This is a genomic window from Micromonospora sp. GCM10011542 (assembly GCF_042650685.1).
Classification (GTDB): domain Bacteria; phylum Actinomycetota; class Actinomycetes; order Mycobacteriales; family Micromonosporaceae; genus Micromonospora.
Genome location: NZ_JBHSBO010000025.1, coordinates 168,149 through 223,713 on the forward strand (window position 1 = coordinate 168,149; position 55,565 = coordinate 223,713).

The following is a 55,565-nucleotide window of genomic DNA, read 5'->3' on the forward strand; positions in this document are numbered from 1 at the left end:
ATCGGAGCATGACATGGCGGGATTCGGTGAGCCGGGGGTCGGCACGGTGGACGCCGCGGGGCTGACCGTCGGCGTGGTGGCCGCCCGGTGGCACGGTGAGCTGACCGACCACATGTTGGAGCGGGCGGTCGCCGCCGCCGAGGCGTGCGGGGCGCGCTCCGTGGTCGCCCGGGTGGCCGGTTCGGTCGAGCTGCCGGTGGTGGCCCAGGCCCTCGCGCGTCGCTGCGACGTGGTGGTCGCGCTCGGCGTGGTGGTGCGCGGCGCGACCGCCCACTTCGACTACGTCTGCCAGTCGGTCACCGAGGGGCTGACCCGGGTGGCGCTGGACGAGGGCAAGCCGGTGGCGCACGGGGTGCTCACGGTGGACACCATCGAGCAGGCGCGGGACCGGGCCGGGCTGCCGGGCTCGGCGGAGGACAAGGGCTGGGCGGCCACCGTGGCCGCGCTGGACGCCGCTCTGGCCATCCGGGCTCTCGCCAGCAACGGCCTGCGGGTCGGCTTCGCCGGCTGACCGGTTGGCTGGAAGAATCGCGGCGTGAAGACGTTCGAGGAGTTGTTCGCCGAGCTGCAGGCCAAGGCCGCCGCCGGCACCCCGGGCTCGGGCACCGTCGCCGCCCTGGACAAGGGTGTGCACTTCATCGGCAAGAAGGTCGTCGAGGAGGCGGCCGAGTCGTGGATGGCCGCCGAGCACGAGGGGCCGGAGCGCACCGCCGAGGAGATCTCCCAGCTGCTCTACCAGGTCCAGGTGCTGATGCTGGCCAGCGGCCTCGAGCTCAAGGACGTCTACCGACATCTGTGAGTGCCCCCAACCGTTGATCACACTCGATCGAAGGAGCACTCCGTCATGCTGCGTGTCGCCGTACCCAACAAGGGCGCTCTGGCCGAGAAGGCCGCCGGGATGCTGCGCGAGGCGGGCTACCGCCAGCGCACCGACCCGAAGGACCTGATCTGCCGGGACGAGCCCAACGACATCGAGTTCTTCTACCTGCGGCCCAAGGACATCGCCACCTACGTGGGCTCCGGTGACCTGGACGTCGGCATCACCGGCCGGGACCTGCTGATCGACTCGGGCGCCCCGGCGGAGGAGGTGGTGGACCTGGCCTTCGCCCGGGCCACCTTCCGCTTCGCCGCCCGCCCCGAGGACGTCGACTCGGTGCAGCAGCTCGGCGGGCACCGGATCGCCACGGCGTACCCGGGGCTGGTCGAGCGGTACCTCGGCGAGCTGGGCGTGAAGGCCGACGTGATCCGCCTGGACGGCGCGGTGGAGAACGCCATCCGCCTCGGCGTGGCCGACGTGGTCGCCGACGTGGTGGAGACCGGGGCCACCCTGCGCCAGGCCGGCCTGGTGGTCTTCGGTGACCCGCTGCTGCGCTCCTCGGCGGTGCTGGTCCGCCGGTCCGGTGCTCCGGCGCATCCGCAGGCCGAGCAGCTGCTGCGTCGCCTGCACGGGGTGCTGGTGGCCCGCCGCTACGTGATGCTCGCCTACGACGTGCCGGCCGGCCTGCTGGACCGGGCCAGCTCACTCAGCCCGGGCATCGAGTCGCCCACCGTGTCCCCGCTGCACCGCGAGGGCTGGGTGGCGGTGCAGGCGATGGTGCTCCGCGACGACGTGCACCGGATCATGGACGAGCTCTACGAGCTGGGTGCACGGGCCATCCTGGTCACGAACATCCACGCCTGCCGGCTGTGAGGCCGCTGCCGCCGGCGGCAGCTCTCGCCCTGGTCACGGTGGGCGGGGTGGCCGCCGCGGCGCAGGGCGCGGCGAACGCGGAGCTGGGCGAGCGGGTCGGTGACCCGGTGCTCGGGGCGGTGGTCAACAACGCCGGCGGCAGTCTGCTGATCCTGGCCGGTCTGCTCGCCATGCCGTCGATGCGCTCCGGGCTGGTGGCGCTGCGCCGCTCCCGGCTGCCCTGGTGGTCGTACCTCGGCGGGCTCGGCGGCGCGGCCATCGTGCTGATCGGCGCGTACGTCGTGCCGGTACTCGGGGTGGCCGTCTTCACCATCGCCCAGGTCGCCGGCGGCAGCGTCGGCGGACTTGGCGTGGACCGGGCCGGTCTGGCCCCGGTCGGCCGGCTGCGGCTCACCGTCCCACGGGTGGCCGGCGCGCTGCTCGGTGTGGTGGCGGTCGGGTTGGCCCAGCTCGGTCAGCCCGTCGGGCAGCTCGCCCTCGGGCTGGTCCTGCTCGCCGTGCTGGGCGGGTTCGCGGTCGCGGCGCAGGCCGCACTCAACGGCCGGGTGGCCGCGGCGGGCACCCCGGCCGCGGGCGTGGCCGTCAACTTCGCCACCAGCACCCCGGCCATCCTCGCCGTCGCCGCGCTGGCCGGCACGTTCGCGGTCCGGCCGGCCTGGCCGGACGCCTGGTATCTCTACACCGGCGGCCTGCTCGGCGTGGGCATCGTGTCGTGCCTGCTGGTCGGGGTCCGCTCGGTCGGGGTGCTGCGGACCGGTCTCGCGCTGGTCGCCGGCCAGCTGGCCGGTGCCCTGCTGCTGGACGTGCTGACCGCCGGCGGCCCCGGGCTGCGCTGGCCGGTGCTGGCCGGCGCGCTGCTCACCCTGCTGGCGGTGGCCGTGGCGGGGCGCGGGTCGCGTCCACCGCGGGTGTCCGCGACGCGGCGTGTGGCACCCGGTGGGAACCGCGAGCCGGATGGCAGACTGGTGGGGTGAGTGAAACCGAGCTGATCCGCCTGAAGCCCCGCCGCATCCGGGTGGTCTGCTGGGCCGCCGCGATCGCGCTGCTGGTGGTGTTTGGCCTGGTGGCCACCTCGCTGAGCGGGCCGACCGGCGACGGGTACGGCAGCTTCCAGCGCGGTGACCAGATCGCCATGATCGGCCTGGGTGTCTTCGGGGCGCTCGGCTTCCTGCTGTTCACCCGCCCGCGGGTGGAGGCGGACGCGCGCGGTGTCCGGGTGCGCAACGTGATCGGCTCGTACGAGCTGCCCTGGGAGGTCGTCCGGGGTGTCCGGTTCGACCGGGGCGCGCCCTGGGCCAGCCTGGAGCTGCACGACGACGACCTGCTGCCGATGGTCGCGTTGCAGGCCGCCGACAAGGAGCTGGCCGTCGAGGGGGTCCGGGCGCTGCGCCGGCTGCACCAGGCGCACCAGGCCCAGCTCGCCGAGCGCGCCGCCGACCACTGACCTGACGGCCGAGAGTCCCCGGGCGTCAGAGGGCCGGGGTGCCCGGTTTGGGGGCGACCGGGACGCCGGTGTAGTGTTGTCGAGTCGACCAGGCTGTCGCCGCGTGCGAGCAATCCCACCGAGCGGGCAGCCATGAAAGTGGAGCGCCTGCTCCCACCCGAGTCGCCGCTTCGGTGGCCGGGTCCGGTCCCCGGTTCCGGGTACGTCCCGGCTCCGGATGCGCGATCCTGTGATCGTGCCGACCGGTCGAGCGGGCCCTGGCATACGCCGGGGCCTTCTGCTTTCCGGGTCGGTTCCCACCCGGGAGCCGCGGGGTCGGCAGCACAGCAGAATTCGACTCGAGGAGGCCCCATCAGCGTCGAACCACGCGTGAACGAGCAGATCCGGGCACGTGAGGTCCGACTGGTCGGCCCCGAGGGTGAGCAGGTGGGCATCGTCCCGCTGGAGCGCGCCCTTCAGCTGGCCGCGGACGTCGATCTGGACCTGGTCGAGGTTGCGCCGATGGCGCGCCCGCCGGTGTGCAAGCTCATGGACTTCGGCAAGTTCAAGTACGAGAGCGCACTGAAGGCGCGCGAAGCGCGGCGTAACCAGCAGCAGACCGTCATCAAGGAGATGAAGCTCCGGCCGAAGATCGACCCGCACGACTACGAGACCAAGAAGGGTCACGTGGTGCGGTTCCTCAAGGCCGGGGACAAGGTCAAGGTGACGATCATGTTCCGCGGTCGCGAGCAGAGCCGCCCGGAGCTGGGCTACCGGCTCCTGCGTCGGCTCGAATCCGAGATCACGGAACTGGGATACGTCGAGGCCGCTCCGAAGCAGGACGGCCGAAACATGATCATGGTTCTCGCTCCGCATCGGGCCGTCAAGGCCTCCGCGGTCGCCGCTACGGCGTCCCGCGGTGCACCTCGGGACCGGGCCGCGGACGAGTCCGCCGGACCGGAGTCCGATGAGACCGCGGCGGCCGGCGAGACCGCAGCAGCCGGTGACACCGGCACCCTCGCCGACACCAGCGGCGAGTAACAGGGGAGAAGACGTTCCACATGCCGAAGATGAAGAGCCACACGGGTATGGGTAAGCGGGTCAAGGTGACCGGCAAGGGCAAGATCGTTGCCCAGCAGGCCGGCCTGCGCCACAACCTGGAGAAGAAGTCCTCCACCCACACCCGCCGGCTGACCGGCACGGTCGTGCTGGCCAAGGCCGACGTCAAGCGCATCAAGAAGCTGCTCGGCCGCTGACGCGCGCCACCTTTACCTAAGAAGGAGTTGAGATGGCACGCGTCAAGCGGGCTGTAAACGCCCAGAAGAAGCGTCGTACCCTGCTGGAGACCGCGAGTGGTTACCGCGGTCAGCGCTCCCGGCTGTACCGCAAGGCCAAGGAGCAGGTGCTGCACTCGATGCAGTACGCCTACCGGGACCGTCGCGACCGCAAGGGCGACTTCCGGCAGCTCTGGATCCAGCGGATCAACGCGGGCGCCCGGGCCAACGGGATGACCTACAACCGCCTGATCCAGGGCCTGCGCCTGGCCGGCATCGAGGTCGACCGCAAGATCCTGGCCGACCTGGCCGTCAACGACGCCGCCGCCTTCGCGGCGATCGTCGAGCTGGCCCGGGCCGCGGTCGCGGCCGAGGGCACCGGCGGCGCGGCGGCTCAGGCCGCCTGATCCCCGCACCACGCAGCGAGGCGTCTTCCGTGCCGGCACCACCGCACGGAAGGCGCCTCGGTCGTGCCGGAGGACCGGACACCATGCCCTTCACCCCGCGTACACCCCGGGTGGTCGCCGCCCGCCGACTCCAGCGCCGCCGCGACCGCGAGGCCGCCGGCCGCTTCCTGGCCGAGGGACCGCAGGCGGTCCGCGAGGCCCTCGCGCGGCCCGACCTGGTCACCGAACTCTTCGGTACGCCCACCGCGCTGGACCGCCACGCCGAGCTCGCCGCCACCGCGGCGCGGGCCGACGTGCCGGTCTCCGAGGTGACCGACGAGGCCCTCGCCGCGTTGACCGAGACCGTCGCCCCGCAGGGCGTGGTCGCCGTCTGCCGGCACCTCGACGTGTCGCTGGAGCGGGCGCTCGCCGGCCGGCCCCGCCTGGTGGCGGTGCTCGCCGAGATCCGCGACCCGGGCAACGCCGGCACGGTGCTGCGCACCGCCGACGCCGCCGGGGCGGGTGCGGTGGTGTTCGCCGGTGACGCCGTGGACCCGTACAACGGCAAGTGCGTACGGGCCTCCGCCGGCAGCCTCTTCCACGTCGACGTGGTGCGCGCCGCCGACCCCGCCGAGGTGGTCACGGCGCTGCGCGCCGCCGGGCTGACGGTGCTGGCCACGACCGGGTACGGCGACAGCGACCTGGACGACCTGGCCGACTCCGGCCGGCTCGCCGCCCCGACCGCCTGGCTGTTCGGCTCCGAGGCGCACGGGCTGCCCGACGAGTTGACCGCCGCGGCCGACGCCCGGGTCCGGGTGCCGCTGCACGGGCGTGCGGAGAGCCTCAACCTGGCTGCGGCCGCCGCCGTCTGCCTGTACGCTTCAGCGAGAGCACAGCGCTGATGGTGTCCACACCCGGCGCGACAGACAGCAGGGGAGAGCGTCCGTCCATGAACGCGCCACGGCGTTCGTTTAGCCAGCCCGCCGGTGTCGGCGGGCGGCGGGCCTGACCTGCTCCCCGCACTACTCCCACCGGCGGGCTGCGGCACAGCCGCGCGTCCGTAGACTCGCATCGCCGCCCCGCTGAGGGCTGGCGCCGCCGTGAGGGAGTGCCCGTACGCCATGAGCTACCGCAACGATCCGTACGACCCGAAGCAGGTCGCCCTGCTCGACCCGGCCGCCTTGGCCGAGGCAGTCGCCGATGCCGCGAAGGCGTTCGCCGAAGCCACCGACCCGGACGCGTTGACCGCGCTGCGCCCCGCGCACCTCGGTGACCGGTCCCCGGTCTCGCTGGCCCGCCGGGAGATCGGCGCGCTGCCGCCGGCCGCGAAGTCCGACGCCGGCAAGCGGGTCAACGAGGCCCGCCGCGCGATCGAGACCGCCTACGCGGACCGTTCCGAGGTGCTGGAGCGCGAGCAGGCCGAGCGGGTGCTCGTCGAGGAGCGGGTGGACGTCACCCTGCCCTACGACCGGCGTCCGCGCGGCGCCCGGCACCCGCTGAGCACCCTGATGGACGCGATCAGCGACCTCTTCGTCGGGATGGGCTACGAGGTGGCCGAGGGCCCCGAGGTCGAGCTGGAGTGGGTCAACTTCGACGCGCTGAACATCCCCGCCGACCACCCGGCGCGCGGGCTGATGGACACCTTCCACATCGCACCGGAGGGCTCCGGCCTGGTGCTGCGCACGCACACCTCCACCGTGCAGACCCGCACCATGCTCAGCCGCACGCCGCCGATCTACGTGATCGTGCCCGGCCGGGTCTACCGCACCGACGAGGTGGACGCCACCCACAGCCCGGTCTTCCACCAGGCCGAGGGCCTGGTCGTGGACAAGGGCATCACGATGGCGCACCTGCGCGGCACCCTCGACCACTTCGCCCGGGCCATCTTCGGCCCCGGGGCGAAGACCCGCTGGCGTCCGCACTACTTCCCCTTCACCGAGCCGTCGGCGGAGTTCGACGTCTGGTTCCCCGAGCACCGTGACGGTCCGCAGTGGGTCGAGTGGGGCGGCTGCGGAATGGTCAACCCGCGGGTGCTGCGCGCCTGCGGCGTCGACCCGGAGGTCTACTCCGGATTCGCCTTCGGCATGGGCATCGACCGGACCCTGATGGTCCGGCACGGGGTCAGCGACATCCGTCATCTCTTCGAGGGCGACGTGCGGTTCAGCCGCGGGCTCTCCACCGGGGCGTAGGCGATGCGGGTACGAGACACGGGAACGGTGGTCTGAAGTCATGCGAGTTTCTGTCAGCTGGCTGCGGGAGTACGTCGACATCCCCGCCGAGGTGTCCACCGGTGACCTGGAGCAGGCCCTGGTCGACCTCGGCATCGAGGTCGAGTCCGTGGTGGACCTGCGCGAGACCGTCACCGGTCAGCTCGTCGTCGGTGAGGTACGCGAGATCGAGGAGCTCACCGGCTTCAAGAAGCCGATCCGGTTCTGCCGGGTCGACGTCGGCGACGCCAACGGCACCGGCGAGCCGCAGGAGATCGTCTGCGGGGCGCGCAACTTCGCCGTGGGCGACCGGGTGGTGGTGATCCTGCCCGGCGGCGTGCTGCCCGGCGGCTTCGCCATCGGCGCCCGCAAGACCTACGGGCGCAACTCCAACGGCATGATCACCTCTGCCAAAGAGCTGGGCATCGGCGAGGACCACTCGGGCATCATCGTGCTGCCCGCCGACGTACCGGCCAAGCCCGGCGACGACGCGCGGGGCGTGGTCGGCCTCGACGACGTGGTGCTGGAGCTGGAGATCACCCCGGACCGGGGGTACGCGCTGAGCCTGCGCGGCCTGGCCCGGGAGCTGTCGCACGCGCTCGGCGTGCCGTTCCGCGACCCGGCCCTGGTGCCCGCTCCGGGCGGCACCGACGCGCCGGCGTACCCGGTGGAGGTGCGCGACACGGTCGGCTGCGACCGGTTCACCGCCCGCCTGGTCCGTGGCGTCGACCCGACCGCGCCGACACCGGCCTGGATGCGGCAGCGGCTCACCACGGCGGGCGTACGCAGCATCTCGCTGCCGGTCGACATCACCAACTACGTGATGCTCGAACTGGGCCAGCCGATGCACGCGTTCGACGCCGAGCGGATCGCCGGGCTGCTGGTGGTCCGGCGCGCCCTGCCGGGGGAGAAGCTCACCACCCTCGACGGGGTCGACCGGGTGCTCGTCGCCGACGACATGGTCATCTGTGACGACACCGGGCCGATCTCGCTGGCCGCGGTGATGGGCGGTGAGACCAGCGAGGTCATCGCCGACACCACCGACGTGCTCTTCGAGGCGGCGCACTGGGACCCGGCGATGGTCGGGCGTACCGCCCGCCGGCACAAGCTGTTCAGCGAGGCCGCGAAGCGGTGGGAGCGCGGGGTCGACCCGGCCCTGCCGCTGGTCGCGCTGGACCGCGCGGTACGGCTGCTCACCGAGCACGGTGGCGGCACCCCGGGCACGGAGATCCTGGACCTCGACCACGTCCGGCCGCGTACCCCGATCACGCTGCCGGCGGACCTGCCGACCCGGCGGGTCGGGGTCGACTACCCGCCGGCGCGGGTGGTCGCCCTGCTGGAGCAGGTCGGCTGCACGGTCGCGCAGGGCGCGGACCGGTTGGCCGAGGACCCGGGTGCGGTCGGCGTGGCCAGCGGCGCCGGGGTGGCGCTCAGCGTCACCCCGCCGAGCTGGCGACCCGACCTGACCGACCCGGCCGACCTGGTCGAGGAGGTCGTCCGCCTCGACGGGTACGACCGGGTGCCGTCGGTGCTGCCGGCCGCGCCGCCCGGGCGCGGGCTGACCCCGAGTCAGCGCCGGCGCCGGGCGGTCGCCCGGTCGCTGGCCGAGCGGGGGTACGTGGAGGTGCTCGCGCACCCGTTCGTGTCGGCCGAGCTGGCCGACCTGCTGGGCCTGCCGGCGGACGACCCGCGCCGGCCCGCGGTGCGGCTGGCGAACCCGCTGTCGGAGGAGGAGCCGCTGCTGCGTACCGCCCTGCTCGGCCCGCTGCTGGGCATCCTCAAGCGCAACCTCGGCCGTGGTCAGCGCGACCTGGCGCTCTACGAGATCGGGACGGTCTTCCACCCGCGCGTCGACGCCGGCAGCCCGCCGGCGATGGGCGTGGACCGGCGTCCCACCGACGACGAGTTCGCTGCCGCCGACGCGGTGGTGCCCGCGCAGCCGGTGCACGTCGCCGCGGTGCTGACCGGGGACCTCGACCCGGCCGGCTGGTGGGGGCCGGGCCGCGCCGCCGGCTGGGCGGACGCGATCGAGGCGGCCCGGACGGTGCTCGCCGCCGCGGACATCCCGGAGCAGCGCATCGAGGTGCGGGCCGCCGAGCAGGCCCCGTGGCACCCCGGCCGCTGCGCCGAGCTGCGGGTCGACGGCCTGCCGGTCGGGTACGCCGGCGAGCTGCACCCGGCGGTGGTGGCCGCGCTGGAACTGCCCCGCCGCACCAGCGCCATGGAGCTGGACCTGGACGTGTTGCCGGCGGCGCCGGTGCTGCCGGCTCCGGCGGTCTCCGGCTTCCCGCCGGCGCTGATCGACGTGGCCCTGGTGGTGGACGCCTCCGTGCCGGCCGAGCAGGTGCGCCGGGCCCTGGAGGCGGGGGCCGGCGAGCTGCTGGAGAGCGTGCGGCTCTTCGACGTATACGCCTCGGAGCAGCTCGGCGCGGGCCGCCGGTCGCTGGCGTACAAGCTCACCTTCCGCGCGCCGGACCGGACGCTGACGGTGGAGGAGGCGGTGGCCGCCCGCGACGCGGCGGTGGCCGTGGCCGCGGAGCGTTTCGGCGCCATCCTGCGCGGCGCCTGACGTCGCACGCCCGGCGGCCCCCGTACCCGAGTGGTACGGGGGCCGCCGTCGTTTCCGGGTCCGATGCACGACGCCGAGAGTGGTCATGCATAACTCCGTATTAACTTGCGGGCGCCGGTGATCGTTGCTAACCTTCGGTGCATAAACATGCGGAGGTGAGTATGGGAATCCGAGTCGCGGTCGCCGGGGCGAGCGGCTACGCCGGAGGCGAACTGCTGCGTCTGGTCGCCGGGCACCCGGAGTTCGACCTGGTGGCGGCCACCGCGCACCGCCAGGCCGGGCACCGCCTCGACGTGGTGCACCCGCAGCTCACCGGGCTCGACCTGGTGCTCGGCGAGACCGACCCGGCGTCCCTGGCCGACGCGGACCTGGCCTTCCTGGCCCTGCCGCACGGCGAGTCGGCGGCACTCGCCGCCCAGATGCCGTCCGGGGTGCGGATCGTCGACCTGGGCGCCGACCACCGTCTGGCCGACCCGTACGCCTGGGCCCAGTACTACGGCGGCACGCACGCCGGCCCGTGGACGTACGGGCTGCCCGAGCTGCCCGGCCAGCGCGAGCGCATCGCCGCCGCCACCCGGGTGGCGAACACCGGCTGCTACGCCGCCGCGACCATCCTGGCGCTCGCCCCGCTGATCGCCGCCGGCGTCGCCGACCCGGCCGACGTGGTGGTGGTCGCCGCCTCCGGCACCTCCGGCGCCGGCAAGGCCGCCAAGGCGCACCTGCTCGCCAGCGAGGTGATGGGGAACCTGTCGCCCTACCGGGTCGGCACCCACCAGCACGTTCCGGAGATCAAGCAGGCCACCGGGGCGACCGGCCTGTCGTTCACCCCGGTGCTCGCCCCGATGCCGCGCGGCATCCTGGCCACGGTCACCGCGCTGCCGGCCCGGGGCGCCGACCCGCAGGCGGTGCTCGCCGAGGCGTACGCGGACGCGCCGTTCGTGCACGTGCTGCCCGAGGGCAGGTGGCCGCACACCGCCGCGACCCTCGGCTCCAACTCCTGCCACCTGCAGGCCACCGTCGACGTCGACTCGCGCCGGTTGATCGTGCTCAGCGCCCTGGACAACCTGGGCAAGGGCGCCGCCGGTCAGGCCGTGCAGAACGCCAACCTGATGTTCGGCCTGCCGGAGACGACGGGCCTCTCCGTCTGGGGGATCGCACCATGAGCATCACCGCCCCCCGGGGGTTCCGGGCAGCAGGGGTGGCCGCCGGCCTGAAGGCCAACGGCGGCGCCGACGTCGCGCTCGTGGTCAACGACGGGCCGGACGCCGGCGTGGCCGGCGTGTTCACCGCCAACCGGGTCAAGGCCGCACCCGTGCTCTGGACCCAGCAGGTCGTGAGCGGCGGCGTGGTCCGGGCCGTGGTGCTCAACTCCGGCGGTGCGAACGCCTGCACCGGCCCGGGCGGCTTCCAGGACACCCACGCCACCGCCGAGCACACCGCCGCCGCGCTGACCTCGGTGAGCCCGCGGCTGATGCTCGGCGCCGGCGACGTGGCGGTCTGCTCGACCGGCCTGATCGGTGAGCGGCTGCCGATGCCGAAGCTGCTGCCCGGCGTCCGGTCGGCGATCCGGGGGCTGTCCCGCGACGGCGGCCCGGCGGCCGCCGAGGCGATCATGACGACGGACACCCGACCGAAGACCACGGTGGCCCGGGGCAGCGGCTGGGTCGTCGGCGGGATGGCCAAGGGCGCCGGCATGCTGGCGCCGGCGCTGGCCACCATGCTCTGCGTGCTGACCACCGACGCGGTGGCCGGGCCGGAGACGCTCGACGCGGCGCTGCGCGCGGCGACCCGGCTCACCTTCGACCGGATCGACTCCGACGGCTGCATGTCCACCAACGACACGGTGCTGCTGCTGGCCAGCGGAGCCAGCGGCATCGAGCCGACCCCGCAGGAGTTGACCGCCGCGGTCACCGCCGCCTGCCACGACCTGGCCCAGCAGCTCATCGCGGACGCCGAGGGCGCCACCAAGCAGATCGCCATCGACGTAGTCGACGCCGCCACCGAGGACGACGCGGTCGAGGTGGGCCGGTCGGTGGCGCGCAACAACCTGGTCAAGACGGCGCTGTTCGGCAACGACCCGAACTGGGGCCGGATCCTCGCCGCCGTCGGCACCACCGCCGCCGCCTTCGAGCCGGACCGCATCGACGTGGCGGTCAACGGGGTCTGGGTGTGCCGGGCCGGCGCCGCCGCCGAGGACCGGTCGAAGGTCGACCTGAGCGGGCGGGACGTGACCATCCGGATCGACCTGCACGCCGGCGCCTCGGCCGCGACGATCTGGACCAACGACCTGTCGCACGCGTACGTGCACGAGAACTCGGCGTACTCCACATGAGCCTCGGCACCGACCTCACCCGGGCCCAGGCCAAGGCGGCCACGCTGATCGAGGCGCTGCCCTGGCTGGCCCGCTTCTCCGGCTCCACCGTGGTGGTGAAGTACGGCGGCAACGCGATGATCGATCCCGAGTTGCAGCGGGCCTTCGCCGCCGACATGGTCTTCCTGCGCTACGCCGGCCTCAAGCCGGTCGTGGTGCACGGTGGTGGCCCGCAGATCTCCGCGATGCTGGGCCGGCTCGGCATCGCCAGCGAGTTCCGGGGCGGCCTGCGGGTCACCACCCCCGAGGCGATGGACGTGGTCCGGATGGTGCTGGTCGGCCAGGTCGGCCGGGAGCTGGTGGGGCTGATCAACTCGCACGGGCCGTACGCGGTCGGGCTCTCCGGTGAGGACGCCCGGCTGTTCACCGCGGTGCGCCGCCCCGCGTACGTGGACGGGGAGCCGGTCGACGTCGGCCAGGTCGGCGACGTCGAGTCGGTGGACGTCTCGGCGGTGACCGACCTGATCGCGGCCGGCCGGATCCCGGTGATCTCCACGGTCGCGCCGGACGTCGACGGGGTGCTGCACAACCTCAACGCCGACACCGCCGCCGCCGCGCTGGCCGTCGCCCTGCACGCCCGCAAGCTGGTCGTGCTCACCGACGTGCCCGGTCTCTACGCCGACTGGCCGGACACCACCAGCCTGATCTCCGAGATCGACGGCGACGACCTGGCGAAGCTGCTGCCGAGCCTGGAGTCGGGGATGGTGCCGAAGATGGAGGCGTGCCTGCGGGCGGTGCGCGGGGGAGTGCCCGCCGCCCACGTCGTCGACGGCCGGGTCGCCCACTCCACGCTGCTCGAGGTGTTCACGTCGGAAGGGTTCGGAACGATGGTGGTGAGCGCGAGAGGTGAGCTTGCGAGCCCCCCAGTCGCGAACAAGGAAGGCACGGTGCCGTCATGAGCACGTTGGTGCAGCGCTGGGGCCAGTCCATGATGGACAACTACGGCACGCCGCCGCTGGCGCTGGTCGCCGGCTCCGGCGCCGTCGTGGTCGACGACGCCGGCCGGGAGTACGTCGACCTGCTCGGCGGCATCGCCGTCAACGCCCTCGGCCACGCCCACCCGGCCGTGGTGGCAGCCGTGTCGAAGCAGGTGGCCACCCTCGGCCACGTCTCCAACCTCTACGTCGCCGAGCCGCCGGTGGCCCTGGCCGAGCTGCTGCTGGCGCTGGCCGGCCGGCCCGGCCGGGTGTTCTTTGCCAACTCCGGCGCGGAGGCGAACGAGGCCGCGTTCAAGCTCTCCCGGCGTACCGGGCGGAGCCACGTGGTCGCCGCCGTGGGCGGCTTCCACGGCCGCACCATGGGCGCGCTGGCACTGACCGGGCAGCCGGCCAAGACCGACCCGTTCCGCCCGCTGCCCGGCGAGGTCACCCACGTCGACTACGGCGACGTGGCCGCGCTGGAGGCGGCCGTCACCGACGCCACGGCGATGGTGATCCTGGAGCCGATCCAGGGCGAGAACGGCGTCGTCGTCCCGCCGGCCGGCTACCTCACCGCAGCCCGGCGGATCACCACGCGGCACGGCGCGCTGCTGGTGCTCGACGAGGTGCAGACCGGCGTCGGGCGCACCGGGCACTGGTTCACGCACCAGGCCGAGGGCGTGGAGCCCGACGTGGTCACCCTGGCCAAGGGGCTGGGCGGCGGCCTGCCGATCGGCGCCTGCCTGGCCTTCGGTCCGGCCGCCGACCTGCTCGGCCCCGGCTCGCACGGCACCACCTTCGGCGGCAACCCGGTCAGCTGCGCCGCCGCCCTGGCGGTGGTTTCCACCATCGCCCAGGAGGGGCTCCTCGACCACGTCAAGCGGGTCGGTGAGCGGCTGCGTCGGGGCGTCGAGGCGCTGGGCCACCCCCTGATCGCCGGCGTACGCGGCGCCGGGCTGCTGCTCGGCGTGGTGCTGACCGCGCCGGTGGCCGCGGTGGCGACCGAGGCGCTGCGCGAGGCCGGCTTCCTGGTCAACCCGGTGCAGCCGGGCGTGCTCCGGCTCGCCCCGCCCCTGATCCTCACCGCCGAGCAGGCCGACGCCTTCCTGGCCGCCCTGCCGGCCGCCCTGGACGCGGCGTCACCCGCCGCCGCCGGCACCGCCCCCTCGGGCACCTCCGTCGGTGCGGATCTTGGAGGGAAAGCGCCTCTCCAGGGGCCGAAATCGTCCAGGATCTCGACGGGCACGCCCACGCCGACCACCGCCACCGCGACGGGAACGAGCGCATGATCCGGCACTTCCTGCGCGACGACGACCTCTCGCCGGCCGAGCAGTCGGCGGTGCTCGACCTGGCCGCGCGGATGAAGGCCGACCGGTTCGGCCACCGGCCGCTTGCCGGTCCCCGCTCGGTGGCGGTGCTCTTCGACAAGCAGAGCCTGCGCACCCGGATCTCCTTCGACGTGGGCATCGCCGAGTTGGGCGGGCACCCGCTCGTCGTGGACACCCAGGTCACCCACTTCGGCCGGGGGGAGACCCTCGCCGACGCCGGTCGGGTGCTCTCCCGCTACGTCGCCGCGATCGTGCTGCGCACCCATGGCGACGACCGGATCGCCGAGGTCGCCGACGCGGCCACCGTGCCGGTGGTCAACGCGCTCACCGACACGTTCCACCCCTGCCAGTTGCTGGCCGACCTGCTCACCGTGCGCGAACGGTGCGGCGGCACCGCCGGGCGGACCGTGGCGTACCTCGGCGACGGCGCGAACAACATGGCCCATTCCTACCTGCTCGCCGGAGCGACCGCCGGGATGCACGTACGCATCGCCGGGCCGGCCGGTTTCACCCCCGACCCGGAGGTGGTGACCCGGGCGGAGAAGATCGCCGCGGGCACCGGCGGGTCGGTGCGGCTGCTCACCGACCCGGTGGACGCGGCCGACGGCGCCGACGTGCTGGCCACCGACACCTGGACCTCGATGGGCCAGGAGGACGACGGCCTGGATCGGCTCACCCCGTTCCGGCCGTACCAGGTCAACGCCGAGCTGCTCGGGCGCGCCGCGCCCGGCGCGATCGTGCTGCACTGCCTGCCCGCGCACCGTGGCGAGGAGATCACCGACGAGGTGCTCGACGGTCCGCAGAGCGCGGTCTTCGACCAGGCGGAGAATCGGCTGCACGCCCAGAAGGCGCTGCTGACGTTCCTCCTCGGGGCCGGACCCGCCGTCCCGGGCGCGGCGGCGCCGGGCGCGACCGAGGAGCCCCGATGACCGCCCCGCTGACCCGTGCCGCCCGGCACGCCCGGATCGTGGAACTGATTCGCGACAAGGCGATCCGTTCGCAGACCGAGCTGGCCGACCTGCTCGCCGCCGACGGGGTCGGCGTCACCCAGGCCACCCTCTCCCGGGACCTGGAGGAGCTGGGCGCGGTCAAGGTCCGCGGCGGCGACGGCCCGGCCGTCTACCTCATCCCGGAGGACGGCCACCGGCCGCTGCGCGACGCCGAGGCGGCCCCCGCCCGGCTGGTCCGGCTGCTGCGCGAGCTGCTCAACGGGGTCGACTCCAGCGGCAACATCGCCGTGCTGCGTACCCCGCCGGGCGCAGCCCAGTACCTGGCCAGCGCGTTGGACCGAGCGGGCCTGCCCGAGGTCGTCGGCACCATCGCCGGCGACGACACCATCCTCGTCGTGGCCCGCGAGGCCGTCGGCGGGGCCGCGCTCGGCGACAAGCTCGCCGGCTGGGCCCGCCGGGAAGACAACGTTGAAGGGAGCAGCACACCATGACCGAGCGGGTCGTCCTTGCCTACTCCGGAGGTCTCGACACCTCCGTCGCCATTCCGTACCTGGCCGAGCAGACCGGCGCCGAGGTGATCGCGGTCGCGGTCGACGTCGGCCAGGGCGGCGAGGACCTCGACGCCATCCGGCAGCGCGCGCTGGACTGCGGCGCCGCCGAGTCCGAGGTCGTCGACGCGCGCGACGAGTTCGCCGCCGACTACTGCCTGCCGGCGATCCGGGCCAACGCCCTCTACATGGACCGCTACCCGCTGGTCTCCGCGCTGTCCCGGCCGCTGATCGTCAAGCACCTGGTGGCCGCGGCGCGCAAGCACGGCGGAACGATCGTCTCGCACGGCTGCACCGGCAAGGGCAACGACCAGGTCCGCTTCGAGGTCGGCCTGAACGCGCTCGCCCCCGACCTGAAGATCATCGCGCCGGCCCGCGACTTCGCCTGGACCCGGGACAAGGCGATCGCCTTCGCCGAGGAGAAGGGGCTGCCGATCGACGTGTCGGCCAAGTCGCCGTACTCCATCGACCAGAACCTGTGGGGCCGTGCGGTGGAGACCGGCTTCCTGGAGGACATCTGGAACGCGCCGATCGAGGACCTCTACTCGTACACCTCGGACCCGGCGCAGGAGCGCGACGCCGACGAGGTCGTGATCACCTTCGACGCCGGCGTGCCAGTGGCGATCGACGGTGAGACGGTCACCCCGTACCAGGCGATCCTGGAGCTGAACCGGCGCGCGGGCGCCCAGGGCGTCGGCCGGCTCGACATGGTCGAGGACCGCCTCGTGGGCATCAAGAGCCGCGAGGTGTACGAGGCTCCCGGTGCGATCGCGCTGATCACCGCCCACCAGGAGCTGGAGGCGGTCACCGTGGAGCGGGACCTGGCCCGGTTCAAGCGCGGCGTCGACCAGCGCTGGGGCGAGCTGGTCTACGACGGCCTCTGGTTCTCCCCGCTGAAGGACTCGCTGGACGCCTTCATCGACGACGCCCAGCGGCACGTCACCGGTGAGGTGCGCCTGACGCTGCACGGTGGCCGCGCCACGGTGACCGGCCGGCGCTCCGAGGCGAGCCTCTACGACTTCGGGATGGCCACCTACGACACCGGCGACACCTTCGACCAGTCCCTCGCGAAGGGCTTCGTGCAGCTGTGGGGCCTGCCCAGCAAGATGGCCGCGGCGCGGGACGCCCGGCTGGGCGGCGCGGCACAGTGACCCCCACAATGGGCGGCGTGGACGACAAGAGCCTGACCGAGAACAGCGCCGCCACCAACCGGACGAGCCTGTGGGGCGGCCGGTTCGCCGGCGGCCCCGCCGAGGCGCTCGCCCGGTTGTCGGTCAGCGTGCAGTTCGACTGGCGCCTGGCCCCGTACGACATCGCCGGCTCGCGGGCGCACGCCCGGGTGCTCGCCGGCGCCGGCCTGCTCGACCCGGAGGAGCTGGGTCGGATCCTGGCCGCCCTGGACGACCTGGAGGCCGCCTGCGCCTCCGGGGTGTTCCGGCCCACTGTCGACGACGAGGACGTGCACACCGCGCTGGAGCGGGGGCTGCTGGAGCGCCTCGGCAGCCTCGGCGGCAAGCTGCGCGCCGGCCGGTCCCGCAACGACCAGGTCGCGACGGACCTGCGGCTCTACCTGCGTGACCACGCCCGGGGCGTGGCCAGCCGGCTGGTCGAGCTGGCCGAGGCGCTGGTCGAGCAGGCCGAGCGGCACATCGACACGGCCGCGCCCGGCATGACCCACCTCCAGCACGCCCAGCCGGTCACCTTCGGGCACTGGCTGCTCGCCCACGTCCAGCCGCTGCTACGCGATCTGGAGCGGCTGCGCGACTGGGACCACCGGGCGGCGGTCAGCCCGCTCGGCGCCGGCGCGCTGGCCGGCTCCGGCCTGCCGCTGGACCCGGTGGCGGTCGCCAAGGAGCTGGGCTTCCGCACGTCGTTCGCCAACTCGATGGACGCGGTCGCCGACCGGGACTTCGTCGCCGAGTTCCTCTTCGTCACCGCGCTGATCGGGGTGCACCTGTCCCGCCTCGGTGAGGAGGTGGTGCTGTGGACGTCGCACGAGTTCGGTTGGGTCGAGCTGGACGACGCGTTCGCCACCGGCTCGTCGATCATGCCGCAGAAGAAGAACGCGGACGTCGCCGAGCTGGCCCGGGGCAAGTCCGGCCGGCTGGTCGGCGGTCTGATGACCGTGCTGACCATGCTCAAGGGCCTGCCGATGACCTACGACCGGGACATGCAGGAGGACAAGGAGCCGGCCTTCGACGCGGTCGACACCCTGGAACTGCTGCTGCCGGCCCTCGCCGGGATGATCTCCACGATGACGGTCCGGGTGGACCGGCTGGTCGCCGCCGCGCCCGTCGGTTTCTCGCTGGCCACCGAGGTCGCCGACTGGCTGGTCCGCCGCGGTGTGCCGTTCCGCGACGCGCACGAGATCACCGGCCGGCTGGTGGCGCTCTGCGCCGCCCGGGAGTGCGAGCTGGAGGAGGTCTCCGACGCCGACCTGGCCGCCGTCAGCGAGCACCTCGACCCGTCGGTACGGGACGTGCTCTCGGTCCGCTCGGCCCTCGCGGCCCGGACCACCCCCGGCTCCACCGGCCCCGGCCCGGTCGCCGACCAGCTCGCCGCCGCCGCGGACCGGCTGGCCGGCTGGCGGGACTGGGCCACCGAGCGGGTCGTACCGCGCTGAGCTCGACGCGGCGCCGGCGCTGGCCGCCGGCGCCGCGACCGGTTCAGGCCGTGGGGCGCTCCCGCTTCGGGAGCTTCGCCACCACCATGTCGTACGACGCGTCGACCGCCTCGGTCAGCTCCTCGTCGTCGATGCCGCCGTCCAGGCGCAGCGTGTTCCATCCGGACCGGCCGATGTAGGGCATCACCTGGGCGTCGGAGGGGTGCCGGCGCAGCCACTCGTCGGCCACCTCGCGGGTCTGGCCGCACTTGATCCCGACGGTCGGTTTCGCCTCGGCCGAGCCGAGGAAGGCGAAGATCCGGCTGCCCACCTTCACCACCTCGTCGCCCTCCCAGGGCTGGTCCAACCAGGCTCCCGGCTTCGCCAGGCAGTACGCCAGCATCTCCGCGCGGTCCATCGCGTCCCTCCCGGATTCCTCGTGGGCACAGTCTGCCCGCAAAGTGGCCCGCCCGGAGGTCGCGTGCCGTGCCGGTCCGGCGCCGCGTCCCGGGGAGGCGGCCCGATCGCCCGGCCGGGCAGCTGACACCGGCCGACGTTCTCGTGCGGCGCTGCGGCGCCCGGCGCGACTCAGCCGGTCTGCTCGCCGGAGCGTGCGATGATCCGCTCGTAGCGCTGCTGGGCGGCCTGCGCGCTGCCCAGGCCCAGCCCATGGGCGATGGACTGCCAGGTGAGTCCACGATCGCGGGCCAGCGTCAGCAGGCCCGCCTCCAACGCGTCGAGCTCGGCGCGGACGTGCGGCAGCAGGGTCAGCGCGGCGGTGATGTCGCCGGCGTCGACCGCCTCCTCCCCGGGCTCCCGCTGCGCGCCGCCGGCGGCGAGGGCGGTGACCAGCGCCACCGCCTCCCACGGGTCGACCACGGTGGGGTGGGCCCAGCGGCGGCGGCGTTCGTCGGTGCGGGCGTGCCGCTCGGAGATCCGGTGCAGCGCGTCGTAGCTGCGGTGGGCGCGCGGCCGGGCCGGGGCGAACTGTTCTTCCGGAGTCATGACCCGATCACAGCTCATCAACGAAACGTTGTCAACAGAATGTTGAGACAGGATGGTCGGGTCGGTGGCTGGGTACCGTCGGGGCCATGAACGTCCTTCCGGGTGACCGCGCCGCCGACACCGACCTGGCGGCGCTGGCGGATCTGCTCGCCGGCCCGCTGCTGCCGGCCGCGCGGGGGCTGCTGGGCTGCCGGCTGCAGGCGGGCGGGGTCACCGTCCGGATCACCGAGGTCGAGGCGTACGCCGGCGACGGTGGCGATCCCGCCTCGCACGCCCACCGGGGGCGTACCCCGCGCAACGCGGTGATGTTCGGCCCGGCCGGGTACGCCTACGTCTACTTCACCTACGGCATGCACTGGTGCATGAACGTGGTCACGGGCGTCGAGGGCGAGGCCGCCGGGGTGCTGCTGCGCGCCGGTGAGGTGGTGGACGGGCTCGACGTCGCGCGGGCGCGGCGCCCGGCCCTGCGTCGCGACGTGGATCTCGCCCGCGGCCCGGCCCGGCTCTGCGCGGCGCTCGGTATCGACCGGGCGGCGTACGGCACCTACCTGCTCGGGGACGGCCCGGTCCGGCTACGCCCGCCGGCCGAGCTGGTGCCGGAGGACGCGGTCGTCGCCGGCCCGCGGGTCGGCGTCACCGGGGCGCACGACGTGCCGTGGCGGTTCTGGCTGGCCGGCGACCCGACGGTCAGCGCCTACCGCCGCCACGTTCCCCGCGTCCGGCGCTGAGCATCGTCCGGCCCGGCGGCCCGGCGTGGTCCTGGCGGTTCTGTCGGTGGGTGTGGCCATAATCACCGCACCTGCCCGCCGACGGACGGAGGACCGTCATGGCAACGCTGCTCGCGATCGGCACGGCCAAGGGGTTGTTCCTCGCCACCAGCGCCGATGACCGGCGCAGTTGGGAGCTCAGCGGCCCGCACTTCCCGATGACCGGGGTGTACGCGGTCGCCGTCGACACCCGCCGCACCACCCCCCGGCTGCTGGCCGGGATGACCAGCTCGCACTTCGGCCCCAGCGTCGCCACCAGCGACGACCTCGGCGCCTCCTGGGACGAGCCCGACCAGGCGCCGGTGGCCTTCCCGGCCGACACCGGGGTGAGCCTGGGGCGGGTCTGGCAGCTGATGCCGGCCGGCCCCGACCAGCCGGACGTGGTCTGGGCCGGCACCGAGCCCTCGGCGCTGTTCCGGTCCACCGACGGCGGGCGCAGCTTCGAGCTGGTCCGCTCGCTCTGGGACCACCCGCACCGCCCGCAGTGGGAGGCCGGGTTCGGTGGTCAGGCGGTGCACACGGTGCTGCCGCACCCGCGTGACCCGCAACGGATCCTGGTCGCCATGTCCACCGGCGGGGTCTACCGCTCCGACGACGCCGGGGCGAGCTGGGCGCCGGGAAACACCGGCATCCGGGCCTACTTCCTGCCCGACGAGTGGCCCGAGTTCGGCCAGTGCGTGCACAAGGTGGCTCGGGACGCCGGCAACCCCGACCGGCTCTACGCGCAGAACCACCACGGCGTCTACCGCTCCGACGATGACGGCCGCACCTGGTCGTCGATCGCCGAGGGGCTGCCCAGCGACTTCGGCTTCCCGGTGGTGGCCCACCCGGGGCGTGCCGGCACGCTCTGGACCTTCCCCCTGGTGGCCGACGGTGAGCGGTTCCCGGTCGAGCACCGCTGCCGGGTGTTCCGCTCCGGTGACGCCGGCGGCAAGTGGGAGCCACTGTCGGTGGGGTTGCCCGAGGGGCCCTTCTACCCGGCGGTGCTGCGCGACGCGATGTGCGCCGACGACGCCACCCCGGGCGGCGTCTACTTCGGCACCCGCTCCGGCGAGGTGTACGCCAGCCGCGACGAGGGTGACTCCTGGTCGCTGGTCGCCGCGCATCTGCCGGACGTGCTCTGCGTCCGGGCCGCGGCGGTGTGACGTGGTCACCGTGCTGTTGCCCGGGCCACTGCGCGGCGAGGCCGGCGGCGCCAGCCGGCTGACCGTCAGCGCGGCCGGCACGCTGCGCGCGGTCCTCGACGAGCTGGCCACGGGCCATCCGCGGCTGGCCCGCCGGATCCGCGACGAGCGCGGCGAGTTGCGCCGCTACGTCAACGTCTACGTCGACGGCGAGGACTGCCGGCACTCGGGCGGGCTGGCCACCCCGGTGGGTGACGACGCCGAGGTGCAGGTGCTGCCCTCGGTCGCCGGCGGCTGAGCCAGCGCGCCGCGGTGGGTCCGCCCACCGGCGGACGGCCGCGGCGCGCGGTCAGGGCAACGTGTAGTCGAGCACGTAGGCGTGGCCGCCGTCCAGGCCGTTGATGATCTGCCCGCCGCCTCGCAGGCCGCACAGCTCACCGGTGCCCGAGTCGGGTACGACGGTCCACGACAGCGTCGAGCCGTCCGCGTCGCCGCCGGCGGTGTGGTGCAGCACGAAGCTGCCCACCCGGCCGGCGAGGCTGCCCGTGAATCGCTCGAAGCCCACGTACGCCGCCGAGCTCTCCACCGGGGTGCGGCACATCAGGATCCGGGTGACGCTGGCGCCGGCCAGGTCGCCGGAGAAGGTCTTGGTGATCCGGGCCTGGGCCAGCGTGGTGCCCTCCGCCTCGTCGTACGGCTCCTGGTCCCAGCTGTCCAGCGTGAAGCTGCCCTCGGCGCGATCGGTCATGCCGTCATCCTGTCCCGGGTTGCTGACATCTCCCGTCAGGTACGCCCGGCGGGTCCCGAAACCGAGTGACCGGGACCACGGGGGGACCGTCCGCCGGCGGAATAGTTGCGATGTCAAATAAGTTGTGCGCACCGTCCGGGTACACGATCCGGGCGGACACGCGAGGAGCTGGTCATGCAGTTCGGAGTCTTCACCGTCGGCGACGTCACGGTCGACCCGACCACCGGTCGGGAGCCGACCGAGCATGAGCGGATCAAGGCCATGGTGGCCATCGCCCTCAAGGCCGAAGAGGTCGGTCTCGACGTCTTCGCCGCCGGCGAGCACCACAACCCACCGTTCGTGCCGTCGTCGCCGACCACCATGCTCGGCCACATCGCGGCGCGTACCGAGCGGCTGCTGCTGTCCACCGCCACGACGCTGATCACCACCAACGACCCGGTCAAGATCGCCGAGGACTACGCGATGCTGCAGCACCTCGCCGACGGCCGGGTGGACCTGATGATGGGTCGCGGCAACACCGGCCCGGTGTACCCGTGGTTCGGTAAGGACATCCGCGCCGGCATCCCGCTGGCGATCGAGAACTACGAGCTGCTGCGCCGGCTGTGGCGTGAGGACGTGGTCGACTGGAAGGGCCGCTACCGCACCCCGCTGCAGTCGTTCACCTCGACGCCGCGCCCGCTCGACGGCGTTCCCCCGTTCGTCTGGCACGGTTCGATCCGCAGCCCGGAGATCGCCGAGCAGGCCGCCTACTACGGTGACGGCTTCTTCCACAACCACATCTTCTGGCCCAAGGAGCACACCCAGCGGATGGTGGCGCTCTACCGGCAGCGCTTCGAGCACTACGGGCACGGCTCCGCCGACCAGGCGATCGTCGGCCTCGGCGGTCAGGTCTTCATGCGGCGCAACTCGCAGGACGCGGTCCGGGAGTTCCGGCCGTACTTCGACAACGCTCCCGTCTACGGTCACGGGCCGTCGCTGGAGGAGTTCACCAGCGAGACCCCGCTGACCGTGGGCAGCCCGCAGCAGGTGATCGACAGGACCCTCGGGTTCCGCGACTACGTCGGCGACTACCAGCGTCAGCTCTTCCTGATCGACCACGCCGGGCTGCCGCTCAAGACGGTCCTCGAGCAGATGGACCTGCTCGGCGAGGAGGTCGTCCCCGTCCTGCGCAAGGAGTTCGCATCGATGCGGCCGGCGCACGTGCCGGACGCGCCGACCCACGCGTCGCTGGTCGCCGCCGCGGGCGGCGCCAAGGACAGCACCGTGCACGCCGTCGACGACGTGACCGGCAAGGCGCCGGAGGGGTCACGATGACCCGCCGCACCCTGGCCGTCGTCTCGGGAGGGCTGAGTCAACCCTCGTCCACCCGGCTGCTCGCCGACCAGCTCGCCGCGGCCGTCCGCGACGAGCTGGTCCGGGCCGGTGAGACCGTCGAGCTGGTCCAGGTGGAGCTGCGCGAGCACGCCCACGACATCATGAACAACATGCTCACCGGCTTTCCCTCGACCGCGCTGCGTTCGGCGCTGGACGCGGTGGCCGGCGCGGACGCGCTGATCGCCGTCACGCCCATCTTCAACGCGTCGTACAGCGGGCTGTTCAAGTCCTTCTTCGACGTGCTGGACGGGGAGGCGCTGGTCGGCCGGCCCGTGCTCATCGGCGCCACCGGCGGCACCGCCCGGCACTCGCTCGCCCTGGAGCACGCCGCGCGGCCGATGTTCAGCTACCTGCACGCCGTGGTGATGCCCACCGCGGTCTTCGCCGCCCCGGAGGACTGGTCCGGTGGCAGTGCGGACGGCGCGCTGCGGTCGCGTATCGCCCGCGCCGGCCGCGAGCTGGCCGAGCAGGTCCGGCAACGTCCACCGTCGGCCGGCCCGGCCGACCCGTTCGCCCTCACCACCAGCTTCGAGCAGATGCTGGACCACTCCGAGTCCTGAGCACCACCGCACCCGCCGGGGCGTCCACCCCGGCGGGCCGCGGTCAGCTCCCGTGCTGGTGGACGACCAGCACCGGGCAGTGGGCGTGCTGCACCACCGCCTGGCTCACCGAGCCGAGCAGCAGACCGGCGAAGCCGCCCCGCCCCCGCGAACCCACCACCAGCAGTCCGGCCCGGCCGCTCGCCTCGACGAGTACCTGCTGCGGCGCGGACGCCCGGACCGGGCGCTGCTCCACCGCCAGACCCGGGTGCCGCCCGCGTACCTCGGCGGCGGCCGCGCCGAGCAGGTCCGTCTCCCCGGCGCCCTGCTCCGCGGCCTCGGCGTGCACCAGCACCAGGCCGGCTCCGCGACGGGCCGCCTCCTCGGCGGCGAGGGTGACGGCGAGCCGGGCCGGCTCCGACCCGTCCACCCCGACGACCACCGGCGCCTCGGCCGCCCCTTGCACCGGCCGCTCGGCCGGACGGACCACCAGCACCGGGCAGCGCGCGTGCCCCGCGACCTGGGTGCTGACCGAGCCGAGCAGCAGGCCGGCGAACCCGCCAAGGCCCCGGCTGCCGACCACCACCAGCTCCGCCCGACCGGACTCCTCGACCAGGGTCGCCGCCGGCCCGCCGGCCACCTGCCGGACCTGCACGCTCAGCCCGGGCCAGCGCGCGGCCAGCTCCGCCGCCGTACGCTCCAACATCGCCCGCCCGTCCGCACTCGGCGCCGGCACACCCAGCTCGTACGGGTCGACCGGCACCCCGTAGCCCAGCGCGTGCAGGTACCCGTGCACCAGGTGCAGCGGGCGTCCGCGCCGCACCGCGGCGCGTGCGGCGTGCTCGGCGGCCACCAGGCTCGGCGGCGATCCGTCGACTCCCGCCACCACAGGTCGGTCCATCAGCCCTCCCGGTCCGGTCGGTCAGGTCATTGTGCGAGGCGGGACGGCCCGGCACCGGCGGTTCACCCCGTCCCGGCCTGCCCGATTCCGTCCTACCCACGCCCGAACCGCGGTCGGCAGGGCCGCACGGGACACCGACCGGGGCCGCGGTCCCCACCGACGACCCCCGGCGCGTACCCTCGTCCGATGACCTCCGACGTGCAGCTGCGCCCGGTCCGTGAGGACGACCTCGTCGAGTTCTTCCTGCACCAGCAGGATCCGGAGGCCAACCGGATGGCCGCGTTCGGCCCGGCGGACCCGGCCGACCACCGGGAGTTCGCCCGGCACTGGGCGCGGGTGCTCACCGACCCGGAGATCCTGGTCCGCACCGCAGAGGTCGACGGCGCGGTGGTCGGCCACGTGAGCGCCTTCCCGGACGGCGAGCGCACCGAGGTCACCTACTGGATCGACCCGGCCCGCTGGGGGCGGGGCCACGCCACCGCGGCCCTGGCCGCACTGCTGCGCGAGCTGCCCCAGCGCCCGGTGCACGCCCGCGCCGCCAAGGACAACGCCGCCTCCCTCGCGGTGCTGCGCAAGTGCGGGTTCGTGGTGGTCGGCGAGGACTCCGGGTACGCCAACGGCCGCGGCGCCGAGGTCGAGGAGTATTTGCTGGAGCTGCCCGCCTAACGGGTCCGACCGGTGGCCAACGCCTCAGCCAGGGCCGAGCGCCAGTCCGCCAGCGGCCGCAGGTTCGCCGCACGCCAGCGGTCGTGGCCCAGGACGCTGTACGCCGGACGGGGCGCGGACCGCCGGTAACCGTCGCTGGTTGTCGGCCGGATGCGGTCCGGGTCGAGGCCGCGCAGGTCGAACACGGCGCGGGCCAGGCCGTACCAGGTCGTCTCGCCCGAGGCGGTGCCGTGGTAGACGCCGGGGGCGGCGTGGCCGGCCAGCGCCGCGCCGGTCAGCGCGACGAGCTGCTCCGCCAGCCGGTATGACCAGGTGGGCTGCCCCCGCTGGTCGTTCACCACGTCGAGCCGCTCGCGTTCCCCGGCGAGCCGCAGCATGGTCGCGACGAAGTTGGGCCCGTGCGCGCTGTAGAGCCAGGCGGTGCGCACGACGTAGCCGGCGTCGGGGAGCAACCGGGTCACGGCGAGCTCTCCGACGAGTTTGCTGCGCCCGTACGCGTTGACCGGACAGGTCGGGGCGTCCTCCGGGTACGGCTCGGTGGCGTCGCCTCGGAAGACGTAGTCGGTGGAGATGTGGATCATCCGCGCCCCGGTCGCGGCGCAGGCGCTGGCCAGGTTGGCGACCGCGTCGCCGTTGACGGCGGTGGCTGCCTGCTCCCGGGCTTCGGCCCCGTCGACGTCGGTCCACGCCGCGGTGTTGATCACGAGGTCGTGCCCGGCGACGACGTCCCGCACCGCGTCCGGGTCGGCGATGTCGAGGTCGGCGCGGGTGGTGGCGGTGACTGACAGGTCGTCCCGCGGCCGCAGCACGGCCAGCAGATCCCGCCCCAGCATGCCGCCGGCGCCGGTGACCAGCAGGCGACTCACGCGGCGACGGCCGGCGCGTTGGCCGACTTCAGCGGCTCCCACCAGGCCCGGTTTTCCCGGTACCAGCGCACCGTCTGCGCCAGACCGCGCTCGAGGTCGATGCTGGGGGCGTACCCTAGCTCTTCGCTGATCTTGGTGATGTCCAGCGAGTAGCGGCGGTCGTGGCCCTTGCGGTCGGCGACCGGTACGACCCGGTCCCAGCCGGCGCCGCACGCCTGCAGCAGCCGGGCGGTGAGTTCCTTGTTGGTCAGCTCGGTTCCGCCGCCGATGTTGTACACCTCGCCTGCACGACCCTTCTGCTGCACCAGCGCGATGCCTCGGCAGTGGTCGTGCACGTGTAGCCAGTCGCGGATGTTCCCGCCGTCGCCGTAGAGCGGGACGGTGCCGCCGTCGAGCAGGTTGGTGACGAACAGCGGGATGATCTTCTCGGGGAACTGGTACGGCCCGTAGTTGTTGGAGCAGCGGGTGACCACCACGTCCATGCCGTGGGTGCGGTGGTAGGACAGGGCGAGCAGGTCGGAGCCGGCCTTGGAAGCCGAGTACGGGGAGTTCGGCGACAGCGGCCAGGTCTCTGACCAGGAGCCCTCGTCGATGGAGCCGTACACCTCGTCGGTGGAGACGTGCACGAACCGCTGCGTGCCGTGCCGCAGTGCGGCGTCGAGCAGGGTCTGGGTGCCGAGCACGTTGGTGACGACGAACGGCGCGGCGCCCTCGATGGAGCGGTCCACGTGGGACTCGGCGGCGAAATGGACGATCACGTCATGGTCGGCGACGACCTCGTCGACGAGGGCACTGTCACAGATGTCACCCGGCACGAGCCGCAGCCGTCGGTCATCCCGCACCGGCGCCAGGTTCTGCGGGTTTCCGGAGTAGGTCAGCTTGTCCAGCACCGTGACGGCGGTCGGCTCGACCTGCGGGTCCCTCGGGCCGGTGCTGCCCGGCGCGGCCAACAGCATGCGCACGTACTCCGACCCGATGAATCCGACTCCGCCGGTGACCAGGATTCTCACGGGTGACTTCCTTCCGTCGAGGCGGGCGTCGTACCGGAGGTCCGGCCAGCCAGCTGGGACCGGCAGGTCGGGTAGTCCGGGAGCTGGCGCGCTGCCCGCGCTTCGGCCAGGGTCGGCGCCGCGGCATCCCGCGCCGACAGCAGCGGCGCCTCGGTCGGCCAGCTGATCGCCAGCTCCGGGTCGAGCGGGTGCACGGCGTGCTCGGCGGCTGGGTTGTAGCTGGTGGAGCAGAGGTAGGTGAGGGTGGCATCGTCGGTCAGCGCGCAGAAGCCGTGTCCCAGGCCCTCGCTCAGGTAGACCGCACGACGGTCGTCGTCGTCGAGACGGACCGCCTCCCACCGCCCGAACGTCGGCGAGCCCACCCGGACGTCCACCACCACGTCGATGACCGCCCCCCGGACGCACGTCACGTACTTGGCCTGGCCGGGGGGCACGTCGGCGAAGTGGATGCCCCGGACGACGCCGTGCGCGGAGATCGAGAGGTTGGCCTGGGCGAGCCGCAGCGGATGGCCGACCACGGCGGCGAGCCGGTCGGAGCGGTACCACTCCAGGAACAACCCGCGCGGATCGCCGTGCTGCTGCAGGCTGATCTCCCAGGCCCCGTTGATGCTCAACGGCCGGATCTTCATCGGCGTACCTCCCGGCGGTGCTGCTGGTCCAGCAGGCCGAGCAGGTAGGCGCCGTATCCACTCCTGCACAGCGGCTCGGCCAACGTCCGCAGCTGGTCGTCGTCGATCAGGCCTGCCCGCCAGACGACCTCCTCGACACACCCGATCTTCATGCCCTGGCGCTCCTCGATGACCCGAACGAACTCGGCGGCCTGCATCATTGACGTGAAGGTGCCAGTGTCCAGCCAGGCGGTGCCCCGGTCCAGCACTGTCACGGACAGCTCGCCCAGCTCTCGGTAGATCTCGTTCACCGCAGTGATCTCCAGCTCGCCACGGGCGCTGGGCGTGAGCTTGCGGGCGAAGTCGACCACCCGGTTGTCGTAGAAGTACAGCCCGGGCACGGCGTAGCGGGACTTCGGCCCCGCCGGCTTCTCCTCGATCGAGAGCACTCTGCCGTCGGCGTCGAAGTCGACCACTCCGTACGCCCCGGGGTCAGCCACCTGGTAGGCGAAGATCCGACCGCCGACGAGGTCTGCGTGACCGGCGAGCTGCCGGCCGAGCCCGACGCCGTGGAAGATGTTGTCGCCGAGCACCAGGGCCACGGATTCGGCGCCGATGAAGTCGGCGCCGACGAGGAAGGCCTGCGCGATTCCCTGCGGGCGTGGCTGTACGGCGTACTCCAGCCGCAGCCCCAGTTGGGCCCCGTCACCGAACACGCGACGGAACTGGTCCTGATCCTCGGGTGTGGTGATCACCAAGATCTCGCGTACGCCCGCCATGATCAATGTGGACAGCGGGTAGTAGATCATCGGCTTGTCGAAGATTGGCATGAGTTGCTTGGACACTGCACGGGTGATCGGCCACAGCCGCGTTCCGGTGCCGCCCGCGAGAAGTATTCCGCGCATGGCGCGAGGCTACCGGCCGCGAAGGGTCACCTGGGAACCGGAAACCGAACGATTCTGACAACGTCCGAAAGTGTCACCGCCGCCTCGTTCGGTTGACCAGGGCAACTGGACGGCCATTGTGAAACCCCGGTCCGGTATGCGGTCGGCCACCAGTCAGCGCCTGCGTTGTCGGCAATTCGACTTTGGCTCAGAAATGCCGAACACGATGCTGGCGCATTGAGTCCCTGGTCAGCATGCTCACCTCAGTCGGTCCCGCCTACGCCTTCCGGGAAGGGGATCCCGGACGCACAGTCTTCGCGGGTACCACCAACTCGAGCCGGACGACGAGCCACAGGGGCGTGGCTGGTCGGCCCGTGTACGTGGGGCGGTGTGCATTGGTAGAAATCGCGCAGGTCATTGAAGACACGACTAGGCGCCAGGGTGACTGGGCGCCGATAGGCCAATCGGTCAATCCACTCCGGACTGGCTGGCAGTCCCGTTACGTGGCCACACTCTGTCTCGTTGACCTCGCGGCCAGTGCCGGGTCGGCCGGGGTGGCGCTGAGCCTTAGATTCGGCCCGGCGACGGCGGAGTCGTACAACCGTGGCCATCTCTGGCTCACCCTTGCGCTGCCGTTCGCCTGGGTGCTGGCGCTCACCCTCAACCGAGCGTATGAATCGCGCCATCTATTCGTAGGAAATGATGAGTACGTCCGGGTCTTCCAAACCGGTCTCGCCGTTACCGCCACGTTGGCGGTCGTCTCCCTCGCGTTCGACTTCCGACTCGCCAGAGGCTACGTGATCATCGCGATGCCTCTGGTCACCGTCGCCGGCGTCGCGATGCGCTACCTGGTCCGCCAGCAGCTCCACCGGTCGTGGGCCCGCGGTGAGCGGCTGCACCGGGTGATCCTGGTCGGGCACGAAACCGCCGTCGCGGAGATGACCAGGAGGCTGCGCCGCGAGCGCTACCACGGGCTCGGCGTGGTCGGCGCCTGTCTCCCGCATCTGCCGGTGGGAACCGCGGAGCCACGCGCCGCCGGGCTGCCGCCGATCCTCGGCACCTTCGCGGACGTTCCGGCGGCCGTCACGGGCGCGGGCGCGGACACGATCGTCGTGCTCTCCTGTCCCGAGATGGCGGGATCCGCCCTGCGCCGGTTGGGATGGCAACTCGAACGCGACGAGGTCGACCTGATCGTCGCCAGCAACCTCGTGGACGTGGCCGGCGACCGCACCACCGTCCGACCCGTCGACGGCCTGCCGATGCTGCACGTCGAGCACCCTCGGCTGAAGGGCGGCCGACGGGTCGTCAAGGCGGTCTTCGACCGGGTGTCGGCGCTCCTGCTGCTGATCGTCGCCGCCCCGGTGCTGCTCGCGATCGCCGTGCTGGTCCGGATGAGCCCGGGTGCCGGCGGGCCCGCCATCTTCCGTCAGGTGCGGGTGGGCAAGAACGGCCGGCCGTTCCGCATCTACAAGTTCCGCACCATGTACGTGAACGCCGAGGAACGCCTGGCGGAACTGCTCGACCGCAACGAGACCGACGGGGAGCTGTTCAAGATGCGCCAGGACCCCCGGGTGACCCGGGTCGGGCGCTGGCTGCGCCGGCTCTCGCTGGACGAGGTCCCGCAGCTCGTCAACGTACTCAGGGGCGACATGTCGCTGGTCGGACCGCGGCCGCCGCTGCCGGGTGAGGTGGCCAACTATCCGTCAGACATGCGCCGGCGTCTGGTCGTCAAGCCCGGCCTGACCGGGCTGTGGCAGGTTTCCGGCCGGTCGGACCTGTCCTGGGAGGAGTCCATCCGACTCGACCTGTCGTACGTGGAGAACTGGTCGCTGACCATGGACCTGGTGATCCTGGTCCGCACGCTGAGCGCCGTCGTCCGGAGCTCCGGAGCCTACTGACCGCGCCGCACCCCGTCATCGCACGACTGGCGCACGCGCTGTCGGTCGCGTCCTGATCCGTCTGGAGGAAACCATGGACACCGGGTGCATCGAACCGGTGGATGGCACTGCCCCCAAGCTCACCGTCATCGGCACCGGCTACCTGGGGGCCACCCACGCGGTGTGCATGGCCACGCTCGGCTACCAGGTGCTCGGTGTCGACGTCGACGCGAACAAGATCGAGCGGCTGGCCGCGGGCGAGGTGCCCTTCTTCGAACCCGGGCTTCCCGAGTTGCTGGCGAAGGCGCTGGATTCGGGGCGGTTGCGCTTCTCCACGTCCCTGGCCGAGGCGGCCGACTTCGGCGACGTCCATTTCCTCTGCGTAGGGACCCCGCAGCGGGCCGGTTCGTACGCGGCTGACCTGCGGCATGTCGAGGCGGCGCTGATCACGTTGGCCCGTGGCCTGCACCGACGTGCGCTGGTCGTCGGCAAGTCCACGGTTCCGGTCGGCACCGCCGCCCGGCTCACCGACCTGATGCACGCCGTCGCGCCGGCCGGCGACGCCGTGGAGCTGGCCTGGAACCCCGAGTTCCTCCGTGAGGGCTTCGCCGTCGACGACACGATGCGTCCCGACCGGTTGGTGTTCGGCGTTTCCTCCCGGTGGGCCGAGCGACGCCTGCGCGAGGTCTTCGCTCCGGTGGTCGACCAGGGCTGCCCGGTGCTGGTGACCGATCCGCAGACCGCGGAGCTGGTCAAGGTCGCGGCGAACGGCTTCCTGGCCACCAAGATCTCGTACATCAACGCCATGGCAGAGGTGTGCGAGGCCAGCGGCGCGGACGTCCACGACCTGGCCACGGCCCTGGGACTCGACGAGCGGATTGGCAGCCGGTTCCTGCGGCCGGGGCTGGGCTTCGGTGGCGGGTGCCTGCCCAAGGACATCCGCGCGTTCATGCACCGGGCCGAGGAGCTGGGCGTGGGGCGGGCGGTGGCCTTCCTGGGCGAGGTGGACGGGATCAACCAGCGCAGCCGGGAACGCATGGTGGACCTGGTACGCGATCTTGCCGGCGGGGACGTCCGCGGGGTCCGGGTGGCGGCCCTGGGCGCGGCGTTCAAGCCGAACTCTGACGACATCCGGGACGCGCCCGCGCTCGACGTCGCGAGCGCCCTGCACCGGGCAGGGGCACGGGTGCGGGTCTTCGACCCGGTGGCCATGGCCAACGCGCGCCGGGCGTATCCGGCGCTCGAATACGGTGACAGCGCCTTCGATGTGGCGACCGGCGCGGACGTGGTGGTGCTGCTGACCGAGTGGTCGCAGTTCCGGGAAATCGACCCGGCGGCGCTGCGTAGGGTGGTGGCGAGGCCGCGTATCGCCGACGGCCGGCACGCCCTGGACCCGGCCCGATGGCAGGCCGCGGGTTGGGAGTACCGGGCCCTTGGCCGCCGGTGAAGCGCCGGAGCCTACTGACGGTTGGGCCCGGCCGTCCGAACGGTGCCGACGGGCCACCACAGGTCCACATGCGCAGACGGCTAACCGACACCGGCCCCGGTTCACCTTTGCTTCGGGAGCGGGCACGATGAACCGCGGCGAAAACAGCGTTGTCCCGGGAAAGGCGACCGATGCAGATCTCCGTTGTCCGTCCGAGTGACCTCGGCCCGGCCGAGGTCGCCGAGTGGCGGCAGATGCAGGAGTCCCAGCCGAGGCTGCAGAATCCCTTCCTCGCCCCGGAATTCGCCCTCGCGGTCGGTCGTAGCCGCCCCACTGCCCGGGTGGCGGTGCTGCAGGACGGCCCGAAGATCGTCGGCTTCTTCCCGTATGAGGTGAGGCATCGGGTCATCGGAGTGCCGATCGGCTCCGGCATCTCCGACTGTCAAGGCCTGGTGCACCGTCCCGGCCTGGACTGGGACCCGGTCCGGCTGTTGAAGGCGTGCGGGCTGGCCGTGTGGGAGTTCGACCACCTGCTGGCCGATCAGGCACCCTTCGCGCCGTACCAGGCTCGGGTGGCCGGGTCTCCCATCATCGACCTGTCGAAGGGCTACCAGAGCTACGTCGACGACCGGATGACCGACGGGAACCTGATCCGGCAGGCGCTGCGCAAGCAGCGTCGCATGGTGCGCGAGCTCGGCGAGGAGCGGTTCGAGTGGGAGGACCGTAGGGAGGGCGTGATGCTCGCGCTGCGGCGCTGGAAGTCGGACCAGTACCGCCGGACGCAGCAGTACGACCGGTTCCGAACGCCGTGGATCCAGGCGGTGCTTACGGAGTTGTGCCAGTCGTCCGCAGCCGACTGCCGGGCCGTGGTCTCCACGCTCTACGCCGGAGACCAGCCCGTCGCCGCCCATCTCGGGCTGCGGAGCCGGTCGGTGCTCGCCTACTGGTTCCCCGCGTACGACGTCGACCTGGCGCGGCACTCCGCCGGCATCCTGCTCTGCCTCCGCATGGCCGAGGCCGGTGCGGCCGATGGGATCGAACACATCGACCTCGGCAAGTCTGAGGCGCTCTACAAGAGCCGGCTGACAAATGACGAGGTGCCGGTGGCCGAGGGACGCGTTGGCCGGTCGTGGGCGGTGGCCGGCGCCCGGCGGGCACAATTCGCGCTGGCGCGCTCGGTGCGCACCGGCGCCGTCGGGGCTCGACTCCGCAGCGGCGGGACGGGCCGAGTCCTGCGCGGTATCCGCGCCCGGCTGCACGAGCGGTGACAGGCGGCATTTCATGGCTGGGAGCACCTGATGAGAGTTACCGAGGTGAGGGTTGCCGTCGTTGTGGTGACCTACAACAGCGAGCGGCTGCTGCCTGATCTCCTCGCGGCACTGGGCCCGGGGCTGGGCGCGTTGTCCTGGCACCTGACGGTCGCCGACAACGCCTCCGCCGACGGCACTGTGGCCGCCCTGCGTCGCCTGGCGCCCGAGGCGACCGTGGTCGAGATGGGACGCAACGCGGGCTACGCCGCCGGTATCAACGCGGGCGTGGCCGCAGCGCCGCCGCACGCGGCGGTGCTCGTGCTCAACCCCGACGTCCGGCTCCGGCCGGGCTGCGTGGAGACCCTGCTGGCCGCCCTCGGCACGAACGGCACCGGCATCGCGGTGCCGCACATCGTGGATGATGCAGGCGCGCTCATCCCGACCCTGCGCCGCGAACCCACCATCCTCCGTGCCCTCGGGGACGCCATTCTCGGGGCCCGGAGAGCCGGCCGTTACGCCTTGATCGGCGAGGTGGTGACCGACGATCGCCGGTACGCCCGGGAGTCGGTCACCGACTGGGCCGAGGGTTCCACGCTGCTGATCAGTCGAGAGTGCTGGCAGCGATGTGGCCCCTGGGACGAGTCCTTCTTCCTCTACTCAGAGGAGACCGACTTCGCCCTGCGAGCCCGGGACGCGGGTCTCGTTACGCGCTTTGCACCCGAGGCCCACGCCGTGCACCTGGAGGGTGACTCCCGGCACTCACCGAAGCTGTGGGCGCTGCTCACCCTCAATCGGGTGCGCCTCTACCGTCGCCGGCACGGCCTTGCACGTACCGCCGCCTACTGGTTCGTGCTCCTGGCTCGTGAGGCCAGCCGCGCACTGCTCGGCCGGCAGACCAGCCGGGCAGCGGCGCGGGACCTGCTCAGGCCCGCGAAGATCCGTGAGGTGCCGGGGCCGGCAACCGTGCACTCCGCCGGGTGACGCCGGCTACCGCCAGCGCTTGGCCACGCTCACCAGCTCGCCCCGGATCCGTCGGGGCCAGCCGCGGCTAGCCTCCACGGCAGCCCGCAGGGTGGCGGGCGTGTCGTCGCGGCGGACGCTGAACCTCGGCTGAAGCCACGCCGCTCGCCTGGCCGGCCGGCGGTCACTGGTGAAGACCGCGGTGTAGCCCAGCCGCCGGAGCTCGCCGAGCGCCCGCCGGTCGTACTGCCCGAGCGGGCAGGCGGCCGTCGTGACGTCCTGCTGGACCACCTCGACGAGACGGTCCCGGGCCGCCACGAGCTCGTCGTACGTGGTCTGCTCGTCCATTCCGCGCCACGAGCGGTGGTGCATTCCGTGCGTGCCGATCGTCATGCCGTGACCCTGCAGTTCCCGTACGTCGTCCGCGTCCAGGCTGCCGGTCGTCCCGAGGCGCCCCGCCACGACGAAGAACTCGGCCGACAGGCCGCGGGCGGTGAGCCCGGGCAGACCGATCCGCACGTCGGAGAGGTTGCCGTCGTCGAAGCTGATCCGCGCCGATGGCCAGCTGAGCAGGTCGTCCAGGATGGCGTGGAACTGGTCCGGCCGGATCCAGTAGCGTTCCTCGCCGGGCTCGAGGTCCCGGCGCGGCTCGCCGATGCCATGGAAGCAGATGTTGACGGTGGTGCCGGTCGGCACGTGCCTACCGTCGGACTCGGGCATGCGCCTCTTCCTGTCGGGACGAGTCGTCGCGCGCCCAACCGGCCGCGCCTTCAGCGTGGCCCCGGGCAGACAGCGCGGCGAGGACCGTGATCGCCACATAGCAGAGCGCGGCCGGGGCGAGCCAGGGCCGGGGGAGGACCACGTCGCGAAGCCAGGAGAGGCGGGCCGCGGGGTGGACGCGGGCCCCGACCTGGCCCTGGCGGGCGGCGGCACGCATGGCCGAGTTGCCTGCGCGGACCCGGCTCAGCCGGCGTACCAGGTCCCCGGTGCGCCGCGGGGTAGCCACCCGTGAACTCACCGTGTCGACCTGCCGTTTCTCGGCCGCCCCGAACAAGGAGTCGAGGAAGAGGTCGTCGGCCACGAGCGCCGGAAACCGGTCAAAGCGATGCCGACCGGCCTCGGACAGCCCGATCACGCCGCGCCCGAAGAGACCGTCCCGGAAGACCGGCAGGTGGCGGTGGACGCTGAAGTAGGCGCGCACCAGCATCGGCCGGCCGGTCAGGTCGAGCTCCCGGCGGACCGTCGCGGCCAGGTGCGGTCCGTCAAGCGCCGCGGCGACGGCCCGTACCCCCTGTGTGGAGAGCACGATGTCGGCGTCGAGATAGATGCGCGGGAATCCGCGCGTGGCCTCGTCCCCCGCGTTCAGGGCGGCCGGCTTGCCGGCCTCGGTGAGTTCGACGACCCGTACCCCCGGTCGCTCGGCGGCGATGGCGGCGGTCTCATCGGTGCAGCCGTTGGCGACGACGGTGACCTCGAACTCGCCGGGCGCGGCCTCGGCCAGCAGGGCATCGAGGCAGCGGCCGATGACGGCGCGCTCGTTGTGGGCGGCGATGACGATGCTGGTCACCGCGCCGTTACCCGGTCCTCGGTCGCCGCCGACGGGTGGTGCTCGGCCGGCGCCGCGTCGCCCGCCGGCGTGGCCGGTCCGGCCACCGCGCCGGCGGGGGAGGCGGGCGTGGCAACGCCGTGGGGGAGTCGCTTGGCGAGGAGCCGGCGCCACACCGCGACGTAGGCGTCGGCCTGGTGCTCCCAGGCGAGGGTCTCCCGGAAGCGGGCCAGCCCGACGGCCCGCATCTGCGCCCGGCGAGCCGGATCGTCCAGCAGTTCGTCGATGGCCTCGGCGAACTCCTCCGGCGCACCGGTGGGGACGTAGGCGCCGGCCTCACCCACGCTGCGACGGGTCTCGAGGAGGTCCACCGCCACGACCGGCACACCACGGCCGAGGTACTCGACGGTCTTGGCCATGGTGGACAGCTGGTTCATCCGGGTCGGCAGGTCGGGCTGGATCGCGACCGTCGCGGTGCGCAGCAGTTCGTCGACGGCCACGCCGTCGAGCCACCCGGTGAACTCCACGACGTCCGTCAGGCCCCGGTCCGTGGCGAGTCTGGTCAGTGCCGGCATGCTCTCGCCGTCGCCGGCCAGCACCATGCGCCAGCCGGTACGCCCGCGGCGACGGGTCAACTGCTCGGCGGCCAGCACAGCCCCCTCCACATTGTCCTGCGGTCCGAAGACGCCGAGATAGACCACCTTCTGGTCGCCCTGGCGGCCATCCGCCGGGTCGATGGTCTCGCCCGGCTCGGTGACCTCACCCCGGGTCGGACCGTTGCGGACCACCGTCACCCGTTCCGGCGCGACGCCACGCCGTACGGCGTTGTCCTTGAACGACTCGTTGGTGGCCACGACCTCGGTGGCCGTACGCAGGGTCAGCCACTCGCAGGCCCGGAGAACCCGGAAGGCCCACTTGTTCGGCGTGCCGACGCGGGACGCGTAGACCTCGGGGCACAGGTCGTGGTGGTCGAAGACCCACGGGCGGCCCAGGGCCCGCAGCAGCAGCGCCAGCGGCCAGTAGACATCGGGCGGGTTGCACACCTGCACCGCGTGTGCCCGTCCACTGAGCACCTCGACGAGCAGGCGGACGGCGATGCAGAGAAACGACCAGCCGAATTCGATGCCGTACGAAAGTACCCCGTGGCCGTAGACAAAGGTTGGATAGGGGCGTAGCCGAGTGTTCCGACTACCCGGCAAAGTCCGCAGGCTTTTGTCGCCACGTGGCGCGATGACGGTGACGTCGAAGCCATTTGCCTCGAGGCTCAGGCATTCCCTGATGACTCGGCGATCACGTTCGGCGGGAAGGTTGGCCACGAGGATGGTGATGTGGGGCCGGGAATTGATCAAGTCCGGGTCACCTCGGTTCGCGTTCGAGCTGATTCCCTGCGTACGCTCCCCGCCGCTGATTGAGTAAACAATCAACCGTTGGGTCGCCCGGCGTGTCGGGATGTTTACAGAGGACTCACCGAATGTGCCCGTTTCCTGGCCCTGACCTGCGGCGACGTCCGCAACACGGATGCGGACGACCGGTCACCGGGTCACGTTCACCGATCGGCGCGTGCCGCGGCGGCGGAAGAATTCGTCGGTCCAGAGGGTCACCGCCAGAGTCGCGATGACGCCGAGCAGCCCGGCGCCGACCAGGGCCCGTGACGGCGAGTGGGGCTGCAACGTCGCGCTTGGCGGGACGAGGACGGCGGTGGTGATACGCAGTTGCCGAGCCACCTTCCACCGGTCCTGCAAGCTCTTGAGCTCCTGCTCGAAGGCGTCCCTGAGGACGGCGAGCGCGCGCAGCCCACTCTCCTCGTCGGATGCGATCGTCGTCATGGTCATCGAGCCGATCACGTACCGGGGCTCCTGGTTGGTGCCGGTGTTGCGGGGCTGGAAGGCGTACGGACCAATCACTCCCGCCGTCCGCAGGCGGGCCTTCGCGTCGGGCGTGCTCAGCCGCTGTGCCACCGCCGCTCCGGTGATCGAGATCGACGGGTAGAGCCCGGTCATCGGGTTGGGCGCGTAGGGCGAGACCGGCGGCTGCATCACGACGACCTCGGAAGCGAGGTAACGCGACGTGACCTGGGGCGCGCCCAGGCCGGCCAGCGCGGTGACCACCAGGCCGGCGGCGACGAGATACCACCGCCGACGCAGCGTCGCGAAGACATCAGACAAATACACGCCCTTCGGGTCCTTTCTGGTCCGCTCGCCGCTTATGCTGTGTGACGGCTCAGGCGTGGAGGATGCCACGGGGCATGGACGAATGCAGCAAGCAACTCGACCGGATCGGCGGTAGCCGTCGTGCCTCCGGTCTGTATAGCTTGACATCGACCTTGGGCGCGAAACCGTCACCGGTGTCGGGAAAAGCTCAATCAATTGCCGACGACTGACGTCCTAGAGAAGTTGGAGGGGCGTCGTGGACCTAGGCGAGATCCTCTCGGTGGCCCGCGCCCGCTGGTACATCCTCCTGCCGATGATGGTCCTGGCGGTCGGGCTCGGCATGGCCGCCTTCGTGCTGGTGCCGACCTCGTACCAGTCGACCACCACCGTCAGCCTGCTCAGCTCGCCGGCCGCGACCGACGCCGCCACGCCGGGCGAGCACAACGACAACCCGTTCCTCAACTTCAACGGATCCCTCGTCGCCACCGCCGACTTCCTCGGGCGCAGCCTCCAGTCCACCGATGCCCAGGCGGAGCTGCTCAGGATGGGGGTGACCGAGGACTTCGAGGTCGGGTTGGCTGAGGGCGCGCAGGGACCCTTCCTGACCTTCACCGTCATCGGCACGGACCAGGCCCACCTGCTCGCCTCGACCGCGACGATCGCGCGGTACGCCGAGGCCAAGCTGGCGAAGATCCAGTCCGAGAACGACGTCAAGGAGCGGGACATGGTCCGGATGACCGAGATCATCCCGCCGCAGAAGCCCGAACCGCAGCTCAAGGACAAGCTCAAGTTGGTGATCGCGGCCGGTGGCGGCACCGCCGCATTTGCCCTGCTGCTGACGTTCATGGTGGAGAGCCTGGCGCGGTCCCGCCAGCGACGTCAGGAACTGGCCACCGCCGCCGCGCCCGCCCCGGTCGCCGCCGGCGGCTCCGCGAACGTGCCGGGCCGACCGGCCCCGGCCCGGCCCCCGCACCCGCCGCCAAGCCCCGAGCGGGTCGACCGTGCCGCCCAGGGAAAGCCCGCGGTGGTCACGAACGGCGTCGAGGGTCGCGGCAGTCGCGGCGGAGCCGAGGAGACGGTGATCCTCAGCCCGCGGCCCAGGACGGGCCCGGCTCCGAGGCCGGAGAGCGGGGCGTGGAAAGCCTCGCCGTCGGGGCCGCCGTCCACCACGTACCGGTCCTCCGAGAGGTCCCACCGCAGAGGCCAGAATGACGACCGGCGTAACGGAAGCTAGCCTTCCCGCAGCGGTTCCGGCGCCCCGCCGTTCCAGCCGGGTCTATCTCTCCCAGCAGCGCATCGCCAGCCTCGGGCCCCATTCGCTGCTGACCCTCTACGTCGTGTTCCTGATGCTCGTGCCGTCCCGGTTGGTCTTCCCGGGCATCGGTGCAACCGGGACGGTGGCGAGCCTGTTCGTCCTCGTCGGCCTGGTGTGGTTTCTGACCAGTTGGCTGATGCGGCGGGTCCGGCCGGCCCCGTTCACCCGGGCGCCCCGGCTCGCTCTCTTCGGCGTCGCGGTGGCCGTGCTGCTCAGCTACGTCGCCGCCGCCCGGCGGGGCGCGGAGCCGCTGGAGGTGAGCGCGGCCGACCGGGGGCTGATCCAGCTCCTGGTATGGACGTCCATCGTGCTTCTCACCACGTCGATCCGGAGCTACGACGAGATCGACCGGCTGTTGCGGGTCTTCGTGCGGTGCTGCACCGTCATCGCGGTCGTCGCTCTGGGCGAGTTCGTGCTGGGGACGAGCCTGACCGCCTGGATCCAGATCCCGGGGATGTCGAGCGGCGCTCAGGAACTGGTCACCAGGGGCGCCTTCGTCCGGCCCACCGCGACCGCCGCGAACACCCTCGAACTCGCCGCCGTCATGGCCCTGGCGCTGCCGTTCGCCCTTCAACAGGCGTTCCACGGCGGTGAGCGCAAGGCGATGCGCCGATGGTTGCCGGTCGTGCTGATCGCGATGGGCGCCATCACCACCGTCTCCCGGACCTCCGTGGTGGGTCTGGGCGTGGTGCTGCTCGTGCTCCTGCCGACCTGGAACGCGCGGCGGATCGGATGGACGTTCGCCACCGTGCTGCCGTCGCTGGCCGTGGCCAGGCTGGTGCTGCCAGGCCTCTTTGTGACCATCACCGGCCTCTTCACCGCAATGTTGAACGGCGGTGACAACAGCACGCAGTCCCGCACCGCGACGAGCGCGAGCGTCAACGCCTACATCGCCGAGCGGCCCTGGACGGGCCGGGGTTTCGGCACCTTCCTGCCGCTGCTCTACCGCTACACCGACAACCAGTATCTGCTCGGCCTTCTGGAGATGGGCGTGGTCGGCGTGGCGAGCATCGTCCTTGTCTACGTCACGACGCTGCACTGCGGCAGCGCCGGCCGTCGCCGGTTCACCGATCCGGCGCGCCGGGAGACCGGCCAGGCGTTCGTTGCTGTCGGATTCGTGATGCTCGTGGTGACGTTCACCTTCGACACGCTTAGCTTCCCCATGGTGGCCGGGACGACGTTCCTGTTTCTCGGTCTTTCGGGGGCGTACCTGGGTGTCGCCCGCACCGAGGAGCTCCAGAGGGGAGATCCGGCTCCGTGACGGATTTGAACCAGAAGGTCGCTTCGGCGGCCCGCTGGAGCATGATCAATACCATTGTCCGACGGGTCGGCACGTTCGCGACCGGCGTCGTGCTGGCGCGACTCTTCTTCGGGCCGTACGAGTGGGGGCTGTACGCCGTCGGGTTGCTGGTGCTGGCGATGCTGCTCTCCCTGAACGAGATGGGTGTCAGCCTGGCCCTCGTGCGCTGGGACGGCGACATCAAGCGGTTCGCGCCGACTGTCCTGACCATGTCGACCCTCTCCAGCAGCGCCTTCTATCTCCTGATCTTCGTCACGGCGCCGACGGTGGCGCGCCTGCTGGGGTCGCCAGAGGCGACGGCGATGCTGCGGCTGCTCTGCCTCACCGTGGTCATCGACGGCATTGCCTGCGTGCCGATCGGCAAGCTGAACCGTGAGTTCCAGCAGTTCCGGCGCACCGTTGTCGACGTCGCCAACTTCCTCGTGAACACCGCCGTCACGATCGTCCTGGCCGCCACCGGGATGGGGGCGATGGCCTTCGCGTGGGGCGCGCTCGCGGGCAACATCGTGGCGCTGGTCGGGTTCGCGCTCTGTGCCCCCGATATGCTGCGGTTCGGCTGGAACCGGACGCAGGCCGGCCGGTTGCTCCGGTTCGGGCTTCCCCTGGCGTCGGCGAGTCTGCTCACCCTCGGCATCGTCAACGTCGACTCGGTCGTCGTCAGCTCGGTGCTCGGTCCGGCCGCGCTCGGCCTGTACGCGATGGCCTTCAACATGTCGAGCTGGCCGGTCCGGATTGTCTCGGACACCGTGCGGCGGGTGTCGTACGCAGGTTTCTCCCGCCTCGCGGATTCGCCGGAGGCGTTCGCCGCCGGCTTCCAGCGGGCGCTGGCCGTGGTGCTGGCCGCAGCGGTGCCGTTCTGCGTGCTGCTGGGCGTGCTCGCCGATCCGGTCATCCGCCTGGTGTACGGCGACCAGTGGGCCGGGGCGGCGGTGGCGCTGCAGTTCCTGGTGGGGCTGGGCCTGATCCGGGTCGCCGTCGACCTGGCGTACGACTGCCTGGCCACCCGGGTGCGCAAGACCCTGATGCTGATGCAGGCCTGGTGGCTGTTCAGCCTCACTCCGGTGCTCCTGCTGTTCGCCCACTCGTTCGGAATCGCGGGCGTGGCCGCCGGCCAGGTGGCGGTCGCCGGTCTGCTCGTGGCGCCGGTCTTCATCGTGGTGTTGTCCCGGCTGGGCATCCAGCCCGCGCTGATGCTGCGCGCCTGCGTCCGGCCGGTGCTCGGCGGGGTGTCTATGGGCGGGCTGGCCTGGGGGATGCATCTCGTGCTCGGTGGCGGCTTCCTGCCGCTGGCGATCATCGGGCTGGCCGCCTTGGTGGTCTATCTGCCCTTCGTCCGGCCGCTGCTGCGCGGCAGCTGGGGGGATCGGTCGCAACCCGGACGCGAGGCGGACCCGGACGGTACGAAGCGGTTGGCGACGGTCGCACAGAGCTGAGCGGAGACTCATCGATGGGTTGGGTGAAGCGGCACCTCCGCGCGACGTTCGGCTGGCTGCCGCTGGAGGAGCTGCGCAACAAGATCCTGCTGGGCCACACGGCTGTCGGGCTCTACCGGTTCGAGCGGGCCGAGGCGGCGCGGCTCCTCGCCACGTTGCCCGGTGGGGTCAAGCCCAGGGCCCTCGTGGCGACGGTGATCCTGACCTACCGGAGGCCGGACGTGTTGCGGCGAGCGGTCGAGTCGGTGTTGGCGCAGACGGTGACCGACCAGGTCGTCATCGTCGTCGATGACGGTGGCGGCCAGATTCCCGAGCTGCCCGCCGATCCACGCATGCACGTCGTGAGCCTGCGGCGGAACATCAACGTGCCCGGTGTGGGCCGCAACGTCGGCATCCGCCTGGCCGACTCCCAGTTCGTCGCCTTCCTCGACGACGACAACTGCTGGCAGCCACACCACCTGCAGACCGCGCTCGCGCGGCTGCAGGACGAGGACGCGTCGAGGCCCCGCCCGGACGCGGTCTACACCGCGATGCGGCGGGTCACGCCGGACGGGCGGCAACACGACGTCCTCTCCGTGCCGTTCGATCGGAAGCTGGCCTGGGATCGGTGCTTCCTCGATCCCAATCCGTTGGTGGCCAGGCGTCTGCCCGATCTCATGTTCAGCCGGTTGCGCCGCAGCACCACGGTCGCCCCGAAGGAGGACTGGGAGCTGATCTACCGGTTCAGTCGGCGGCACCGGGTGGAGCACATACCCGAGCCGACCGTCGACTACGTGATCAACCCGAACAGCTACTGGACGGCCTGGGAACTCACCTAGTCCGGTGCGGTGCGGACCCAAAGGAGGTCGAGAGTTGATGCCCGGGAAACGGCGCAGCACGGTCCGGCGCCGCAGGCGTTGGCCGATCCTGGCCGCGGCCGTGGCCGGTACGCTCCTGGTCGGTGCCGCCGTGGCCGCGGTGTCGCTGGACCGTGGCGGCGTGGGTCACCCTGCCGGCTGTGCGAGCCCGGCGGAGTGCGACGAGGCGACGGCCGCCGAGGGTGCTGCTCGCGCACCGACCACCACCGCCGACACGACTCCCGCGCCGACCGCCACCGCGGCCGGCTCCGCACCGACCTCCGCCGCGGAGCGGGCCGCAGATCCCACCGGTGGTGGCCGTTATCCCGCGCGCTTCTCCGTCGGCGCACCGGATGTGGGGCGCTACCGGCAGTCGGACGCGCGGCTGCCCGTGCCGCGCGGCTACCGGGTGTACGAAGCGCACAATCAGGACAGCAAAGAGTGGGACCTGTACGACTGCAAGGGCACCGTCAACCTCGACCGGATCTACTTCCGCGCCTTCATCTACATCGGCACGGACTGCCACGGCACGGTCAACATCACGAACTCGATTATCGCCCCGCCGCAGGGCTCCGTGAACCGGGCCATCCTGGTCAACGCCAATTCGGCCGGTCGCCTCACACTGAACATCAGGAACACGACCATCCGGCCGGAGCCGGTCGCCGGCGGGCAGCAGAACGCCGCTTTGACCGATCACGCGATCAACGACTGCGCCACCTGCACGATCCGGATCAGCGGCGTGGACGTGGCGAACACCGGCGGCATGTGCCTGTGCGGAGCCCACGTCACCATCGAGCGGAGCTGGCTCCACGACAACTACATCGCCCACCTCGCGGACCCGTCCCAGGCGCACACCGGGGGGGTCTTTCCGTACGGCGGCAGTGGACCGGTAACCATCAGCAACAGCCGCTTGGAACCGGGGGTTGACGCTTTCACCGGAAAGGAGGTGCCGGGCTACTGGAAGGCGATTACCGCAGTGTTGTTCACGCAGAGTGAGGGTACCTCCACCTTGCGCGATTACCTGGTCCGGGACAGCTTCATCTCGCTCGGCGCATTCGGCCTGTACGCCCAGGACGGAGTCGGCCTGCGGCTGCGCGACAATGTCTTCGGCCCCACCCACTGGGGACACACCAGCCAATGCGGTTCGGACTGCTCGGTCACCTATGCGGAGTGGTCCAACAATGTCGTGGGATCGATTGACGGTACGCCCACCGGTAAGGCGGTGTCCCGACCGTCCTGACCGGATTCCGTCCGGTCGGCTGTGCGTGGCGAGCCGAGTGGCTGCGCGTCGGGAACGATCATTGGCCGATACTCGGCGGGATACTGACCGAATGGTGTCGCGGCGCGACACGTGCAGATCTGGTATTTCGCCGGCGCTTACGTACGCTCAGTAGCGTCCGGCGGCCCTCCTTTGAGAAGCAGGCGATCCGTAATGAGGTCTCGGGTATTTCGGGCCGCGGTAGCGGCCGCCACGGGAGCAGCCTTCATGCTGATTCCCGCCTCAGCGAGTTCAGCCGTGTCCGATCCTTGTGGCACCGGCTCCAACCCTGTTGTCTGTGAAAACTCGAAACCGGGCACACCGCTTGACGACTGGTACGGCGAAAGTGCCTGGGGCGATGTCGAGGGATTCGCTACCCGGATGAGTGTGCAGCCGGGCGAGACGCTCCAGTTGAAGGTGAAGTCTCCGACCACCTTCGAGGTCGACATCTACCGGCTCGGCTACTACGGCGGCGACGGTGCGCGGAGGATGCCGACCTCACCGACCAGCAGCTTCCCCGCCCGGACCCAGCCGGCGTGCCTGCACGACGCGGGCACCGGACTGGTGGACTGCGGCAACTGGACCACCAACGTGACCTGGACGGTGCCGTCCGACGCCGTCTCCGGGGTCTATCTCGCGACGCTCGACCAGCCCAACGGCGCCGGCTTCGCGCACGTGCCGTTCGTCGTCGTGGATCCGGCGAACCACTCCGACATCCTGGTGCAGACCTCGGACCAGACCTGGCAGGCGTACAACGACTGGGGCGGTCAGGACCTCTACGGCGGGGGCGGTCCGGCGTACGACGGCCGCGCCTACAAGGTGAGCTACAACCGTCCGATGCGGATTGCCGGGGACAACGGCATCCTCTCGGCCGAGTACCCGATGATCTACTGGCTCGAGCGCAACGGGTACGACGTCAGCTACGCCTCGGGCATCGACGTGAGCACCAAGCCGGCGAACCTGCTCAACCACAAGGTCTTCATGTCCTCCGGGCACGACGAGTACTGGAACCAGGCCCAGTGGAACAACGTGGTCGCCGCCCGCGAGGCCGGCGTCAACCTGGCCTTCTTCAGCGGCAACGAGGTCTTCTGGCGCACCCGGCTGGAGCCTTCGGTCGCCAGCGGCGGCGGCGACAACCGCACCCTCGTCTGCTACAAGATGACCAAGATGCGGCAGAACCCGCCGAACGGGATCGCGGACCCGAGCGGTCAGTGGACCGGCACCTGGGTCGACTCAGTGGGCGCCGGCTCCGGCGGTGCCACGCCGCCCAACCAGCTCACCGGGACGATCTTCAAGGTCAACGGCTACCGCAACGACGCGATCACGGTCCCGGCCGCGTACCGGAACCTCCGGCTGTGGCGGAACATCCCGTCCATCAACAACCTGGCGCCCGGGCAGGTGGCCACCTTCCCGGTCGGCACGCTCGGCTACGAGTGGGATTCCGACGTCGAGAATGCGGTCCGTCCGCCTGGCGCGGTGGTGTTCTCGTCCACCACGCTGGCGATCACCGACGGCACCATGCTGCTGGACGAAGGGAACGACTATGGCAACGGCACGGCCACGCACAGCTTGGTGGCCTACCGTGACCAGTCCTCCGGGGCGCTGGTCTTCGGCGCCGGCACGGTGCAGTGGTCGTGGGGGTTGAGCAGCATGCACACCGTGCTGCCCAGCACCGAGGACAAGCGCATGCAGCAGGCGACCGTCAACCTCCTCGCCGACATGGGCGCGCAGCCGCTCACCCGGCAGACCGACCTGGTCGCCGCCACCAAGTCCGCCGACACCACCGGACCGGCCGTCACCATCACCGCACCGGCGGCCGCTGCCACCCTGCCGGTCCTCACACCGGTGACCCTCACCGGAACGGCGACTGAGATCGGCGGCGGCCAGCTCGGCCGGGTGGAGGTCTCCACGGACGGCGGCCAGACCTGGGCGGCCGCCGACGGGCAGACGAACTGGTCCTACACCTGGACACCGAGCAAGCAGGGGTCCGTCGAGATCAAGGTGCGGGCCTCCGACGACAGCCTCAACATCGGCACGGTCGCCACCAGGACCGTGACGGTCGGACCACAACAGTGTCCCTGCGCGGCCTACCCGCCGACCGCGATGCCGACCAATGTCGACTCGTTCGATCCGTCGGCCAACGAGCTCGGGGTGAAGTTCCGGGTCGGCGCGCCGAGCCTGGTGACCGGCGTCAAGTTCTACAAGGCAAGCACCAACACCGGCACCCACGTCGGCAAGCTCTGGACCGCCTCGGGCCAGCTGCTCGCCTCCGGGACCTTCACCGGCGAAACCGCGAGCGGCTGGCAGACCCTGACCTTCGCCAACCCCGTGCCGGTCGCCGCCAACACCACCTACGTGGCGTCGTACTACACGCCCACCGGGCACTACTCGTACACCAGCAACTACTTCGCCAACCAGGGCGCGGGGTTGACGGCCGTCCGGTTGCTGCAGTCGGGGGTGGACGGCGCGAACGGCGTCTACCGGTACGGCTCGGGCGGCGGCTTCCCGAACCTGAGCTGGAACAACACCAACTACTGGGTCGACGTCGTCGTTGACACGGTAGGCGCGGAGACCGAGCCACCGACGATCACCGCGAAGACCCCCGCGGCGGGCGCCGCAGGTGTCGCACTGAACGCCACGCTGAGCGCGACCTTCAGCCACGACGTCGACCCGGAGAGCATCGAGTACGCGCTCACTTCCAGCGGCGGATCCGTCGCGGCCGGCTTCCGCTACGACAACACCACCCGCAAGGTCACCATCCAGCCGCAGAACGCCCTGACCCCGTCGACCACCTACACCGCCTCGCTGCGGGCGACCGACGCCTGGGGCAACACCATGGCGGCGCCGCACACCTGGACCTTCACCACCGGCACGTCGGTCAGCTGCCCGTGCTCGGTCTGGAACGACTCCGTGGTGCCGGCGATTCCCAACGCCGCCGAGGTGAACTCCCTGGAGCTGGGCCTGCGGTTCACCTCGGCACTGGACGGCTACGTGACAGGCGTGCGGTTCTACAAGGGCAGCGCCAACACCGGGACGCACACCGGCACCCTCTGGTCGAACACCGGCACCCAGCTCGCCACCGGAACCTTCACCGACGAGAGCAGCAGCGGCTGGCAGACGCTGCTGTTCGACCAGCCGGTCGCCATCACGGCCAACACACCGTACGTGGTCTCTTACCACACGGACGTGGGCCGGTACGCCTACACCGGCAACCAGTTCACCCAGCCGACGGTGTCCTATCCGCTGACCGCGGTGGGCGACTCACCGAATGGCGCGAACGGCCTGTTCCGGGCCAGTTCAGGTGTCGCCTTCCCGACCTCCACCTGGAATTCGGCGAACTACTGGGTTGATGTGGTCTTCACGACGACCCCGTGACCGACCGCGGGCCCGCACCGTTTCGGTGCGGGCCCGCGGCACGGCCGCGGACGGGCCAACGGAAGGGTGCCAGTGAGTACGGTCAGCGTGGTCATTCCCTGCTACAGGTACGGGGACTATCTCCAGGCATGCGTGCGCAGCGTGCTTGACAACCAGCCCAGCGTCGACGTACGCGTGCTCATCATCGACGACGCCTCGCCGGACGACTCAGCTGAGAAGGCGCGTGCCATCGCGGCGGCGGACCCACGGGTGGAGGTCCGGGTCCACGAGTCCAACCGTGGCCACATCGCCACCTACAACGAGGGCCTGCTGGAGTGGGCGGACGGCGACTACACTGTCCTGCTCTCCGCTGACGACCTGTTGACGCCAGGAGCGCTGAGCCGGGCGGCATCCGTACTGGACGCCAACCCGGACGTCGGCTTCGTCTACGGGCATCCGGTGCACTTCAACCACCCTGGCCCGCCGCCGCCCGCGCGAACGGGGAACGGGGGCCACACGGTCTGGCCCGGGCGCTGGTGGCTGGAGCGGCGGTTCCGCGAGGCCACTGGTTGCATCACCTCGCCGGAGGTGGTGGTACGCACGGACCTGCAGCGCAAGGTCGGCGGCTACGACCCGGAGCTGCCCGCGGCCGGCGACATCGAGATGTGGATGCGGCTGGCCGCCTACGCCGATGTCGCATACGTGCGCGCGGACCAGGCGTACTACCGGCTGCACGGCAGCAACATGTCGCAGACCGACCACGCCAGTTACCTCAACGACTTGCGCGAGCGGCGGGCCGCCTACGACGCGGTACTGGAGAAGTGCGGGCGGCTGCTGCCCGACGCCGACCGGCTCGACGCGATGGTGCGCCGGCGCCTCGCCCGCCACGCCCTGCGGCGCGCGGTGCGGGCCTACGACCGGGGGCGCACCGCGAGCGTGCCCGAGGGCGAGCTGATCGCGTTCGCGGCGGAGTGCTGGCCGGATTACCGCGCGCTGCCGGAGTATCGCGGCCTGCGCCTGCGCAGGCGGATCGGGCCGGCCGTCATGCCGTACCTTCAGCCGCTGGTGCTCACCGCGATCGCCGCCAAGGGCCGGGAGTGGCTCTGGTGGCAGTCGTGGAAGCGGCGCGGCATCTGACGGACCAGTCCGGCCCGGGCGGTGCTACCGCCCGGACCGTCGCTGCGGCACCACCGTCGTCGTGACGACCTTCGTCTTGACGGCGTGCTCGGCCGGCACCGATTGGACGATGACCGCGCCGGAGGCGACCACCACCCCGTCACCCAGGACGACGTCCGGCTCGATGAAGATGCCGGTCCCGAGGCGCACCCGGTCGCCGACCGTCACCTTGCCCGACGAGACACAGGACGGGCCGGTGGCGTTGTCGGAGCCGATCCGGCTGTGGTGGTCGAACGAGGTGTAGGCCGAGAGAAAGTTGTTGTCGCCCATCCGCACGCCGGTGCCGAGGTGCGCGAAGGCGCAGATGATGTTCCCCTGCCCGAGGACCACGTCGGTGGCGATCTTGGCGGTGGGATCGATGGCATTCGCCAGGGGGATCCTGGCCTCCGCGCAGACCTCCCGGAAGCGACGCCGAGTCTCCACCGAGGTGCCGATGGCGATGATCGCGGCGTCGTAGGCGCCCTCGGCGAAGAGCGCGTCGAGCCGGTCCGTTCCGCCGACGATCGGCACGCCGTGCACGTCGGCGCCCCACCGCTGCCGGTCGTCGTCCACGATGGCGACGGCCCGCTGCGTCGCGGATCCGGCCAGGATGTCGAGGACCTGGGTGGCGCCCAGCGCCCCGCCGATGAGCAGGATGCGCTGCACCCCGGGCTCGGCCGCCAGTGGCGCCGGGAGGTCGTCGTGCCCGCCGGTCTCCCGGGCGGCCGCCTCCACATCCTTGACGGTGATCAGCCTTCCGAGCTGGAGGGTGGCCAGGTCGACGCCGACTTCCGCGGCCCGCTGCACGGCCTTGACGCTCGCTCGGACGGGCGCCGGAGCCGCCGCCGCGGCCGCCGCCCGGGTCTCCCGCTCCCGCACGTACTCGGCGAGGTCGGCTGACGTCTCGAAAAGCATGGCGATCGGGTCGGCGAGAGGGACCTCCTGCAGTCGCTCGGCCAGGTGCAGGACGATGCCGGCCTCGGGGGCGACGACCTCGAGCACCGCCTTGCTGGTCTCGATCTCGGCGAGCAGGGTGTCCGCCTCCACCTTGGCCCCGTCGTCGACGAACCAGGCCACGAGTAGGCCGTGCTCACTGTTGACGTCGCTGGTCGGAACGATTACCGGCTTCACACTCTCTCCTCAACGGGCCCTGGACTCAGGCGGCCGCGGCGCGCAGCGCCGCCTCGATCCGGCCCTCGCCGACCAGGACCCGGCTCTCCTTGGCCTTGGCTGACGGGATGACGGTGGGCTCGCTGGCCACGACGTCGACGGGGGAACGCAGCTCCCGGAACAGCCGGCGGGAGATCGTCGCGGCCGCCTCCGTGCCCCACGACCAACCGCCGCTGCCTTCCTCCACGGTGACCAGCCGTCCGGTGACGCCGACGGAGCGCTCAACCGGCGCCCAGTCCATCGGTGCGAGCTGCGCGGGCACCAGCAGCTCGACGAAGATCTCTTCCTCGACGGCGAGCCGTTCGATCACCTTCGCGGCGAGCATGGCCTGGTATCCGTAAGCCAGCACGGTCACCGCGCACTCCTCGCGGGGCACTGCGGAGAGGCAGACCGTCGGCAGCATGCCGGGGCTGGCATCCCGCGTCGCCAACAGGTCGCCCCACCGACCGTTCTCGGGCACGGTCAGGTGCTGCGGGTAGAGCAGCTTGTGCTCCACGTAGAGGACCGGGCTGTCCTGGCTGAGGAACTCGTCGAAGACCGTCCGGGGATCGTGCAGCAGCGACGCGGCGACCACCCGCAGATGCGGCACGCCGAGGAAGTGCTTTTCCAGGCTCTGGCTGTGCGTCGGACCGTATCCCCGGTGGCCACCGGAGGGGGCGCGCATGATGACCGGGCAGACCGCCTGGCCGGCGTACATCGCCTGGTACTTGGCGATGTGGTTGACCACCTGATCGAAGACGAGGGTGAGGAAGTCCCCGAACATGATCTCGGCGATGGGCCGGTAGCCGGCCAGCGCCAGCCCGGCGGAGATCCCGGCGATCGCCCCCTCGCTGATCGGCGTCGTGCGAACCCGGTCCGGGAAGGCGGTGGAGAGCCCGCGGGTCACCTTGAACGCTCCGCCGTACGGGTCGGCGATGTCCTCACCGAGCACGAGCACCCGGGGGTCGGCGGTGAGGCAGGCGCGCAGCGTCTCGTTCAACTCCTTGGCGAAGATCACGGCAGCGCCCTCGCCGTTGCGATCACCTGGGCCAGCGCGGTCTCCACCTCGCCGTCGACGATCCGCCGTTCGTCGTCGCGCAGCCGGCGACCGTGGACCAGCAACGGCTCGACGGCCCACCGGGCGGCGATCTCCTCGGCGGGACGTTCGTCGTCGCTCTTGGAGTGGTGGCACAGCCGGTAGGTGTGGATCAGCAGGACCCGGGGACCGGCTCCGCCGCGGACCGCGTCGACCTCCGCCCCGGCGGCGGCGCGCAACTCCAGCACGTCGGTGCTGTCAACCTCGCGTACCGGGATGCCGAAGGCCTCGAACCGGCCCGGCATGCTGCCCGCCAGGTTGGCTCCGATCGGCGTGCTCTGCGCCCACTGGTTGTCCTCGCAGACCACGAGGAGCGGCAGCCGCCAGAGCGCGGCGATGTTCAACGTCTCGTAGAGCAACCCCTCGCCCAAAGTGCCGTCGCCGATGAACACAACGCTGACCCGGCGGCTGCCGTCGAGCTGGCCGGCGAGGGCGATCCCTGCGGCGGCCGGGACGATGCCGCCCTGGACGCCGTTGGACTTGAAGCCGGGCGCGCAGATGTGCTGGCTACCGCCGATGCCCCGACACACCCCGGCCTCCTTGCCCATGATCTCGGCGAGCAGCCCGAGCGCGTCGCCAGTGCGGGCGAGGTAGTGACCGTGGCACCGGTGGTTGCTGAACACATGGTCCTCCTCGACCAGGTGCTCCATCACCGCCACCGCGTCGGCCTCCTGACCGATGCACGCGTGTGTCGTGCCATTCAGGACGCCCTCTTCAAAGAGTGAGAGCAGGGTCTCCTCGAAGCGGCGGATAAAGCGCATGCGCCGGTAGAGCCGACGCTCGTCGGATTCGCCCGGTAATCCGCTGAGCCGTTCGTCGACAGGACCAGGAACGTACGGGGAGGCGATGCCGTCAGCACCAGCCGCGGGCCGAAGATCAGGTTCGGCCAGATTCGCGCCGCGCCATGTGGTTGCCGTCGACACTGTCCGCCTTCCTTTTTCGCAGAGCACGCTCCGTGGCATGGGGCGCAATGACCCGGGCCTGCCGCAGCCACGTTACCGGGCATCGTCCATTCGACAGGAGAAACCTTTATCCATCCCATGTCGACGGGGATCTCGGGAATCCGACTGAATGGACAACTGCCCGTGGCCGCGCGGTGGCTTCGCCGCGCCGCCGTCGCTGGCACACTAGCCCAGTCGGTACGGCCCGGGGCGTGACGAGAAGCGATCTGCCGGATACCCGTCACGGTCCTTCCGCAGCCGGCCTCGCTTGGTAGCTTGCCTGCCGGGTCGGCCGGTGCGACCGCCAGCCGTCCGGTCGCCGTCGGGTCCGCCCGGTCGCTGATCGACCCCTGCCCGCCGCGATCGCGGCAGATGGAGTAGCGCCAGATGATTCCACTCGTCGACCTGCGGGCCGCCCACGCCGAAGTGGCCGAGGAGGTCAGCACTGGCTTCAAGCGCGTCATCGAGAACACGGCGTTCGTCGGCGGCGAGGAGGTCGCGGCGTTCGAGCGGGAGTTCGCCGCGTTCTCGGGCGTCCAGCACTGCGTGGGGGTCGCCAACGGCACGGACGCGGTCGAGCTGGCCCTGCGGGCGACCGGCGTGCGGGCCGGGGACGAGGTGGTGCTGCCGGCGAACACGTTCGTCGCGACCGCCGAGGCCGTGGCCCGGATCGGGGCCCGCGTTGTGCTCGTCGACATCGACCCGGCGACCTACCTCGTCGACGTCGACGCCGCCCTGGCCGCCGTCGGCCCGGCCACCCGGGCGATGGTCCCCGTCCACCTCTACGGGCAACTCGCCCCGGTCGAGCGGCTCCGCGCCGGACTCGCCGGCCGCGGCGTCGCGATCGTGGAGGACGCCGCGCAGTGCCAGGGTGCCACCCGCGCCGGCGCCGGAGCCGGCACCGGCGGCGTCGCGGCCACCAGCTTCTACCCGGGCAAGAATCTGGGGGCGTACGGGGATGCCGGGGCGGTGCTGACGGACGACGCCGGCCTGGCCACGGTGGTACGCACCCTGGGCAGCCACGGCGGCCTGGAGAAGTACGTCCACGAGTTGATCGGGGTCAACAGCCGGCTCGACGCGCTGCAGGCGGCGGTGCTGCGGGCCAAGCTGACCCGCCTGGCCGCGTGGAACGACGCCCGCCGCGCCGCGGCTGCCCGCTACGACGAACTGCTCGCGTCCCTTGACGTGACGCGTCCCGTCGTCCTCGCCGGGAACGAGCACGTGTGGCACCTCTACGTGGTGCGGATCCCCGGGGGCGCCGGGCGCCGCGACGAGGTCCTGCGGCGGCTGAACGAGGCCGGCGTGGGCGCGGGTATCCACTACCCCTGTCCGGTCCACCTGACGCCGGCGTTCGCGGACCTGCCGTACGGTCCGGGCAGCTTCCCGCATGCCGAGCGGACGGCCACCGAGATCCTCTCCCTGCCGCTGTTCCCGCAGATCACCGCCGACCAGCAGGCAACCGTCGCACGCTCGCTCGCGGCCGCGCTGCGGTCAGTGGCCTGACGCGACCCCGCCATGTACGTATCGGTCCGGAACCGCCCAGGCACGGATCCGGCCGGCGAGCGCGGCAGCAGGCTGCCCCGGGTCGGCGCCACCGTGGTGCTGCTCGGCGTCGTCAGCCTGCTCACCGACGTCTCGTCGGAGATGGTCGCCGCGGTGCTGCCGATCTATCTCACCGCCGAACTCGGGCTCGGTGTGCTGGCGTACGGCCTGGTCGACGGGCTCTACCAGGGCGCCAGCGCGCTGGTCAGAATCTTCGGCGGGTATCTCGGCGACCGGTCCGACCGGCCGAAGTGGGTCGCCACCGCCGGCTACGCCCTCTCGGCGGCGAGCCGGCTGGCCATGCTGCCCGCGCACGGGCTCGGCGCGGTCACCGCGGTGGTGACCGCGGACCGGCTGGGCAAGGGGCTGCGTACGGCGCCACGGGACGCGCTCATCGCGGATGCGTCGGATCCGCGCACGCTGGGCCGCTCGTTCGGCGTCCACCGGACCCTGGACACCATCGGAGCGGCCGCCGGCCCATTGGTGGCGTTCTCGCTGTTGTGGTTCCTGCCTGGGGGCTACTCGGCGGTATTCGTCGCGTCGTTCGCGTTCGCCGTGCTGGGCGTCGCCGTCATGGTCCTCTTCGTGCCGGACCGGCGCCGCCGGCCGACGGCAACCCTGCCGGTCCGGCGGCTGCTCCGGGAACTGACCGGTCCCCGGCTCCGGCGTCCGCTGATCGCCGCCGGCGTGCTGGGCCTTTTCACGATCGGCGACGGGTTCGTCTACCTGTCCCTGCAGGATCGCGACCAGTTCGCGGCGAGCTATTTCCCGCTGCTGTTCGTCGGCGCGAACGTCGCCTATCTCGCCCTGGCGATCCCGCTGGGCCGGCTCGCCGACCGGGTCGGGCGCTCGCGCGTCTTCGTCGGGGGCCACATCGCGCTGATCGTCGCGTACCTGGTCGCCGCCGCGCCGCCGGGCGGCCTGACAGTGACGGCCACGGCCCTGGTCCTGCTGGGTACGTTCTACGCCGCGACCGACGGCGTGCTCGCCGCGCTGGTCAGCCGCAGAGTGACCAGCGACGCGCGGGGGAGCGGTATCGCCACCGCCCAGACCGTCGTCGTGATCGCACGGTTCGCCGGTGCGCTCGCCTTCGGCAGTCTGTGGCAGCTGTTGGGCCGCCAGGCGGCTCTCTGTCTGTTGGCCGGCCTGTTGACGACGGGAGTGGTGATGGCCGCTTGGCTGCTGTCGGGGCAGGACCGCCCCGATCCCGTGGCGGTGCCCGACGCCGACGCGGCGGCGGAGGATCAGCGATGAGCGGGCGGGTACGGCTCTGGACCCTGGCCGTCATCGTCCTGGTCACCCTGCTCGGCACGGTCGGCTACATCTACTCCGTCCGCCGGGAGCAAACCCAGGCCGTGGCGGCGGCGCCGCCGATGCCCGCCGGTCCGGACCTCACGGCGGTGACCGCCGCTGCCCATGTCGTCTTCCGCAGCACCGCGGCCGGTAACGACTACGGCCGGGTGGCGGTGGTCCCGCTCGACGAGCCAGCCGGGCCCCGGACCTTCACCCCGGCCGCCTGCGACCGGGTCTACGCCCGCCGCGGCGAGGCGGTGTGCCTGTACGCCAAGCCCGGCCTGATCACCACATACCGAGCGCAGGTCCTCGGTCCCGACTGGACGGTCACCCGGGAACTGCCGCTCGCTGGCGTGCCGAGTCGCACCCGGCTGTCGCGCGACGGGTCGCTCGTGGCGACGACCACCTTCGTGGCGGGGCACAGCTACTCCACCCCCGGCCAGTTCTCCACCGAGACCCTCGTGACCAGGGTCGCCGACGGGCATGCCACCAACATCGAGCGCTTCCAGCTGATCGTCGGCGGCAGGCGGGTGACGGCCTCGGACCGCAATCTCTGGGGGGTCACCTTCGCCGACGGGGACACCTTCTACGCGACCGCGGCGTCGGGCGGCCGGACCTGGCTCGTCCGGGGCAGCCTGCGCGAACAGCGACTCGTCGCGCTGCGGGAGGACGCCGAATGCCCCTCGCTCTCGCCGGACGGCACCCGGATCGCGGTCAAGACGCGAGCCGCCCAGGCGCCGGGGCACTGGCGGATCGCGGTGTACGACCTCGCCACCGCCAGGTCGACCATCCTGGCCGAGCAGCGCAGCGTGGACGACCAGATCGAGTGGCTCGACGACCGCCGGGTGATCTACGGCCTGCCGCGCAGCGGGGAGGGACCGTCGACGAGCGACCTCTGGGTCGTGCCCGCGGACGGCGGCGGGGCCG

The 55,565-nt window shown here is 71.9% G+C and carries 55 protein-coding genes (2 of these 55 running past the window's edge); 40 read left to right on the forward strand and 15 right to left on the reverse strand.

What is annotated here, in order from left to right; genetic code table 11:
• From ACFOW4_RS08430 to argH, 20 genes are all read left to right on the forward strand, one after another.
• Positions 1 to 12, forward strand: partial view of a bifunctional 3,4-dihydroxy-2-butanone-4-phosphate synthase/GTP cyclohydrolase II gene (locus ACFOW4_RS08430; protein ID WP_377526018.1) — the end only. 1,254 nt of this gene lie to the left of the window's left edge; 12 of the gene's 1,266 nt are visible here — the last part of the coding sequence; its start codon lies off the left edge, out of view; the stop codon is at positions 10 to 12.
• 1 nt (position 13) lies between these two features.
• Positions 14 to 511, forward strand: a complete 498-nt coding sequence (gene ribH / locus ACFOW4_RS08435) for a 6,7-dimethyl-8-ribityllumazine synthase (protein WP_377526020.1) — start codon at positions 14 to 16, stop codon at positions 509 to 511.
• Between the two features lie 24 nt (positions 512 to 535).
• Entirely contained in the window at positions 536 to 799 is a 264-nt protein-coding gene (locus ACFOW4_RS08440; RefSeq protein ID WP_030335709.1) for a phosphoribosyl-ATP diphosphatase, read from the forward strand.
• A 45-nt stretch (positions 800 to 844) separates the two neighbouring features.
• Positions 845 to 1,690, forward strand: a complete 846-nt coding sequence (gene hisG / locus ACFOW4_RS08445; RefSeq protein ID WP_377526021.1) for an ATP phosphoribosyltransferase — start codon at positions 845 to 847, stop codon at positions 1,688 to 1,690.
• Positions 1,687 to 2,664 carry a DMT family transporter gene (locus tag ACFOW4_RS08450; protein ID WP_377526023.1) on the forward strand — a complete coding sequence of 326 codons (978 nt, stop codon included), beginning with the start codon at positions 1,687 to 1,689 and terminating at the stop codon, positions 2,662 to 2,664. The genes hisG and ACFOW4_RS08450 overlap by 4 nt, the downstream gene beginning before the upstream one ends.
• Positions 2,661 to 3,134, forward strand: coding sequence for a PH domain-containing protein (locus ACFOW4_RS08455; protein ID WP_377526024.1), 474 nt, complete (start codon positions 2,661 to 2,663; stop codon positions 3,132 to 3,134). The genes ACFOW4_RS08450 and ACFOW4_RS08455 overlap by 4 nt, the downstream gene beginning before the upstream one ends.
• A gap of 369 nt (positions 3,135 to 3,503) precedes the next feature.
• Positions 3,504 to 4,154, forward strand: coding sequence for a translation initiation factor IF-3 (infC, locus tag ACFOW4_RS08460; RefSeq protein ID WP_377526026.1), 651 nt, complete (start codon positions 3,504 to 3,506; stop codon positions 4,152 to 4,154).
• A gap of 20 nt (positions 4,155 to 4,174) precedes the next feature.
• Complete coding sequence (gene rpmI / locus ACFOW4_RS08465) at positions 4,175 to 4,369, forward strand: 50S ribosomal protein L35 (protein ID WP_099852283.1); 195 nt, start codon at positions 4,175 to 4,177, stop codon at positions 4,367 to 4,369.
• A 32-nt stretch (positions 4,370 to 4,401) separates the two neighbouring features.
• On the forward strand, positions 4,402 to 4,794 hold the full coding sequence (rplT, locus tag ACFOW4_RS08470; RefSeq protein WP_030335718.1) for a 50S ribosomal protein L20: 393 nt from the start codon (positions 4,402 to 4,404) through the stop codon (positions 4,792 to 4,794).
• 29 nt (positions 4,795 to 4,823) lie between these two features.
• Entirely contained in the window at positions 4,824 to 5,675 is an 852-nt protein-coding gene (locus ACFOW4_RS08475) for a TrmH family RNA methyltransferase (protein ID WP_377526027.1), read from the forward strand.
• A 219-nt stretch (positions 5,676 to 5,894) separates the two neighbouring features.
• Positions 5,895 to 6,962 carry a phenylalanine--tRNA ligase subunit alpha gene (gene pheS / locus ACFOW4_RS08480; protein WP_377526029.1) on the forward strand — a complete coding sequence of 356 codons (1,068 nt, stop codon included), beginning with the start codon at positions 5,895 to 5,897 and terminating at the stop codon, positions 6,960 to 6,962.
• A gap of 40 nt (positions 6,963 to 7,002) precedes the next feature.
• Positions 7,003 to 9,549, forward strand: a complete 2,547-nt coding sequence (gene pheT, locus ACFOW4_RS08485; RefSeq protein WP_377526030.1) for a phenylalanine--tRNA ligase subunit beta — start codon at positions 7,003 to 7,005, stop codon at positions 9,547 to 9,549.
• A 161-nt stretch (positions 9,550 to 9,710) separates the two neighbouring features.
• Positions 9,711 to 10,712: an N-acetyl-gamma-glutamyl-phosphate reductase gene (argC, locus tag ACFOW4_RS08490; protein ID WP_377526125.1), complete on the forward strand. Its 1,002-nt coding sequence runs from the start codon at positions 9,711 to 9,713 to the stop codon at positions 10,710 to 10,712.
• A complete protein-coding gene (gene argJ, locus ACFOW4_RS08495; protein WP_377526032.1) occupies positions 10,709 to 11,881 on the forward strand; it encodes a bifunctional glutamate N-acetyltransferase/amino-acid acetyltransferase ArgJ in 1,173 nt (390 codons plus the stop codon). The genes argC and argJ overlap by 4 nt, the downstream gene beginning before the upstream one ends.
• Entirely contained in the window at positions 11,878 to 12,819 is a 942-nt protein-coding gene (gene argB, locus ACFOW4_RS08500) for an acetylglutamate kinase (protein WP_377526033.1), read from the forward strand. The genes argJ and argB overlap by 4 nt, the downstream gene beginning before the upstream one ends.
• Entirely contained in the window at positions 12,816 to 14,126 is a 1,311-nt protein-coding gene (locus tag ACFOW4_RS08505) for an acetylornithine transaminase (protein WP_377526034.1), read from the forward strand. Before argB ends, ACFOW4_RS08505 begins: the two co-directional genes overlap by 4 nt.
• Positions 14,123 to 15,094 carry an ornithine carbamoyltransferase gene (gene argF / locus ACFOW4_RS08510; RefSeq protein ID WP_377526036.1) on the forward strand — a complete coding sequence of 324 codons (972 nt, stop codon included), beginning with the start codon at positions 14,123 to 14,125 and terminating at the stop codon, positions 15,092 to 15,094. Before ACFOW4_RS08505 ends, argF begins: the two co-directional genes overlap by 4 nt.
• Positions 15,091 to 15,606, forward strand: coding sequence for an arginine repressor (locus ACFOW4_RS08515; RefSeq protein WP_377526037.1), 516 nt, complete (start codon positions 15,091 to 15,093; stop codon positions 15,604 to 15,606). Before argF ends, ACFOW4_RS08515 begins: the two co-directional genes overlap by 4 nt.
• Positions 15,603 to 16,814 (forward strand): argininosuccinate synthase, encoded by a 1,212-nt coding sequence (locus ACFOW4_RS08520; protein WP_377526040.1) that lies wholly within the window; start codon positions 15,603 to 15,605, stop codon positions 16,812 to 16,814. The genes ACFOW4_RS08515 and ACFOW4_RS08520 overlap by 4 nt, the downstream gene beginning before the upstream one ends.
• 8 nt (positions 16,815 to 16,822) lie before the next feature.
• Positions 16,823 to 18,286, forward strand: coding sequence for an argininosuccinate lyase (argH, locus tag ACFOW4_RS08525; RefSeq protein ID WP_377526041.1), 1,464 nt, complete (start codon positions 16,823 to 16,825; stop codon positions 18,284 to 18,286).
• A gap of 43 nt (positions 18,287 to 18,329) precedes the next feature.
• Here the strand turns inward: argH and ACFOW4_RS08530 are convergent, their stop codons facing one another.
• Positions 18,330 to 18,683: an MmcQ/YjbR family DNA-binding protein gene (locus tag ACFOW4_RS08530; RefSeq protein ID WP_377526044.1), complete on the reverse strand. Its 354-nt coding sequence runs from the start codon at positions 18,681 to 18,683 to the stop codon at positions 18,330 to 18,332.
• Positions 18,684 to 18,853: 170 nt separating this feature from the next.
• Entirely contained in the window at positions 18,854 to 19,270 is a 417-nt protein-coding gene (locus tag ACFOW4_RS08535; protein ID WP_377526045.1) for a DNA-binding protein, read from the reverse strand.
• Positions 19,271 to 19,356: 86 nt separating this feature from the next.
• Between ACFOW4_RS08535 and ACFOW4_RS08540 the strand changes: the two genes are divergently transcribed.
• The 3 genes from ACFOW4_RS08540 (at position 19,357) to ACFOW4_RS08550 (ending at position 21,459) form a co-directional block, all read left to right on the forward strand.
• Complete coding sequence (locus ACFOW4_RS08540; RefSeq protein ID WP_377526046.1) at positions 19,357 to 19,998, forward strand: DNA-3-methyladenine glycosylase; 642 nt, start codon at positions 19,357 to 19,359, stop codon at positions 19,996 to 19,998.
• A 98-nt stretch (positions 19,999 to 20,096) separates the two neighbouring features.
• Positions 20,097 to 21,182, forward strand: coding sequence for a WD40/YVTN/BNR-like repeat-containing protein (locus tag ACFOW4_RS08545; protein ID WP_377526048.1), 1,086 nt, complete (start codon positions 20,097 to 20,099; stop codon positions 21,180 to 21,182).
• 1 nt (position 21,183) lies between these two features.
• Positions 21,184 to 21,459: a ubiquitin-like small modifier protein 1 gene (locus ACFOW4_RS08550; protein ID WP_377526049.1), complete on the forward strand. Its 276-nt coding sequence runs from the start codon at positions 21,184 to 21,186 to the stop codon at positions 21,457 to 21,459.
• A 51-nt stretch (positions 21,460 to 21,510) separates the two neighbouring features.
• Here ACFOW4_RS08550 and ACFOW4_RS08555 read toward each other — a convergent pair whose 3' ends face one another.
• A complete protein-coding gene (locus ACFOW4_RS08555; protein WP_377526052.1) occupies positions 21,511 to 21,909 on the reverse strand; it encodes a DUF3224 domain-containing protein in 399 nt (132 codons plus the stop codon).
• Between the two features lie 174 nt (positions 21,910 to 22,083).
• Between ACFOW4_RS08555 and ACFOW4_RS08560 the strand changes: the two genes are divergently transcribed.
• Both ACFOW4_RS08560 and ACFOW4_RS08565 read left to right on the forward strand, forming a co-directional pair.
• Positions 22,084 to 23,223 (forward strand): LLM class flavin-dependent oxidoreductase, encoded by a 1,140-nt coding sequence (locus ACFOW4_RS08560; RefSeq protein WP_377526053.1) that lies wholly within the window; start codon positions 22,084 to 22,086, stop codon positions 23,221 to 23,223.
• Positions 23,220 to 23,843: an FMN reductase gene (locus tag ACFOW4_RS08565; RefSeq protein ID WP_377526054.1), complete on the forward strand. Its 624-nt coding sequence runs from the start codon at positions 23,220 to 23,222 to the stop codon at positions 23,841 to 23,843. The genes ACFOW4_RS08560 and ACFOW4_RS08565 overlap by 4 nt, the downstream gene beginning before the upstream one ends.
• Before the next feature lie 43 nt (positions 23,844 to 23,886).
• Here ACFOW4_RS08565 and ACFOW4_RS08570 read toward each other — a convergent pair whose 3' ends face one another.
• A complete protein-coding gene (locus ACFOW4_RS08570) occupies positions 23,887 to 24,723 on the reverse strand; it encodes a universal stress protein (RefSeq protein ID WP_377526057.1) in 837 nt (278 codons plus the stop codon).
• 186 nt (positions 24,724 to 24,909) lie between these two features.
• Between ACFOW4_RS08570 and ACFOW4_RS08575 the strand changes: the two genes are divergently transcribed.
• Complete coding sequence (locus ACFOW4_RS08575) at positions 24,910 to 25,389, forward strand: GNAT family N-acetyltransferase (RefSeq protein WP_377526059.1); 480 nt, start codon at positions 24,910 to 24,912, stop codon at positions 25,387 to 25,389.
• Here ACFOW4_RS08575 and rfbD read toward each other — a convergent pair.
• Genes rfbD through rfbA form a run of 4 tightly spaced genes read right to left on the reverse strand, consistent with a single transcriptional unit; the run spans position 25,386 to position 28,778 of the window.
• The gene (gene rfbD / locus ACFOW4_RS08580; protein ID WP_377526061.1) at positions 25,386 to 26,255 is read right to left on the reverse strand and encodes a dTDP-4-dehydrorhamnose reductase; all 870 of its coding nucleotides are present in this window, start codon (positions 26,253 to 26,255) and stop codon (positions 25,386 to 25,388) included. The two genes, ACFOW4_RS08575 and rfbD, sit on opposite strands and share 4 nt — an antisense overlap.
• Entirely contained in the window at positions 26,252 to 27,265 is a 1,014-nt protein-coding gene (rfbB, locus tag ACFOW4_RS08585; protein ID WP_377526063.1) for a dTDP-glucose 4,6-dehydratase, read from the reverse strand. Before rfbB ends, rfbD begins: the two co-directional genes overlap by 4 nt.
• Positions 27,262 to 27,894: a dTDP-4-dehydrorhamnose 3,5-epimerase family protein gene (locus ACFOW4_RS08590; RefSeq protein ID WP_377526066.1), complete on the reverse strand. Its 633-nt coding sequence runs from the start codon at positions 27,892 to 27,894 to the stop codon at positions 27,262 to 27,264. The genes rfbB and ACFOW4_RS08590 overlap by 4 nt, the downstream gene beginning before the upstream one ends.
• A complete protein-coding gene (gene rfbA / locus ACFOW4_RS08595) occupies positions 27,891 to 28,778 on the reverse strand; it encodes a glucose-1-phosphate thymidylyltransferase RfbA (protein WP_377526067.1) in 888 nt (295 codons plus the stop codon). Before rfbA ends, ACFOW4_RS08590 begins: the two co-directional genes overlap by 4 nt.
• A 482-nt stretch (positions 28,779 to 29,260) precedes the next feature.
• Here rfbA and ACFOW4_RS08600 point away from each other — a divergent pair, with 482 nt between their 5' ends.
• The 4 genes from ACFOW4_RS08600 (at position 29,261) to ACFOW4_RS08615 (ending at position 34,291) form a co-directional block, all read left to right on the forward strand.
• On the forward strand, positions 29,261 to 30,655 hold the full coding sequence (locus ACFOW4_RS08600) for a sugar transferase (protein ID WP_377526069.1): 1,395 nt from the start codon (positions 29,261 to 29,263) through the stop codon (positions 30,653 to 30,655).
• A gap of 73 nt (positions 30,656 to 30,728) precedes the next feature.
• Positions 30,729 to 32,081: a UDP-glucose dehydrogenase family protein gene (locus ACFOW4_RS08605; protein WP_377526070.1), complete on the forward strand. Its 1,353-nt coding sequence runs from the start codon at positions 30,729 to 30,731 to the stop codon at positions 32,079 to 32,081.
• Positions 32,082 to 32,251: 170 nt separating this feature from the next.
• The gene (locus ACFOW4_RS08610; protein WP_377526072.1) at positions 32,252 to 33,328 is read left to right on the forward strand and encodes a GNAT family N-acetyltransferase; all 1,077 of its coding nucleotides are present in this window, start codon (positions 32,252 to 32,254) and stop codon (positions 33,326 to 33,328) included.
• A 30-nt stretch (positions 33,329 to 33,358) separates the two neighbouring features.
• Positions 33,359 to 34,291, forward strand: a complete 933-nt coding sequence (locus ACFOW4_RS08615; RefSeq protein WP_377526073.1) for a glycosyltransferase — start codon at positions 33,359 to 33,361, stop codon at positions 34,289 to 34,291.
• A 6-nt stretch (positions 34,292 to 34,297) separates the two neighbouring features.
• Here ACFOW4_RS08615 and ACFOW4_RS08620 read toward each other — a convergent pair whose 3' ends face one another.
• From ACFOW4_RS08620 to ACFOW4_RS08635, 4 genes are all read right to left on the reverse strand, one after another.
• Positions 34,298 to 34,990 (reverse strand): polysaccharide deacetylase family protein, encoded by a 693-nt coding sequence (locus ACFOW4_RS08620; RefSeq protein ID WP_377526076.1) that lies wholly within the window; start codon positions 34,988 to 34,990, stop codon positions 34,298 to 34,300.
• Complete coding sequence (locus tag ACFOW4_RS08625; RefSeq protein ID WP_377526077.1) at positions 34,971 to 35,837, reverse strand: glycosyltransferase; 867 nt, start codon at positions 35,835 to 35,837, stop codon at positions 34,971 to 34,973. Before ACFOW4_RS08625 ends, ACFOW4_RS08620 begins: the two co-directional genes overlap by 20 nt.
• Entirely contained in the window at positions 35,834 to 37,132 is a 1,299-nt protein-coding gene (locus ACFOW4_RS08630; protein WP_377526126.1) for a glycosyltransferase family 4 protein, read from the reverse strand. The genes ACFOW4_RS08625 and ACFOW4_RS08630 overlap by 4 nt, the downstream gene beginning before the upstream one ends.
• Positions 37,133 to 37,348: 216 nt before the next feature.
• Entirely contained in the window at positions 37,349 to 37,987 is a 639-nt protein-coding gene (locus tag ACFOW4_RS08635) for a hypothetical protein (protein WP_377526080.1), read from the reverse strand.
• Between the two features lie 235 nt (positions 37,988 to 38,222).
• Between ACFOW4_RS08635 and ACFOW4_RS08640 the strand changes: the two genes are divergently transcribed.
• From ACFOW4_RS08640 to ACFOW4_RS08670, 7 genes are all read left to right on the forward strand, one after another.
• Complete coding sequence (locus ACFOW4_RS08640; protein ID WP_377526081.1) at positions 38,223 to 39,200, forward strand: hypothetical protein; 978 nt, start codon at positions 38,223 to 38,225, stop codon at positions 39,198 to 39,200.
• Positions 39,175 to 40,542: an O-antigen ligase family protein gene (locus ACFOW4_RS08645; RefSeq protein WP_377526083.1), complete on the forward strand. Its 1,368-nt coding sequence runs from the start codon at positions 39,175 to 39,177 to the stop codon at positions 40,540 to 40,542. The genes ACFOW4_RS08640 and ACFOW4_RS08645 overlap by 26 nt, the downstream gene beginning before the upstream one ends.
• 41 nt (positions 40,543 to 40,583) lie before the next feature.
• Positions 40,584 to 42,014: an oligosaccharide flippase family protein gene (locus ACFOW4_RS08650; protein ID WP_377526084.1), complete on the forward strand. Its 1,431-nt coding sequence runs from the start codon at positions 40,584 to 40,586 to the stop codon at positions 42,012 to 42,014.
• Between the two features lie 14 nt (positions 42,015 to 42,028).
• Positions 42,029 to 42,832 carry a glycosyltransferase family 2 protein gene (locus tag ACFOW4_RS08655; RefSeq protein WP_377526086.1) on the forward strand — a complete coding sequence of 268 codons (804 nt, stop codon included), beginning with the start codon at positions 42,029 to 42,031 and terminating at the stop codon, positions 42,830 to 42,832.
• Positions 42,833 to 42,869: 37 nt separating this feature from the next.
• Entirely contained in the window at positions 42,870 to 44,090 is a 1,221-nt protein-coding gene (locus tag ACFOW4_RS08660) for a hypothetical protein (protein ID WP_377526087.1), read from the forward strand.
• 399 nt (positions 44,091 to 44,489) lie between these two features.
• On the forward strand, positions 44,490 to 47,483 hold the full coding sequence (locus ACFOW4_RS08665; protein ID WP_377526089.1) for a N,N-dimethylformamidase beta subunit family domain-containing protein: 2,994 nt from the start codon (positions 44,490 to 44,492) through the stop codon (positions 47,481 to 47,483).
• Between the two features lie 87 nt (positions 47,484 to 47,570).
• A complete protein-coding gene (locus ACFOW4_RS08670) occupies positions 47,571 to 48,599 on the forward strand; it encodes a glycosyltransferase family 2 protein (protein WP_377526128.1) in 1,029 nt (342 codons plus the stop codon).
• Positions 48,600 to 48,623: 24 nt separating this feature from the next.
• Here the strand turns inward: ACFOW4_RS08670 and ACFOW4_RS08675 are convergent, their stop codons facing one another.
• Genes ACFOW4_RS08675 through ACFOW4_RS08685 form a run of 3 tightly spaced genes read right to left on the reverse strand, consistent with a single transcriptional unit; the run spans position 48,624 to position 51,623 of the window.
• Positions 48,624 to 49,748, reverse strand: a complete 1,125-nt coding sequence (locus ACFOW4_RS08675; RefSeq protein WP_377526090.1) for a biotin/lipoyl-containing protein — start codon at positions 49,746 to 49,748, stop codon at positions 48,624 to 48,626.
• Positions 49,749 to 49,773: 25 nt separating this feature from the next.
• Positions 49,774 to 50,784 carry an alpha-ketoacid dehydrogenase subunit beta gene (locus tag ACFOW4_RS08680; protein WP_377526091.1) on the reverse strand — a complete coding sequence of 337 codons (1,011 nt, stop codon included), beginning with the start codon at positions 50,782 to 50,784 and terminating at the stop codon, positions 49,774 to 49,776.
• Positions 50,781 to 51,623: a thiamine pyrophosphate-dependent dehydrogenase E1 component subunit alpha gene (locus ACFOW4_RS08685; protein ID WP_377526093.1), complete on the reverse strand. Its 843-nt coding sequence runs from the start codon at positions 51,621 to 51,623 to the stop codon at positions 50,781 to 50,783. The genes ACFOW4_RS08680 and ACFOW4_RS08685 overlap by 4 nt, the downstream gene beginning before the upstream one ends.
• Positions 51,624 to 52,190: 567 nt before the next feature.
• On the opposite strand from ACFOW4_RS08685, the gene ACFOW4_RS08690 reads away from it, so the two are divergent.
• The 3 genes in view from ACFOW4_RS08690 to ACFOW4_RS08700 are tightly spaced (at most 12 nt apart) and all read left to right on the forward strand, a layout consistent with a single transcriptional unit that may run on beyond the window.
• Positions 52,191 to 53,306, forward strand: coding sequence for a DegT/DnrJ/EryC1/StrS family aminotransferase (locus ACFOW4_RS08690; RefSeq protein ID WP_377526094.1), 1,116 nt, complete (start codon positions 52,191 to 52,193; stop codon positions 53,304 to 53,306).
• A gap of 12 nt (positions 53,307 to 53,318) precedes the next feature.
• Entirely contained in the window at positions 53,319 to 54,599 is a 1,281-nt protein-coding gene (locus ACFOW4_RS08695; RefSeq protein ID WP_377526096.1) for an MFS transporter, read from the forward strand.
• Positions 54,596 to 55,565, forward strand: partial view of a TolB family protein gene (locus ACFOW4_RS08700; RefSeq protein ID WP_377526097.1) — the 5' portion only. The gene runs 47 nt beyond the window's last position; 970 of the gene's 1,017 nt are visible here — the first part of the coding sequence; its start codon is at positions 54,596 to 54,598; the stop codon falls past the right edge of the window. The genes ACFOW4_RS08695 and ACFOW4_RS08700 overlap by 4 nt, the downstream gene beginning before the upstream one ends.

What these genes read in the sequence shown, in the direction of transcription:
- ribH (WP_377526020.1), top strand. Translation starts at nt 14, where the DNA reads ATGGCGGGATTCGGTGAGCCGGGGGTCGGCACGGTGGACGCCGCGGGG.
- hisG (WP_377526021.1), top strand. Translation starts at nt 845, where the DNA reads ATGCTGCGTGTCGCCGTACCCAACAAGGGCGCTCTGGCCGAGAAGGCC.
- rpmI (WP_099852283.1), top strand. Translation starts at nt 4,175, where the DNA reads ATGCCGAAGATGAAGAGCCACACGGGTATGGGTAAGCGGGTCAAGGTG.
- rplT (WP_030335718.1), top strand. Translation starts at nt 4,402, where the DNA reads ATGGCACGCGTCAAGCGGGCTGTAAACGCCCAGAAGAAGCGTCGTACC.
- pheS (WP_377526029.1), top strand. Translation starts at nt 5,895, where the DNA reads ATGAGCTACCGCAACGATCCGTACGACCCGAAGCAGGTCGCCCTGCTC.
- pheT (WP_377526030.1), top strand. Translation starts at nt 7,003, where the DNA reads ATGCGAGTTTCTGTCAGCTGGCTGCGGGAGTACGTCGACATCCCCGCC.
- argC (WP_377526125.1), top strand. Translation starts at nt 9,711, where the DNA reads ATGGGAATCCGAGTCGCGGTCGCCGGGGCGAGCGGCTACGCCGGAGGC.
- argJ (WP_377526032.1), top strand. Translation starts at nt 10,709, where the DNA reads ATGAGCATCACCGCCCCCCGGGGGTTCCGGGCAGCAGGGGTGGCCGCC.
- argB (WP_377526033.1), top strand. Translation starts at nt 11,878, where the DNA reads ATGAGCCTCGGCACCGACCTCACCCGGGCCCAGGCCAAGGCGGCCACG.
- ACFOW4_RS08505 (WP_377526034.1), top strand. Translation starts at nt 12,816, where the DNA reads ATGAGCACGTTGGTGCAGCGCTGGGGCCAGTCCATGATGGACAACTAC.
- argF (WP_377526036.1), top strand. Translation starts at nt 14,123, where the DNA reads ATGATCCGGCACTTCCTGCGCGACGACGACCTCTCGCCGGCCGAGCAG.
- ACFOW4_RS08515 (WP_377526037.1), top strand. Translation starts at nt 15,091, where the DNA reads ATGACCGCCCCGCTGACCCGTGCCGCCCGGCACGCCCGGATCGTGGAA.
- ACFOW4_RS08520 (WP_377526040.1), top strand. Translation starts at nt 15,603, where the DNA reads ATGACCGAGCGGGTCGTCCTTGCCTACTCCGGAGGTCTCGACACCTCC.
- argH (WP_377526041.1), top strand. Translation starts at nt 16,823, where the DNA reads ATGGGCGGCGTGGACGACAAGAGCCTGACCGAGAACAGCGCCGCCACC.
- ACFOW4_RS08530 (WP_377526044.1), bottom strand. Translation starts at nt 18,683, where the DNA reads ATGGACCGCGCGGAGATGCTGGCGTACTGCCTGGCGAAGCCGGGAGCC.
- ACFOW4_RS08535 (WP_377526045.1), bottom strand. Translation starts at nt 19,270, where the DNA reads ATGACTCCGGAAGAACAGTTCGCCCCGGCCCGGCCGCGCGCCCACCGC.
- ACFOW4_RS08540 (WP_377526046.1), top strand. Translation starts at nt 19,357, where the DNA reads ATGAACGTCCTTCCGGGTGACCGCGCCGCCGACACCGACCTGGCGGCG.
- ACFOW4_RS08545 (WP_377526048.1), top strand. Translation starts at nt 20,097, where the DNA reads ATGGCAACGCTGCTCGCGATCGGCACGGCCAAGGGGTTGTTCCTCGCC.
- ACFOW4_RS08555 (WP_377526052.1), bottom strand. Translation starts at nt 21,909, where the DNA reads ATGACCGATCGCGCCGAGGGCAGCTTCACGCTGGACAGCTGGGACCAG.
- ACFOW4_RS08560 (WP_377526053.1), top strand. Translation starts at nt 22,084, where the DNA reads ATGCAGTTCGGAGTCTTCACCGTCGGCGACGTCACGGTCGACCCGACC.
- ACFOW4_RS08565 (WP_377526054.1), top strand. Translation starts at nt 23,220, where the DNA reads ATGACCCGCCGCACCCTGGCCGTCGTCTCGGGAGGGCTGAGTCAACCC.
- ACFOW4_RS08570 (WP_377526057.1), bottom strand. Translation starts at nt 24,723, where the DNA reads ATGGACCGACCTGTGGTGGCGGGAGTCGACGGATCGCCGCCGAGCCTG.
- ACFOW4_RS08575 (WP_377526059.1), top strand. Translation starts at nt 24,910, where the DNA reads ATGACCTCCGACGTGCAGCTGCGCCCGGTCCGTGAGGACGACCTCGTC.
- ACFOW4_RS08590 (WP_377526066.1), bottom strand. Translation starts at nt 27,894, where the DNA reads ATGAAGATCCGGCCGTTGAGCATCAACGGGGCCTGGGAGATCAGCCTG.
- rfbA (WP_377526067.1), bottom strand. Translation starts at nt 28,778, where the DNA reads ATGCGCGGAATACTTCTCGCGGGCGGCACCGGAACGCGGCTGTGGCCG.
- ACFOW4_RS08605 (WP_377526070.1), top strand. Translation starts at nt 30,729, where the DNA reads ATGGACACCGGGTGCATCGAACCGGTGGATGGCACTGCCCCCAAGCTC.
- ACFOW4_RS08610 (WP_377526072.1), top strand. Translation starts at nt 32,252, where the DNA reads ATGCAGATCTCCGTTGTCCGTCCGAGTGACCTCGGCCCGGCCGAGGTC.
- ACFOW4_RS08615 (WP_377526073.1), top strand. Translation starts at nt 33,359, where the DNA reads ATGAGAGTTACCGAGGTGAGGGTTGCCGTCGTTGTGGTGACCTACAAC.
- ACFOW4_RS08620 (WP_377526076.1), bottom strand. Translation starts at nt 34,990, where the DNA reads ATGCCCGAGTCCGACGGTAGGCACGTGCCGACCGGCACCACCGTCAAC.
- ACFOW4_RS08645 (WP_377526083.1), top strand. Translation starts at nt 39,175, where the DNA reads ATGACGACCGGCGTAACGGAAGCTAGCCTTCCCGCAGCGGTTCCGGCG.
- ACFOW4_RS08650 (WP_377526084.1), top strand. Translation starts at nt 40,584, where the DNA reads ATGATCAATACCATTGTCCGACGGGTCGGCACGTTCGCGACCGGCGTC.
- ACFOW4_RS08655 (WP_377526086.1), top strand. Translation starts at nt 42,029, where the DNA reads ATGGGTTGGGTGAAGCGGCACCTCCGCGCGACGTTCGGCTGGCTGCCG.
- ACFOW4_RS08660 (WP_377526087.1), top strand. Translation starts at nt 42,870, where the DNA reads ATGCCCGGGAAACGGCGCAGCACGGTCCGGCGCCGCAGGCGTTGGCCG.
- ACFOW4_RS08665 (WP_377526089.1), top strand. Translation starts at nt 44,490, where the DNA reads ATGAGTGTGCAGCCGGGCGAGACGCTCCAGTTGAAGGTGAAGTCTCCG.
- ACFOW4_RS08685 (WP_377526093.1), bottom strand. Translation starts at nt 51,623, where the DNA reads ATGCGCTTTATCCGCCGCTTCGAGGAGACCCTGCTCTCACTCTTTGAA.
- ACFOW4_RS08690 (WP_377526094.1), top strand. Translation starts at nt 52,191, where the DNA reads ATGATTCCACTCGTCGACCTGCGGGCCGCCCACGCCGAAGTGGCCGAG.
- ACFOW4_RS08695 (WP_377526096.1), top strand. Translation starts at nt 53,319, where the DNA reads ATGTACGTATCGGTCCGGAACCGCCCAGGCACGGATCCGGCCGGCGAG.